The following is a 57,671-nucleotide window of genomic DNA, read 5'->3' on the forward strand; positions in this document are numbered from 1 at the left end:
CCGGCAGACCGGCGCGACACCCGCTGGCGACCCTGACCGGCGCCCAGCTCGACGACGTCTGCGCCGAGCCGGGCGTACGCGAGGTGTACCCGCTCACCCCCGCCCAGCACGGGATGCTCTTCCACTCCCTCTACAGCCCCGGCGAGGGCATGTACCTCAACCAGACCAGCTTCACCCTGACCGGACAGTTCCACCCGGAACTGTTCCGGACCGCGCTGACGGCCGTGGCCCGCCGGCACGACGCGCTGCGTACGGCGATCCGCTGGCGGCGGCTGGCCGAACCGCACCAGGTGGTGCACGCCGAGGTGGTGCCGCCGCTGACCGTCGTCGACCGGTCCGGGACGGCGTCGTCGTCGTTCCGGATCGCCGACATCCTCGCCGAGGACGGCCGGCTCGACCTGGAGTTCTCCACCGCACCGCTGTACCGGGTCACCGCCGTCCGGCTCGCCGACGACCTGCACCACCTGGTCTGGACCAACCACCACGCGATCATGGACGGCTGGAGCAGCAGCCTGGTGTTCACCGAGTGCTTCCAGGCGTACGCGAACCTGCTGGCCGGCCGACCCGTGGACGACGAGCCCGCGGCACCGTACCGGGACTACGTACGGTGGATCCAGACCCGGACCCCCGGGCCGGAGCGACGGTTCTGGCGCGAGCTGCTGGCCGACCTCCCGCACCCGGCCGGCCTGCCGAAACCCGTCGCCGACGCCGGCACGCCGGCCCGGACCGGCCCGGAGGGCGCCGGCCCGTCGGCGGAACGCGTGCTGCGGCGGGAACTCTCCGCCGAGTTCACCACCGAGGTGGAACTCTTCTGCAAGCGTCGCCGGCTGACCCTCGGCGCCCTGGTCTACGGCGCCTGGGCGGTGGCGCTCAGCCGGGTCACCGGCGACCGCGACCTCGTCTTCGGGGTGATCCTCTCCGGCCGGTCGGCGCCGCTTCCGGGCATCGAGCGGATGGCCGGGCTCCTCTCGACCACCCTGCCGATGCGGGTACGGCTGCCCCGGCACGACGACGTGGCGACCTTCCTCAGGGAGGTGCAGTCGACGCTGATCGGGCTGGGCCGGTTCGAGTACATGTCGGTGGCCGAGGCGCAGCGGGCGGCCGGGTCACCGCCGGGCCGGCCGCTCTTCGACACCACCGTCGGGGTGCAGAACTTCCCGCTGTTCAAGGGCGGACGGTACCCGGCCGGGGAGACCCTGTCGGTGCGCCGGGGGCCGGGAGCCGGCCGGAACAACTATCCGCTCACCGTCGAGGTGCACCCGGACGCCCGGCTCGGGCTGCGCGTCCGGTTCGACCCGGCGACGGTGGCGGAGGCGGCGGCGCGGCAGGTCACCGACGAGTTCTGTGCCGCCCTCACCCGGCTGGTGGCGGAGGATCCGCGTGCCTGGTGAGCTGTTGGTGAGGACGGGTGGTCAGGTCGACGAGGGCGGGGGCAGCGTGGACGTACTGGAGACGTACGAGTCGAGGGTCCGGTACTACTGCCGGCGGTGGCCGGCGGTCTTCGCCCGGGCCGAGGGCGCCCGGCTGTACGACGAGGACGGCCGGGAGTACCTGGACTTCTTCGCCGGCGCGGCGACGCTCAACTACGGTCACAACCCGCCGGAGCTGGTCGAGGCGGTGATCGACTACCTGCGCTCCGGCGGGCTGGTGCACGGGCTGGACACGGCGACGGTGGCCAAGCGCGAGTTCGTCCGGGCACTCTCCGACGTGGTACTGGCGCCGCGCGGGCTCGACTACCGGATCCAGTTCACCGGGCCGACCGGCACCAGCGCGGTCGAGGCGGCGCTCCGGGTGGCCCGGAAGGCGACCGGGCGACGCCGGGTGGTCTGCCTCACCGGCGCCTACCACGGGATGACGGTCGACTCGATCGCGGTCTCCGACATCTCCGGGCCGGCCGGGCTGCCCACCCTGGACCCGGCCGGGGTGACCCGGGTGCCGCACGAGATGGACGCGCCCGGCACCGAGCACGCGCTGGCCGCCCTGGCGAGCGCGCTCGACGGCCCGGACGGCGCACCGGCGGCGTTCGTCGTCGAGACCCTCCAGGGCGAGGGCGGCGTCCGGCCGCTGTCGGCGCGGTACCTGAGCGAGGCACAGGCGCTCTGCCGGCGTACCGGGACGATCCTGATCGTGGACGACATCCAGGCCGGCGGTGGGCGTACCGGACCGTTCTTCTCGTTCGAGTCCGCCGGGCTGCGGCCCGACGTCGTCTGCCTGTCGAAGTCGATCAGCGGCCTCGGGCTTCCGCTCAGCCTGGTACTCATCGCTCCGGAGCTGGACGTGTGGGCGCCCGGCGAGCACTCCGGAACGTTCCGGGGCAACCAGCTCGCCTTCGTCACCGGCGCGCTGGCGATCAGGCGGTGGTGGCGTACCGAGCACCTGCGCCGGGAGGTGGAGCGCAAGTCGGCGCTGCTGGCCGAGGAACTGTCCACTCTGGACGACGACGGCGAGTGCCTGGCCGGGCCGGTGCGGGGGCGCGGACTGCTGCTCGGGCTGCCCTGCCGGAGTCGCGGGGTGGCGGACCTGGTCGCCCGGTACGCCTTCGAGCAGGGCCTGCTGCTGGAGACCTGCGGTCGGGACGGCGAGGTGTTGAAGCTCTGCCCGCCGCTGACGGTGACCGACGCGGAGCTGCGGCGCGGCGTCGGCACGCTGGCGGCGGCGCTGCGCCGGGCGGGTGACCGGCACGGCGCCGGCCAGGTGGTGGCGGTACGACCCGGCTGACCCGCCGGGCGCGGCCGTAACGGGATCCCGGGGCCGGGGACGGGGCCGGCAGTCGATCCATCGCCTCCGCCGGCAGGCGAGGCATTGGCTCCACCGGCCCGAGGAGAGTCGTATCGAGGGGGGAGACCCGAATGTCGTCGTCGCTGACCGCCGGATCGGCCGGCCGGCTGGCCGGTGCGCCGGGAACCGTCTGCGAGCTGCTGGGGCGTGGCGCGGCCAGCACCGGGCCGCCGGCGCCGGCCGGCCGGTACGAGCAGAGCGCGCGCGGGTACGGGCGGGGCTTCGCCGAGCAGGGCTATCCGGACGGGTCACTGGTGCTGATCGCCCTGCGCCGGCCGGCGGAGATCGTGGCGCTCACCCTCGGGGCGTGGTGGGCCGGGCACCAGGTCGCCTACGTCGCCGAGTCGGACCATGGTCGCCGGGACCGGATCGCGCTCGACCTCGGTGCGGCACTACAGGTCTGCGACCCGGGGGACATCGTCGACGAGGAGCACTTCCGGCATCGCGACGTGCCGGCCGTACCCCCGGAGAACCTGGCCCTGCCGCCCGCCTCGTGGCCGGCTCGCTGTCGGCCCTCCGATCCCGCCCTGACGACCTGGCGCGGCTTTCCGGCGGTGCCGACCGGCACGTGGTCGCACGCCGAGCTCATCGAGGCGGCGTCCGCCCCGGACGGCGACACCGACAACGGCCGGGACACCGACGACTACGGCCGGGACACCGCCAACGGCCGGGACGGCGACGTCGGCCCGGACGGGACGCTCATCGTGCCCGCCGACGCCCCGGCCGAGCAGGTGCTGCGGGCCCTGCTGCGGTCGCTGCTCACCGGGGCCGGCCCGGCCCCGGACGGCGCCGCGCGGCACCGGCCGGGAGCCCCCCGATGACGGTGCCCTTCCTGGACCTGCGCGCCGCGTACGCCGAACTCCGCACCGAACTGGACGCCGCCTACGCCCGGGTGCTGGCCTCCGGGCGGTACGTGCTCGGGCCCGAGACGGAGGCGTTCGAGGCCGAGTTCGCCGCCTTCTGCGGCGCACCGCACTGCGTCACGGTGGGCAGCGGATGCGACGCGCTGGAACTGGCCCTGCGGGCACTCGACATCGGCGACGGCGACGAGGTCATCGTGCCGTCGCACACCTTCATCGCGACCTGGTTGGCGGTGTCGGCGGCCGGCGCCCGGCCGGTGCCGGTCGAGCCGGACGAGCGGACCGGGACGATGGACCCGGCCCGGATCGAGGCCGCGATCACCGGTCGGACCAGGGCGATCATGCCGGTACACCTCTACGGCCACCCGGCCGACCTGGACGGGATCAACGAGGTGGCCGCCAGCCGGGGCCTGGCGGTGCTGGAGGACGCAGCCCAGGCCCACGGCGCCCGGTACCGTGGCCGTCGGGTGGGCGAGGGTTCGACCGTGGCGGCGTTCAGCTTCTACCCGGGCAAGAACCTCGGCGCGATGGGCGACGGCGGAGCGGTGCTGACCGCCGACGCCGGCCTGGCCGAGCGGGTACGGCTGCTGCGCAACTACGGCTCGCGGGTCAAGTACCAGCACGAGTTGCGCGGTACGAACTCGCGGCTCGACGAACTCCAGGCGGCGTTCCTGCGGGTCAAACTGGCCCACCTGCCGGAGTGGAACCGCCGTCGCGCCGAGGTGGCAACGCGGTACCTGACAGACCTCGCCGGGCTGCCCGGACTGACACTGCCCGGGGTGGCGTCCTGGGCCGAACCGGTGTGGCACCTCTTCGTGGTCCGGACGGCGGCCCGGGACCGGCTGCGGGCGGCACTGCACCGGTCCGGCGTGGAGACGATCATCCACTACCCGGTGCCGCCGCACCTCGCCCCGGCCTATGCCGGCCCCGACGTCCCGGCCGGCGGATACCCGGTCGCCGAACGCCTCGCCGACGAGGTGCTCAGCCTGCCGATCGGCCCGCACCTGTCGGCCGAGCAGGTCAAGACGGTGGTCGCCGCCGTACGCGCCGGACTGTGACCGCGCCCGGACTGTGACCGCACCGGACCGTGACCGCACCGGACCGTGACCGCACCGGACCGTGACCGCGCGGGACTGTGACCGGGCCCGGTCGCCGCGCCGAACCGGGCGGGACGGCGGCCGGCGCGGTGACGGGGCGGCGCGGTGACGGGGCGACAACCGGTCAGGTTCCGATGATCCCGCCGTCCTCCTTGCGGATCACCAGGGTGGCGGAGCGGGGCCGGCCGGCGGGATCGAAGTCGGGCCAATTGCTGACCGCGCGCGGGTTCTCCGGTGTCGGGCTGCCCCAGGCCGGGGTCAGCTCGCCGGGGTGCTGCACGTTGACGAACATCGTCCGCCGGTCCGGCGTCACGGTGATCCCGGTGATCTCGCAGCCGCGGGGACCGACGAGGAACCGGCGGATCTCGCCGGTACCCGGGTCACACGCCAGCATCGCGTTGTTGCCTATCCGGTCGTACCCCCAGCCGGGGGAGTTCAGCACGTAGTTCGACACGTCGGTCTGGATCCACAGCCGACCGTCGGGGTCGAACCACAGCCCGTCCGGCGAACCGAAGATGCCGGCGTCGTCCAACCGGACCCGGTCGTCGTACGCGGGGTCGCCGCCGAGCACGAAGACGTCCCACTCGAAGGTGGTGGCGGTGTTGTCGTCGCCGCTCTCCCGCCACCGGATGATGTGCCCGTACGGGTTGGGGGTCCGGGGAGTCACCGCGTGCGCCCAGCCGGAACCGTTGGAGAGGCTGGCGTAGACCGCCGAATTCTCCGGGTGCACGCTGATCCACTCCGGCCGGTCCAGCGGGGTCGCGCCGAGCGCGTCGGCGGCCCGCCTGGTCCGCAGCAGCACGTCGGCCTGGTCCGTCCAGCCCTGCGCCGGGGTGAGCGGCCCGTGACCGAAGCGCAGCGGCAGCCAGCGGCCGGTCCTGTCGTCGTCGAACCGGGCGACGTAGAGGGTGCCCTCGTCGAGCGGGCTGCGACCCCGGGCCCGCATCGCCGCCCAGGGGGCCGCGCTGACGTACTTGTAGATGTATTCGCCGTCCTGGTCGTCGCCGCTGTAGACCACGAGGTGGCCGCGCGACTCGGTGACGGTCGCGCCCTCGTGCTTGAACCGGCCCAGCGCCGTACGTTTCACCGGGGTGGAGTCCGGCCGGAACGGGTCGATCTCCACGACCCAGCCGAACCGGTTCGGCTCGTTCGGGTTGCGCGCCAGGTCGAACCGGGGGTCCGCCAGGTGCAGCCGGTAGTCCAGCCCGGTGCGTGAGATCCCGTACCGGTCGTGCTCGGGGCCGGGCGTCCAGGCCGGGTCGGCGGTGCCGAAGTAGATGTTGAAGTTCTCCTCGCAGGCCAGGTAGGTGCCCCAGGGGGTGACCCCGTGCGAGCAGTTGTTGAGGGTTCCCCGTGGCAGGCCGACGGCGCGCAGCGCGGGATGGCGCGGCGAGACCGGCCCCGAGTACGTCATCCGGGTCGTACCGTTGATCCGCCGGTTGAACGGTGAGTCCACCGGCCGCCAGGCGCCGTCCCGCTGCGCGATCTCCAGCACGGTCACGCCCAGCGCGGCCAGCGTCTTGTCCGACTTCTCCCGGGTCATCACCGCGTCGCCGTCGGCGTGCAGCAGCGTCCGGTCGGTGTACTCGTGGTTGACCACCAGCAGGCCGCGCCGGTTGCCGGCCGGTCCGGGGCCGCGCGGGAAGAAGTGCATGCCGTCGTGCTGCATGCCGACCTGTTCGGCCTGCTCGGCCGCGCTGTTGGTGCCGTCGGGACGCCAGGCCGGGCCGGTGGAGCGGATCGGCGTCCCCCACGGGATGATCACGTCAGCCCGGTAGCCGGCCGGCAGCGTGACGGCGTCGTCGGCGTTCGCCGCCACCGGGGCGAAGCCGAGCAGGCTCCGACCGGAGGCGCCGGCCGCCGGGACGCCGAGGGTACGCACCAGCGGCGCGCTGTCGGCGACGGCGAGGAAACCCGTCGCGGCGACCACGGTGCCGCCGCGGACCAGGGCGCGTCGGGAGACCCGGGCGTTCAGCAGGTCCCGGAACGGGGTGCTGGTCGACGGGTTGGAACGGCGATCGTCCGGGTCCGGTACGGACTGCGCTGCATGATCGATCGACATGACCGAAGGGTACGGCGAGGCGACGCCACGGTGAACGGTGCGAAAACCGCCGGCGGAGCCGGTTACCGGGCCAGCCGGGCGGCCAGTTCGGCGGTGCCGCCGGCGAACTCGGCCCAGTCGGGCGGGGTGGCGTCGAGGTACCGGCGGGCCCTCTCCAGGGTGCACGACCGCTGGCTCCAGCCGCAGAGCCGTCCGGCCCGGACCTGGAACCGCACCAGCAGGTCGTCGGCCCACCCGTACGCGTCGAGGTCGTCCGGTCGGGCCAGGGTGACCCGCTGGGTGCAGGTGATCCACTCCACGGCCTCGATCTCGGCCTGCAACCGGCCGGCCAGCTCGAACGCGAGCCGGCCGGCGGCGTCGTCCCGCCGTTGGCAGAGCCGGTCGTGGGCGTCCCGCACCGCGGCCGGTTCCCGGGACAGCACGGCGACCAGCGCGTCGACCAGCCGGGCCCGGTGGCTCGGGTCGATGCCCAGCTTGCCGGCGAGGTCGAGGTCGAGGCCGGTGATGCCGGTGCCGGCGTACGCCAGCGGCAGCACCCGGTGCAGCGCGGAGGCGGCCAGCCGTACCCGGGTGCCGCCGAGGTAGGGACCGAAGTGCCGGACCTGCGACGCCGGCCCGGGGTGGTGCACGACCCTGAGCCCGGGGGTCTCGGGTCCCGGGTCCAGCCGCAGGTGGACCGGAACCTCCTGTCCGCCCCGGGTGCGGTTGGCGGCCGGCAGGTGCGCTTCGAGCAGGTTGCGTTCCAGCCAGGCGGCCTCGTGCTCGGAGGCGCAGCTCACCGCCTCGATCCGGGCGATCCGACCGACCATCGTGCTCAGGTGGGCGCGGTCCCGGAGGTCGGACCAGTACGAGGCGACCCGACGCCGGAGGTTGACCGCCCGTCCGATGTAGAGCACCCGGTTACGGCCGTCGCGGAACCGGTAGACGCCGGGGGTGTCCGGCAGGCGGGAGATGGCGGCCCGGGGCGGGGCGCTGGCAGGCGGCTTCGTCGGCTCGACCTCCTCGGCACGGGCGGCCCGGGCCGGCGTGCTCACACCGACCCGCCCGCCGCCACCATACCGGGCACCCCACCGGCCGGATCGGTCCGGCGGCCGGGTGTGCAACTGGGCGGGCCACCCGGTTGAACGACGGATGCGCCCGACCCGCCGTCACCGTCGGCCGCCGCGCCCGGGCTGCGGCGCAGTTTCCGGGCGACCGCCGCGAGCGAGGCCAGGCTGATGAAGTCGGCCGGTTCGGCGCCCTCGAATCCGGCCTCCCGCAGCCCGACCATCATCGACGGGACCAGCAGGTACTCACCGCCGGCCTGGGCGTAACACCGGGCCGGGTCGCAGGCCGAGCCGGGATGCCGGCTCTCGAAGACCCGCACGAGCGCGCGGATCCGCTCGTCGTCCTCGACCGTCGGCCGGTACCCGTCGCGCGGGCACAGCTGCGCGGTGGCCTCCCGGGCGAGCCAGCCGGCCTCGCCCGCCGTCCCGTCCGGGGCGGTCCGGACCAGCCGGTAGGAGGTGGGCAGGTGGATCAGTGGGCTGCCGGCGGCGGCCAGCATCATGTGTTCGTGCAGCCCGGTCAGGTCGACGGCGGCGCCGGCCAGGTGCGCCCGGACGGGCGAGCCGGCCAGGCCGTCGACGAAGACCTCGGCCCGCTCGACGCCGGGGAACTCGGCTATCCGCCGCCGGATCAGGTCGGCGTCGAACCGTGACTCGCCGAGCCGGGCCAAGCCCTCGACCCCGCGCGGCGGCCCGAGGGTGACCAGCCGGAGGAGGTCGGCCACCGGCGTCTCCGGCTGGCCGCTGACGGTACGCAGCAGCTGCGCCAGCAGCCGCAGCGCGGTGGCCGCCTCCTCGGGCGAGAAGGCGGACGTGTCGGCGGTCAGTTCGATCCGCAGGCCCGTCCCCAGCGGGGTCAGGTGGAAGTTCGCCTCGTTGGCGCCGCCGTCGCGGGTCTCCACCCGTACCGTCTCCCGGTCGAGGTGCTGACCGGGTTCCGGGCGCCCGCCGAGCCCGTCGGCGTAGTCGACCACGACGGGGAGCGCGAAGCTGCTGCCGAACTCGGCATCCTCCCTGATCCCGTCCATCCGCCACGCGCCGAAGTCGCGCTGGCTGTTCCAGTACGCCTTCAACAGGGCCTTGTGCGTCTCCACCAGCAGCCGTCGCGCGGTCTGCGCCGGGTCCGCCCGGACCTCGCAGATGACCACGGTGGCTGCCCGGCCGACCATGTGCAGGGTCTCCGGCTGCCAGCGGTTCGCCACCTCGGAGTAGAGGTACACGTCGTCCCGGCGCAGCCAGCCGGCCAGCAGCAGCCCGATGACCGCGTGCACGACGGTCGGCACGGTGACCCGGCAGGCGCGGGCCAGCGCCTCGACCCGGGGCAGGATCTCCGGTACCAGCGCCTCCGCGACGACCCGGCGTCCCTCGTCGCCCGCCGGATACCCGTCCCGGCGGACCGGCATGACGTTGCGCGGTATCCGGCGGCGGAGGTCCCGCATCCACGCGATCCGACGCGTACTCTGCGCGACCTGCCCGGATTCCCACCGGGCCAGGTCGATGTTGTGGAAGTCGGCGTTGAACTCGGGTGCCGGCCCCCGCCGGCCGCGCGCCAGGTCACACTCGACGAACCGCTTCACGATGGCGAAGGAGAGCCAGTCGAGGTCCACCTGGTTCACCACCAGATAGGCCTTGCCGACCGCACCGTGCGTGTCCGGCACCGCAACCCGGACGGCCGGCCGGTCGAGGATGGAGAACTCGGTGCGGCGCGCCTCCTCGAAGCTCAGCACCGGTGCCTCGTACGACGCCAGCACGTGCTGCCGTGGCGGGTCGGTGTCCGGTCGGGAATATGTCGTGCGAAGGGATTCGAATTTCTGTACGCACCTGTTGAGCGCATCCTGGAGCGCGGACACGGTGGTGCCCTCGGGAATCTCCAGACTCCGGCTGAACTCCGGTGGCCGGTGACTCTTTTCCCGCCACGGATGGTTGTAGAACCAGAAGATGTGCTGCCCCCAGGTCAGGGGACCGGTGCGGACACCCGTCATCTCGTACCCTTCTCCTGTCGTGGCCGTCGGCCGGGTCGCGGACGGGGCCGGCGATCCGTACCGAGACGCCTCGCCGCGTGCCGGTCAGCCGGCACGCCGCAGTCGGTCCGGCGGGGCGGCAGCACCGACGTGCCGTCGCCGACCGGGCGCGGCCGGACGTCGTCGGCGCAGCTCACCAGCGCGTACGACATCGGCGGCGGTCATTTCTCCGAGGCTAGCGCAGCAGGGCCGTACGGTCCCGACCGCGCTGCCGTGGGCATTCGGCACAGCCGGGGTGCGGCGTACAAAGGTGCTCTTGCCCGCACACCGGGCGTCGGTAGCATGAGGCGGCGAGTACATCGGACAGGAGTACGGACCGGAGGTCTTCCTACCATCACGGCAGCGAATTCCTGACACGTTTTCGTGTACGTCGTTGCGTGCGTCACGGGGGTGGCCATTGCGGGGGCTAGGGGCCGTTCGGAGAATGCCGACTGGTGAATGTCGGGGAGTCGGGTCGCGGAGTCTGTCGCCACATTCCGCGCGGCGGCCCGGATGCCGTAATGACGGCGGGGAACCGTGATGGACACGCCGGAGACCCTGAGCGCCGCCCTGGAGATCTGCGCGAGCACCGCCGGTGACGAGGTCGCGCTGATCGGCCGGGACGGTTCCACCCTCAGCTACGCGGAGTGGGACCGTCAGGCGGATGTCCTGGCCGGCCTGATCAGTGCGCGTACCCCCGTCGGGGGCACCGTCGTCGCACGTCTCGGCGAGCGGTCCGACGCGCTCGGCGCGGTCGCCCTCTTCGCCGCGATCCGGTCCGGCCGCTTCCTGCTGCCGATGTCCGGGCGGTTCTCCGACGGCGACGTGGAGCGCGCCGTCGAGCGGCACCGGGTCGGCCTGGTGGTGGTCGACAGCGAGACCGCAGCGTCCGGGACGGGCCGAGCCGTCCCGGAGACCCTCCGCTTCGACGGCTCCCCGACCAGCGCCGAGATTCGGAGCAGTGCCGAGATTCGGCAGTCGGGCACCGGGCGGACTCCGCCCGGCGGGGCGATCACCTACACCCTCGGCACGACCGATCGGCCGGCGGCGGTCCGCTGGACCCACTCCGACCTGCTCAGCTGGCTCACCGGCTGGGCCGGTGCCCCGGCGCGGCGGCCGCACCTGCACGAGTTCCCGCCGGACACCGGGGACGCGTTGGGCCGCCTGGTCCGCACCCTGTTGCGCTATCCGGGGGTACGGAGTCGGCCCGGGGAGCCGGCGGCGCTCGTCGGGCTGCTGAACCGGTACCGGCCGGCCGACCTGCTGCTCGCGGCCACCAGCGCGCGGGCGCTGCTCGACGGCACCGTGCCGAGGCCGGACCGGGACGCCGTGGAGGCCGTCCTCTCCATCTACCTGACCTCCGACTTCTCCGACAGCGCGACGATCCGCTCGCTGCGGACCCGCTTCCCCCGGGCGGCCGTGACCAACGTCTACTCGGTGGCGGAGGCCGGGCGGGGGCAGGTCTGGCAGCGCTATCCGCCGCTGCGGGAGTCCGCCGACGACGCGGCGGAGCCCCGGTACCCGGCCGGCGGACTCGTACCCGTCGGAAGCCCCATCTTCGGCACCGAGGTCCGGATCACCGACGCCGCCGGAGCGCCGGCGGATGTCGGATCGGTGGGACGGATCTGGCTGCGTCCCGGGTTGCCCAGTTCGCTCGGCTACTGCGACGGCGACGGCCGGCCCGGCGTCTTCGTCGACGGCTGGGTCCGCACCGACGACCTCGGTCTGGTCGACGACTCCGGACGCCTCCTCCTCGCCGGCCGGGCCGACGACATGCTGACGCTGCCCGGCGGGCCGGTGACCGCTCGCCAGGTCGAAGCGGTACTGGCGGCCGAGCCCGAGGTCGACGACGCGGCGGCGATGGTGGTCGCGTCCGCCGACTCCGACGCCGGTCGGGAGCCGCTGCTGGTGGCCGCGGTGGTCCCGGCCGGGCCGGACCGGGCGAACGCCGTACCGGAGGTCGCCGGGACCGGGTCGGAGCCCGACGGCCTTCCCGCGACCCTGGCCGAGCTGCTGGCGGACCGGTTCGGCGCCGACGCCGGACGGATCCGGGTCGTCACCGTCACCGCGCTGCCGAGGAACGTCGCCGGCAAGACGGACCGGCGACGACTGCGCGCCCTCCTTCCGGAACCGACGGCGGGCACCGCGCACCCGGTGTCGCCCCCTCCGCCGGGGACCTTCCCGACGGAGGGCGTCGTCTCCCGGGCCGGGCTCTGCTGGGGCCAGCGCTGGAGCTGGCACCAGCAACAGCTGCCGCCCGGACGCAGAGCACCGACCCTGCTCTTCCGGCGGATGATCCGGATACCCGACGGGGTCGGACCGGAGCTGGCCCGCCGGGCCGTAACCCTCGCCGTCACCCGGCACTCGTCGTTGCGCAGCACCTTCTTCGTGCACGACGGGCAACCGTGCCAGCAGGTGTGGTCCGCCGACGGCGCGCGCTGGGAGTTCCGGGAGTTCGACGGCCGGACCGGGTGCGAGAGCTGGCTGGCCGGCGACATCGACATCGAGGCCGGCTGGCCGATCCGAGCCGCGCTCGCCGGATCCGCCCCGGGCGGGACCTGGCTGGGCGTGGCGGTGCACCACATCGCGACGGACCTCTACGGCTTCAACCTCCTCTGCACCGAACTCGGGACCGCCGTCCGGGCCTACCTGGCCGGCGGCGAGCCGACCCTGCCGCCGGTCGGCCGGCACGCCGTGGAGATCGCGGAGTACGAGGCGTCACCCCAGGGCGTCGCGACCAGCGCCAGGACGATCGCGTACTGGCAGCGGCACGCCGACGAGATGGCAAAGGTGATCTCGACCATGACCCGGGGTGGTGCCGAGCGGCCGGCCGACGCCCTGCACGTCGCGCGGACCACGGCCGACGTCGGCGGAGACCACCTGGACACGATCGCCCGGGGCCGAGGGCGCGGCGCGGTGCTGCTGGGCGCGGTGGCGATCTCGCTGGCCCGGTTCCTCGGCTGTGCCCGGGTCCCGATGATGCTGCTGGTGCCGAACCGGCACCTGCCCGGCGTCAAGCACTCGGTCTGCGCGCTCGCGCAGGCGGGACTCTGCGTCGTCGAGGTACGCCCGCACGACTCGCTGCACGCCGTGGTCGGCCGCGCCTGGTCCGCACTGGTCCGGGCGCAGGCGTACGGGTACTGCGACCACGACGAGCTCACCGAGCGGATGACCCCGGCCCAGGTCGGTGAGCACGGCTACGTCGTCACGCCGCCGGGGGTGAACGTCATGCAGGCGGCGGCGGTCGACGACCCGCGACTCGTACCGGCCACGGCGGACGCCTTCCCGACCGTCGCCGTGCACACCCTGGACCGGCCCTGCCTGGGCACGAACTTCCACCTGGCGGTCTCGGAGTCCACCCTGACCGTCGAGTTGCGCGCCGGAGTGCACCTGCTCTCGGCGGAGGACTGCCGGGACCTGGTCTCGGCGACCGTGCGGTCGATTCTCGATGCGTGAGCCACGTCGAGGGAGCGCCCGAGGATTGGAGGAGCCGTGATGGAGCTGGCCGAGACGTTCACCGGCCAACTGCTGCGCCATGTCCGGGACCGGCCACAGCACCCGGCGGTGGTCTTCACCGAGGATCCGCGCTCGCCGGACGCCGAGTCCCGGCTCAGCTACGGGCAACTCCACGCCGCCGCGACCAGGCTGGCGGCGCGGCTGCGCGCGGAGTACCGGCCCGGTTCCCGGATGCTGCTGCTCTATCCGTCGGGGCTGGAGTTCGTGGTGGCCTTCGTCGCCTGCCAGTACGCGGGGCTGGTCGCCGTACCGGCCCCGGAGCCGGACCGGCATCCCTATCGGCGGCAGCGGCTGCTCGGCATCATGCGGAACAGCACCAGCGCCGCCGTGTTGACGACCGACTCCCGGGCGTCCGAGGTGCACGGCTGGATGGAGGCGGTCGGGACGCGGCTGCCCGTCGTCACGACCGACGCCGAGACCGAGGACCGGGAACCGACGGGGCGCGACCTCGCCGACCCGTCCCCGGACGAGCCCCGCGCCGAGGCGCTCTCCTTCCTCCAGTACACCTCGGGTTCGACGGCGGCGCCGCGCGGCACGATGGTCAGCCAACGGAACCTGGCGCAGCACTCCCGGATGTTCCTGGCGATGCTCGGGATCACCGGACCGGTGTCGATCGGCGGCTGGTTGCCGATGTTCCACGACATGGGGCTCGTCGGCCACGTCGTCACCCCGCTCTTCTCCGGCGGCACCAGCGTGCTGATGTCCCCGACGTCGTTCCTGCGCCGGCCCGGCGCCTGGCTGACCCTGATCGACCGGTACCGGCTCTACATGTCGGCGGCGCCGAACTTCGGCTACGACATGTGCGTCGCCCGGGTCTCCGACGAGGAGATCCGGCAGCTCGACCTGTCGCGCTGGACGGTGGCGATCAACGGCTCGGAGCCGGTGCAGGCGCACACCGTCGAGCAGTTCACCCGGCGTTTCGCCGCCGCCGGGCTCCGCCCGGAGACCGTCTGCCCCGGTTACGGCCTCGCCGAGGCCACCCTCGCGGTGAGCCTGGAGTGGCACCGCAACCGGCCCACGGTGATCCCGGTGGAGGCGGAGCCGCTCACCCGGCACGTGCTGCGCCCGCTCGTCGACGCCCGGCCCGACGCCGGGGGGTACCTGCCCCGGCTCGTCGGCAGTGGCCAGGCGGCCGGGCCGGAGGTGCGGATCGTCGACCCGCAGACCCGGGAGGTGTTGCCGGAACGGACCGTCGGCGAGATCTGGGTGCGCGGCCCGAGCGTCGCGGAGGGGTACTGGGCGGCCCCCGAGGCCACTGCGGAGACGTTCGCGGCGGTGACGGCCGACGGGGAGTCCGGCTTCCTGCGCACCGGCGACCTCGGCGTACTGCACGGCGACGAGCTGTACGTGACCGGACGGATCAAGGAAGTGCTGGTGGTCTTCGGCCGCAACCTCTACCCGCAGGACATCGAGGCCGAGGCCCGGGCGTACCACGAGTCGCTGGTCGGGCTCGTCGGCGCCGCGTTCACGATCCCGGTGCCGCACGAGGAGGTGGTCCTGTTGCACGAGTACCGGCCCGGCAAGGTCGACGGCGACCGTGCCGACGAGGCCCCGCGCCGCCTCGCCGACGCCCTCCAACTGCACCTGTCCCGGGCCTTCGGCGCCGCCGTCAGCGTCGTGCTGGTACCGCCCCGGACGATCCCGCGCACCACGAGCGGAAAGGTCCAGCGCCACCGGGCCCGGCAACTGTTCCTGGACGGTGCGGTACGACCCGTCGCGGCGAACCTCACCACCCTGGCCCGGCGCTGCGAGGTCGGCACCAGGTATCCGGCGGAACCCGTGGCGGCGGCCCCGGCGGGCGGAGCGGTGGGATGAGCGCACCGGTGCCGACCCGCGCCGCCCCGCTGTACCCCGGGGTGGCCGGCATCGTGGCGGAACTCGGCGCCTTCGCCGACGACGCCGGCCGGTTCTCCCGGGCCACCGCCACCGCGCTGGACGAGCGGGAGGCCTTCCCGGTCGACGCCTGTCGGTGGCTCGACGGCCTGGCGGTGCCGGCGCACTACGTACCGGCCCGGTACGGCGGCGCCTGGCGCGACCATGACGAACTCGTGCACCTGGTCCGGGCGATGAGCCGGCGCGACCTGACGGTGGCGGTGGCGCACGCGAAGACGTTCCTCGGCGCGGCCAGCGTCTGGGTCGGCGGCGATCCGGAGCAGTGCCGGCGACTCGCCGGCCGGGTGCTCGCCGGGGCGCCGGTCGCCTGGGGGCTGACCGAGCCGGGCCACGGCAGCGACCTGATGGCCACCGAGATGACCGCCGAGGCCACCCCGGAGGGCTTCCGGTTGACCGGCCGGAAGCGCCCGGTCAACAACGCGACCCGGGGCGAGCTGGTCTGCGTCCTCGCCCGCACGGGTGCGCAGCGCGACCCGCGCGGGCTGAGCGTGCTGCTGGTCGACAAGCGGCGGCTGCCGGACGGGAGCTTCCGCTGCCTGCCGAAGGTCCCCACCCACGGCATCCGGGGCGCGGACATCAGCGGCATCGAGCTGGTCGCGGCACCCGTCGGGCCGGACGCCCTGATCGGGCGGCCCGGCACCGGACTGGAGACGGTACTGCGTGCGCTGCAACTGACCCGGGTGGTCTGCACCGGCCTGTCGCTCGGCGCGGCCGACCACGCACTGCGGCTCACCTGGGACTTCCTGACCCGGCGCCGGCTCTACGAGCACCTGCTGATCGACATGCCGCACGTGCGGCGCACCCTGGGCCAGCTCTGTGCCCGGGCCTTCCTGGCCGAGTCGGCGAGCATCCTGGCGGCCCGGTTGACGCACACCGCGACCGGGGAGATGCCGGTGGTGTCGTCGCTGGTCAAGGCATTCGTCCCGACCGTGGTGGACGAACTCGTCGCCGGCTGCGCCGAGTTGCTCGGGGCCCGGGCCTTCATGACCAACATCTACGCGCACGGCGCCTTCGCGAAGCTGGAGCGGGACCACCGGATCGTCGGCATCTTCGACGGGAACACCGCCGTCAACCGCAGCGCGGTGGCGAACCACTTCCCGGTACTGGTCCAGGCGTGGCGAGCGGGCACCGTCGAGTCCGAGTCGCTGCGAACGGCGGCGACGTTGCGCCCCGGGCTGGGCGAGATCGGCGAGCTGCTGCTCACCTCGCGTACCGGATGTTCGGTGGTGCAGTCGCTGCCGGCCGCCGTCGCCGAACTCGACGAGCCGCTGCGGCCGCTCGGTACCGCCCTGGTCCGGCTCGCCGACCGGTTGCACGAGGAGATGGCCGGGCAGCGGCAGCGGGTGTACGGCCACTCGGCGGAGGCGTTCGAGCTGGTCGAGCGGTACGAGTGGTGCTTCGCCGCCGCGGCGGCGATCCAGGTCTGGCTGGCCAATCGGACGAGCCGGGCGGACCGGCGGGACGACGACGCCGGGGACTGGTGGCACGAGGCGCGGTGGCTGCGCGCCGCCCTGACGTTCGCGCTGTCCCGGCTCGGGCACCGCCCGCCGGCACCGGCCGGTGCGGTCTTCGACGAGCTGGCCGGGGCGATCCGGCACGCCGGCCTGCCGACCCTGCTCACCGTCACCGACGTGGAAGGCGAGCTGGCATGACGGGGAACGGGAGGTCCCGGGTCGAGGCGCTGGAGGAGCGCTTCGGCGACCCGTGGGCGCCGGAGTCGGCGCTTCCGCACGCCACCGTGCTGCGGGCCGACGAGCGGGCGGAGACCTGCGTCGAGGGCGAGCGGATCCTCGACGAGTACGGGTTCAACGCCGAGTTCGTCCCGACGGCCCACGGCGGCCGGCTGGCCCGGCTGGACGAGCTGATCGAGCTGACCCGGGTCGTCTGCCGCCGCGACCCCGGCCTCGCCCTCGGGTACGGGCTGAGTTCGTTCATCGCCGGTGCGAACGTCTGGGCGGCGGGCCGGCCCGACCAGTGCCGGCGGGTGGCGGAGCTGCTGCTCGGCAACCACCGGGTCGCCTCGGTCTATCACGAACTCGAACACGGCAACGACTTCTCCCGGATCGAGCTGACCGCGCTCCCCGACGGCAACGGCCGGCTGCTGGTCAACGGCCGCAAGGAGATCGTGACGAACGTCGCCCGGGCCAGCGCGCTGGTGCTGCTCGCCCGGACGGCGACCGAGCCCGGCAGCCGGAGCCTGTCGCAGGTACTGGTGGACCGGGCGGTGGTGCCGCCGGACACCATGAAGGACCTGGGCCGGTACCCCAGCGTCGGGATGCGCGGGGTGCAGCTCGGCGGCATGGAGTTCCGCGACTGCCCGGTCGACGAGACGGCGGTACTCGGCCCCGCCGGGCACGGCGTCGAGGTGGCGCTCCGCTCGTTCCAGATCACCCGGGCCTGCCTGCCGGCGATGCTCATCGGCGCCCTCGACACCGCGATCCGGACGGCGCTGCGGTTCGCCACCGGCCGCACGCTCTACGGCCGGACCGTGGACGCCCTGCCCACCGTGCGCGCCACGCTGGTGGACGTCTTCACCGACCTGCTCGTCGCCGACGCGATGGGGCTGGTGACCGCCCGGGCGATCCACCTCGTACCCGAGGAGACGAGCGTGGCGGCGTCGGCGTCCAAGTTCTTCGTCGGCGGGCGGGCGATCGACGCGATGAACCGGCTCTCCCTGCTGCTCGGGGCCCACTTCTACGTCCGGGACGGTGAGTACGGGATCTTCCAGAAGCTGCTCCGCGACGTACCGCCGGCCGGGTTCGGCCACGCCGCCCGGGTCGCCTGCCTGATGACGATGCTGCCGCAGCTGCCGATCCTGGCCCGCCGGGCCTGGGTCCGGGAGCCACCGGCGGTACCCGAGCAGCTGTACCGGCGCGCTGCCCCGCTGCCGCCGCTCTCCTTCGACCGGCTGACCGTTCGGACCGGGGGCCGGGACACCCTCGCCGGGGCACTCGCCCGGGTCCGGGAGGCGGTGGCCGACTCCGGTGACCCGGCACTGCGCCGGCTCACCGAGGCGTTCGGCGCGGAACTGGCCGACGTGGCGGCGCAGTGCGGCCAGCTCCGCCCGGCTGACCTCGGCCCCGGCGCCCGTCCCGAGGCGTTGGCGCTGGCGGCGCGCTACGCCACCGTGCTCGCGGCGGCCGCGTGTCTCAACGTCTGGGCGCACGAGCGGGACGACGCGTTTCTCGGCGATCCCGGCTGGCTGGTGGTGGCCCTGCACCGGCTGGCCCGCGACGCCGGGCTGCCGGTCGCGGCCGATCCGGCGCCGGTCGCGGCCCGCCGCCCGCTGCTCTACGCCGAACTGGCCGCCCGGTTCGCCGACGGACGTTCGTTCGACCTGGCCAACCGGCCGTTGCGGGCATGACCACAGCAGAGAACCGAGGGAGCGCAGTGACCAGCTTTGCCACCGGTGACGAGACCGAGACCCTCCGCGCCTGGCTGATCGAGCGGGTCGCCAGCTATCTGGAGTGCGGACCCGCCCAGGTCGACCCGGCCCGGTCGCTCGCGGACTACGGCCTGCACTCGGTACTGGCCCTCTCGCTCTGCGCGGACCTCGAGGACCACCTGCACGTCCGGCTGGAACCGACGCTGGTCTGGGACCACCCCAGCGTCGACGCGCTGGTCGCACACCTGTCGACCGTGGTCGGCCGGGGCGAGGGTCCGCCGTGACCGCGCTGGCGGCGGTGTCGGCGTTCACGCCGTCGACGCGGGCACCGATCGGCGACCTGGCGCGGTGGCTGGGCATCGACGACCGGCAGCTCCGGGTGTTCCGGCGGTTCTACGGGCTCGGCGAGGTCTGCCTGCACCCGACCGGCACGCTGGCCGACCTGATGCTCGCGGCGGCCGGAAAGCTCGACGCCCTGCGCGGCGCCGAGGACCGGGTGCGGTACGTGGTGCAGGCCCGCACGATCGAGGCGGTGGAGCCGTACCCGGTCTCCGCCCTGCGGGAGGTCTGCGACGCACTGCGGCTCGGCCACGCGACGGCGTTCACGGTGACCCAGCACGGTTGCGCCTCCGGGCTGCTCGCGGTCGACCTGGCCGGTCGGCTGCTCGCCGAGGACGGCGACCCCGACGGGCTGGCGCTGGTCTTCGCCGGGGAGAAGGCATTCACCCCGGGCGTACAGCTCATCCCGGAGACGTCGGTGATGGGGGAGGGCTCGGCCGCGGTGCTCGTCCGGCACGGCGGGCCCAGCGACCGGATGCTGTCGTACGCCACCCGCACCTACGGGCAGTTCCACAGTGGGCTGTACCTGACCGGAGAGCTGGCCGACGAGTTCCGGCTCCGGTACTTCGAGTACCTGGCCGAGGTCATCCTGGCCGCGCTGCACGAGGCCGGGCTGGGGTTGCCCGACCTCGACCTGGTACTGCCGCACAACGTCAACCGCTACTCCTGGGCGCGGGTCTGCCGACACCTCGGGTTCCCGGAGGAGCGGGTGCTGCTGGCGAACGTGCCGAGTCTCGGGCACTGCTACTCCGCCGATCCGTTCATCAACTACACCACCGCCGTCGAGACGGGACGCCTCCGGCCCGGGGACCGCTACCTGATGGCCTCCGTCGGTCTCGGCGCCACATTTTCCGCAATGGTCTTCGAACACTGAAACGGTGGTGCGGGCTCACGTGATTGACGTGCATCGGTCGAGCGACGACCTCCCGAGGTCGGGTGAAGACTTCCTGGGCCGGCTGAAGGCGTCCCTGGTCGGGGAGCGCCGGACGCCGTTCGTCGTGGTGGGGAACTTCGAGGTCGAGCAGTACTGGGCCGAGGGCGAGTACGGCCTGCCGAGGGCCGGGTTCAGCACGGCCGGCGCGGTGGTGAACCGGATGGACGAGTTCGCGCTGCTGCTGGCCGGCCCGGACGACCACGTCGTACTCAAGGAGGCGCCCGACCCCGACTTCCTCGGCTATCTCTCCGCGCTCGGCGTGCCGCTGCCCGGTCTGCTCTGTCCGGAGCGGCAGGATCCCGAGCGGGTCGTCACCGCGGACGTGCTCGACGACGAGCCGGTGCTGGCCCGGCTGCGGGCGCTGGCCGCGACCGGCGCGCAGCTGTTGCCGCACGGCGTCTCGGTGCTGGAGGAGCGGCTCGCCCGGGCCGGCGACCTGCCCGTCGCGGGCGGCCCGGCGACGCTCTGCAAGCGGGTGAACAGCAAGATCTACAGCCGTCGGCTCGCCGACGAACTCGGCCTGCCCCAGCCGGCCGGCTGGACCAGCGAGACGCTCGCCGAGTGGGCGGCGGCGGCCGGACGGGCCCGGCAGATCCTGGCGGCCGGCGGAACCGTCGCCGTCAAGGACGCCTTCGGGGTCTCCGGCCGGGGCATCCTGGTGCTCCGGGACGGGGCCCGGCTCGACCAGCTCGACCGCATGCTGCGACGGCGGGCGGAACGCAGCGGCGACGACCGGTTGGCGCTGGTCGTCGAGGAGTGGGTCGGCAAGCGTACCGACCTGAACTACCAGGTGACCGTCGGGCGTACCGGCACCGTCCACTTCGACTTCGTCAAGGAGGCGATCACCGAGGGGGGCGTGCACCAGGGGCACCGCTTCCCGGCCCGGCTCAGCCCGGCGGAGCAGGGCCAGCTGCGGGACGCGGGCGAGCTGATCGGGCGGCGGCTGGCGGGGGAGGGCTACCGGGGGGTGGTCGGGATCGACGCGATGGTCGGCGACGACGGCCGGATCCTCCCGGTGATCGAGATCAACGCCCGGCACAACATGTCGACGTACCAGGCCCGGGTGCAGGAGCTGTTGCTGGCACCGGGGCAGCGGGCCATGGCCCGGCACTACCCGGTGCGGCTGCGTACCCGGGTGCCGTTCAAGACGTTCCACGACCGGCTCGACGACCTGCTGCTTCCCGGTGCCGGCGGTACCGGCGTGCTGGTGACCACCTTCGCGACGGTGAACGCCGCCGCCGGGCGGCCCGGGGCGGAGACCTTCGACGGCCGGCTCTACACGCTGCTGGTGGCCGACTCGGCGGACCGGCTCGGCGCCCTCGACGCCGAGGTCGGCCGGCGGCTGCGCACCCTGACGGAGGTGACCGGATGAGTACCGAGTTCGAGATCCAGGGGTTCACCGTCAGCGAGCTGGCGGAGCGGTTCGGCACGCCGGTCTACCTGTACGACGGCGCCGAACTCCGCCGACGGTTCACCGAACTCCGCGCCGCCCTGCACCCCGCCCTGGAGATCTTCTACTCGCTCAAGGCGAACCCGAACGTCTCGGTCTGCGCGCTACTCCGCTCGCTCGGCGCCAGGGCGGAGGTGTCGTCGCTGGCCGAGCTGGCCACGGCGGACCGGGCCGGCGTCGCCGCGCCGGACGTGATCTTCCTCGGGCCGGGCAAGACCGCCGAGGAGGTGGACGCCTGCGTACGCGGTGGCGTCGGGGCGATCGTCTGCGAGTCGTACGGCGAGCTGGAGCTGATCGACCGGCGGGCCCGGGCGCACGGTGTCGTCGCGCCGGTGATGCTGCGGGTGAACCCCCGCTTCTCGGTGAAGGGCTCCGGACTCACCATGGGCGGCCGGCCGCGTCAGTTCGGCATCGACGAGAGCCAACTCTGCGACGGTGACCCCGGCCGGCTGCGCAGGCCCGGGATCCGGGTGATCGGAATCCAGGTGTACGTCGGTACCCGGATCCTCAACGAGCAGGTGGTGGTCGAGAACACCCGTCGGATCTTCGAGCTGGCCGAGCGGGTCAGCCGGCACTGCGGCTTCCCGTTGGAGGTCGTCGACGTCGGCGGTGGGCTCGGGGTCGCCTACTTCGACGGCGAGAACGACCTCGACCTGGCCGTGCTCGCCGGGCTGCTCAACCCGGTGGTCGGGGACTTCGTCCGGCGACACCCCCGGACCAGGGTGCTGCTGGAGGTCGGCAGATATCTCACCGCACCGGCCGGCGTCTACCTGACCAGGGTCAACTACGTGAAGTCGTCGATGGGCGAGAACTTCGCGATCGTGGACGGCGGGACCAACCACCACATGGCGGCGGTGGGGATCGGTTCCTTCGTCAAGCGCAACTATCCGCTGGCCCTGCTCAACCGGGTCAAGGAGCCGGCCTCGGAGTCCTGGCACGTCACCGGGCCGCTCTGCACGCCGAACGACACCCTCGGCAAGGCGGTGCGGCTGCCGCCGGTACGGGTGGGCGACCTCGTCGGGGTCCTCCGGTCCGGCGCGTACGGGCCGTCCGCGTCACCGGTGCTCTTCCTCAGCCACGGCCATCCGGCCGAGGTACTGGTGGACGCCGGCCGGGCCCATCTCGTCCGCCGCCGGGACACCGTGGACGACCTGCTGAACCCGCAAGTTCTGTACACCGAACCGGCCAGCGCCGGGTCCGACCAGGGAGTACCAGGATGACGCACAGTATCTCGACCTCGTACGTCGAGCCGGGTGAGGAGCTTCTCGACCTGGTGCGCCGGGCCATCGCCCAGGTGCTCGACCGGGACCCGGCGGAGATCGGGCCGGACTCCCGGCTCTTCGACGACCTCGGCCTGGACTCGACGAGTGCCCTCGAACTGCTGATGGAGATCGAGGCCGACTCGGGTGTGGAGTTCGACATGGACACCCTCGAACAACACCACTTCACCAGCGTACGGGCCCTGGCCGGCTACGTGCGGTGCCAGCTGGACGGCTAGCGTGCTGGTGACCGCCGCGCCACCGCTGGCCCGGGCCGTCCGGGCCGACCCCACCGTCCGGCTGCCGCTGCGGCTCGTCTCGGCCCGGCACCGCGCCTTCGGGCCGGACGGCGATACCGACGGCGGTGCCGACACCGGTGCCGACACCGGTGTGCAGCCCGCGGTCGAGCGGTATCTGCGCGATCTCGTGGCGAGTCGGGACGGTACCTTCCGACCCGAGGCGCTGCGGGCCGGCGCCGGCACCTCGTTCAGCACGATGGCCCACGACCTCGTCGGCGGCATCGGCCCGGAGTGGCCCTCGGTCGACCTGATCGTGCTCTGCCATGCCGTGCCCGAACTCAATCCCGGGACGTCCCCGGCCTGCTCGCTGGTTGACGCCGCCCCCGGCACGCCGGTCGCCTTCACCCTCTGCGACCAGGGGCGGGTCGCGCCGTTCAGCGCGCTGCGGGTCGCCGGGGCGTACCTCGACAGCGTGCCGCTGCGTCGCGCCCTGGTGCTGGTGCTGGACCAGAGCACCGTGCCGTGGGAGGTCGACGATCGCGCGGACCTGCCGAGCCGGGACCTCGGGGTGGCGCTGGTCCTGGACCGGGTGCCCGCCCGGCCCGACGGCGGGCTACTGCTCCAGCAGCATGCCGGGGTCGACCCGGGGCAGGTCGGCGAGGTCCTGCGGGCCCGACTTCCGGCCCTGACCACGCAGCCGGGGCCGGTACGCGTGGTGGCCGGTGCGGGGGTGCCGCCGGGGCAGTTGACCGGGCTCGACGTGCCGGTGGTGGCGGGACCGGCGGGCCTGCTCTGCACGTCGGGCTGGGCGTACCTCTCCGAGGCCACCCGGTCGACCGCGACCCCGGGCGGCGGCGACCCGCCCGGTACCGGGGCGCCGGGCCGGCTCGTCCTCGTCGAGTACGAGTCCCGGCTGCGCCACCTGTCGCTCGCCGCGGTGGACCTCCCCGCGACCACCGGACCCGGCGGGCGGGACCGCTGATGGGCCCGCTCGGCTGCGACGGGGATCAGGTCGACCTGTGGGCGCTCGACCTGACGGCGGGTGCCGACGACGTCCGGCGGCTGACCGGGCTGCTCGACGCCGCCGAGCGGGAGCGGGCCGCCCGCCTGGCCGGGGCACTCCGGCGGCGTTTCGTCGTCGCGCACGGACTGACCCGGAGCGTGCTCGGCGGCTACCTCGACCGCGCCCCGCACCTGGTCGTACTGCGGCGCGGCCGGCACGGCAAGCCCCGGCTGGACGGGCTGGAACACAACGTCTCGCACCACGGTGACGTGGCGCTGCTGGCGGTGACGGCGTACCGCCCGGTGGGGGTGGACGTCGCCGACGGCCCCCGCCCCCGGTCGCCGGAGGCGTTCGCGCGGCGGTTCTTCGCCCCGGACGAGGTCGACGCGCTGCTGGTACCGGACCCGGCCGACCGGCGACGGAGATTCCTGCGGATGTGGACCCGCAAGGAGGCCTGTGTCAAGGCGGACGGCGCACGGCTGCGGCACGGGCTCCGGCTGCGGGTCGACCGCACGGGTACGGCGGCACCGACCAGCGGCACCGTCGTACCGGGTGGACCGGCCGGCCTGCCCGGGCCCTGGTGGGTCACCGACCTGCACCCGCCACTGCCGGGTACGGCGGCGGTGGCGGTACGCGGCGACGAACCGTGCCGGGTGGCCTGGCGGGAGACCGTGCGGGTGCCGAGGTCGTCGGATTGGGGGAGCCTTGGGCAGAGTGGTTGACTCCGCGACATTCGCGCTGCGGCTGTACCGACGGCGGGCGGAGATCGCCTACCACGGCTTCGCCCGGCGCGACCCGATGGCCCTGCTGGAGACCCGCCCCGGGCGGGTCGAGCCCTACCGCCTCTACGACCGGATGCGGGCGGTGGGGCCGATCGTCCCGACCTGTCTGGGCAACTGGGCGGCGACCGGTCACCGGGTCTGCAACCAGGTGCTGCGGGACCGCCGGTTCGGGGTGCAGGGGCTCGGTGCCACGGTCGGCACCAGCCCGACCGACCTGTCGTTCGTGGACCGGGACCCGCCGGAGCACACCCGGCTGCGCCGGCTCGCGGCACCGGACTTCAGCCAGCGGCGGGTGGCCGGGTACCGTCCCCGGATCGAGGAGACCGCCGCCCGGCTCGTCGAGCGGGCCGCCGGCCGTGGCAGCTTCGATCTCGTCACCGCGATCGCCGCACCCCTGCCGATCACCGTGATCGCCGACCTCCTCGGCGTCACGGGGGTCGACGAGGCCGCCTTCGCCCGCTACGGACTCGCGATCGGCGGCGCCCTGGACGGCGTCCGCTCGGTACGCCAGCTCCGGGGTCTGGTGGCGGCGAGGGCCGAGGTCGACGCCATCTTCACCGGCCTCGTGGCGCGGCGTCGCCGCGAGCCGGGCGACGACCTGGTCAGCAGGCTCGTCGCGGCCGAGGAGGAGATCAGCTCCGCCGAGCTGCTCGCGATGTGCACCCTGCTGCTCATCGCCGGCTTCGAGACGACCGTGAACCTGATCGGCAACGCCGTGCACGCGCTGCTCGACCATCCGGAGCAGTGGGCGCTGCTCCGCGCGGACCCGTCGCTGGCCGCCGCCGTCGTCGAGGAGACACTGCGCTACGACGCCCCGGTGCAGCGCGCGGCGCGGGTCGCCCACGAGGAGATCGAGGTCGCCGGTGCCGTGGTACGCCCGAACGACTGGGTCATCACCCTGCTCGGTGCCGCCAACCGCGACCCGGAGGTGTACCCGCACCCGGACCGGTTCGACATCACCCGTGGGCAGGTCACCGACCACCTGGCCTTCTCCAGCGGCATCCACTACTGCCTGGGGGCCTCGCTCGCCCGGCTGGAGGGCGAGGTGGCGCTGGCGACCATCGCCGAGCGGCTGGACCTCGTCCCCGCCGGCCGGGTCAGCCGGCGCCGGAGCGCGACGATCCGCGGCTTCCTCCGGCTGCCCGTCGCCGTGCGTGGACGCCGCGCCCGGTCGGCGTCGAGCCCGGGGAGCGCCGGGGCGGCCGCCCGGCCGGAGCGGGCGGCGACCGGCGGAGCAGCGGAGGGGAGCACCGGTGGCCCGACTCGTTGACCGGGTGGCGTTGGTGACGGGCGCGGCCGGCGGGATCGGCCGGGCCACCGCGCTGCGGCTGGCCGACGAGGGCGCCGCGGTGCTGGTCACCGACGTCCACGACGAGCCGGGGGAGGCCGTCGCCGCCGCGATCCGCGACAGCGGCGGCAGGGCGGCCTTCCGGCACCACGACGTCACCGCCGAGTCCTCCTGGCAGGCCGCCGTCGGCCGGGCCGTCGACCTCTTCGGCGGGCTCGACATCCTGGTGAACAACGCCGGTGTGCTGGACCTCGCCGGGATCGAGGAGACCACCCTGCACGAGTACGAGCGGACGATCGCGGTGAACCAGACCGGGGTCTTCCTGGGGCTGAAGGCCGCCGCACCGGCGTTGAAGGTCTCCGGCCACGGTGTGGTGGTCAACGTGAGTTCCATCTTCGGCGCCTCGGGCGGCTTCGGTACCTCGCCGGCCTACCACGCCAGCAAGGGCGCGGTCCAGGTGCTGACGAAGAACCTGGCGCTGCGCTGGGCGGAGCACGGGGTGCGGGTCAACTCCGTACACCCCGGGTTCATCGACACGCCGCTGCTGGACTTCGTCCGGGGTACCGACGCCGAGGCCGGGATGGTCGCGCTCACCCCGCTGGGCCGGCTGGGCCGACCCGCCGAGGTGGCCGCCTGCGTCGCCTTCCTGGCCAGCGACGACGCCTCGTTCATGACCGGTTCCGAACTCTACGTCGACGGCGGCTACCAGGCCCGCTGAGCCGGTACGGCCCGGCGACCCGCCGCACCCCTCCCGCAGCCCACCGACCGAGGATGCCCATGGCGACGAACCCACCCGACACCGCGAGCGAGCCCGGCGAGCACGTCGACGCCGTCGTCGTCGGGGCCGGCCTCGCCGGGTTGTACATGCTGTACCGGCTGCGTCAGCTCGGCCTCGCCGTCCGCGCCATCGAGGCCGGCGACGACGTCGGCGGCACCTGGTACTGGAACCGGTACCCCGGGGCGCGCTGCGACGTGGAGAGCATGCACTACTCGTACTCCTTCTCGCCGGAACTCGAACAGGAGTGGAACTGGTCGGAGCGCTATCCGGCCCAGCCGGAGCTGCTGCGCTACATCCGGCACGTGGCCGACCGGTTCGACCTGCGCCGACACGTGCGGTTCGGCACCAGGGTCGTCGCCGTGCACCACGACGAGCGGACCCGTGTCTGGCGGGTGCGCACCGACCAGGGGCGGCCGGTCACGGCGCGGTTCTGCGTGCTGGCCACCGGCTGCCTGTCGGTCGCCAAGACACCGGAGATCCCCGGCATCGACTCGTTCGCCGGACCGGTCTACCACACGGCGCGGTGGCCGCACGATGGGGTGGACTTCACCGGGCTGCGGGTCGGGCTCGTCGGCACCGGCTCCTCCGGGGTGCAGTCGATCCCGGTCATCGCCCGGCAGGCCGCCGAACTCACCGTCTTCCAGCGGACCCCGGCGTACAGCATGCCGGCCTGGAACCGGCCGCTGACCGACGCCGAACGCGACCGGCTCAAGGCCGGGTACCGGGTGTTCCGCCAGCAGCAGCGCGAGTCGGGCTTCGGCGTGCCGAGCCCGCACCCACCGGCGACCCGGTCGGCGCTCCAGGTCGGGGCCGAGGAACGGAACCGGACGTACCAGCAGCGCTGGGAGTTCGGCAGCGTCACCGCCCTGATGAGCGCCTTCACCGACCTGGCGGTCGACGAGCACGCCAACGACACCGCCGCCGAGTTCGTCCGGTCGAAGATCCGCCAGATCGTCCGGGATCCGGTGGTCGCCGAGGACCTCTGCCCCCGCTACCCGTTCGGGACGAAGCGGCCCTGCCTCGACACCGACTACTACGCCACCTACAACCGCGACAACGTACGCCTGGTCAACCTGCGCCGGACCCCGCTGGTGGCGGTCACCGCGCGGGGTGTCCGGACGTCCAGCCAGGAGTACGGGTGCGACGCCATCGTCCTCGCCACCGGCTTCGACGCGATGACCGGCGCGCTGACCGCCATCGACATCCGGGGCCGGTCCGGGCGGTCGCTCAGGGAGAAGTGGGCCGCCGGACCCCGCGCCTATCTCGGGCTCGCCACCTGGGGGTTCCCCAACCTGTTCATGATCACCGGACCGGGCAGCCCGTCGGCCCTCAGCAACATGATCGTCTCCATCGAGCAGCACGTGGAGTGGATCGCCGACTGCATCCGGTGGCTGCGCGAGCGCGGCCTGAGCACGATCGAGGCCACCCGCTCGGCCGAGGACGACTGGGTCGCGCACGTCGCCGCCGTCGCCAGCGGCACCCTCTACCCGAGGACCGACTCCTGGTATCTCGGCGCGAACGTGCCCGGCAAGGCGCGGGTCTTCATGCCGTACGCCGGCGGGGTGGGCGCGTACCGCAGGATCTGCGACGGCGTCGCCGCCGACGGGTACCGGGGCTTCACGCTGACCCCCTGAGCGGTCTGCCCCGGCGGGGTCAGACCGTGCCGACGAACTGGCTCACGTGGTAGGCGGTGCTCCGGCCGTCCGGTCCCCGGGTCCACTTGGAGACCATGAGGTGCAGGTCGTTCGGGTTCCGGCTGGACCAGGGGTGGATGAAACCGCCGTACAGCGCCGGCTCCTGCCACGGGTGCACCTGGATCTTCTCGGCGGTCCAGACCCGGTCGGGGCCGGTGGCGGTACGGGTGACGATGCAGCCGGTGAGGCAGTTGAGGTAGGCCATCACCCAGGTACCGTCGGCCAGCCGCCGAACCGAGGGCTCCCCGAAGCGGCCGGTCAGGATCGGCGAGCAGGGGCGGCCCCAGCCCCAGTCGGTGCCGTTCCAGCCCCAGCCCTCGTACGACTCGGGCTGGAACATCCGGTCCCAGCGGACCCGGCGCAGCATCATCGGGCCGTCCTGGCGGCCGGACCGGACCGAGAAGACGTACACCCAGTCACCGTCGCGCTGCATCGTCCACATCTGGAACGGGTCGGTGTTGCTGCCGTTGTTCCACCACTTCAGCGGCGTACGGACGAAGTCGTTGCCGTTGTCGGAGTAGGCGAGGCCGGCGTAGCGGGTCCGCCAGTGTGGAGCGTTCCAGTTCTCGATGCTCATGTAGGAGATCAGTTGCCGGCCGGTCTCCGGAAAGCTGATCCCGTCGTTGGGGATGACGGTGACCTCCCAGAGGCCGTCGATGCCGATCCCGTTGTGACCGTTGCGCATCAGTTCCGGGGCCCGGCCGTTGCCGGCGACCCGGGCCGCGCTGTCGAAGACGACGCCGCCGGCCGCCCCCGGATGGACGTTGGAGCGCAGCATGACGGGGGAGCGCCAGTCGTTGGGCAGCGGCGGGCCCTCCGGCCACGGGGTGTCGAAGGTGTCGCCGAAGAGATAGCCGATGGAGCCGTTCTCCAGCACGTACGGGATGCCCAGGTCGGTGCCGGCCACCCGCCACCGGCTGTTGGTGTCCAGGTCGGCACCGGTCAGGCGCTTCTTCCAGGTGGCGGCGTGGGCGGTGCCGGGCAGCGCGAGGGTCGGCACGATCGACGAGGCGGCACCCACGGCGGCCAGCCTGCCGAGGAACGAGCGACGGTTGAGTGTCATCTCTGTCCTTCCGGTGCCGGGCCGCGACCGGAGCGATCGCCGGGGCGGGGTGGCGCGACGGCAGCTCTGAAGGAATCCTTCATCGATGTCGTTGATCAAGTCAAGCAATTGCATATCCGGGCGGCGCACACCGGTACCGAATGAAGATCGACCCGCGTCGGCCCGGGGCCGCACCTGGCCCGGCGGTCACGGCGGCGTCGACGGCCGACCGGCCGGACGCCGGACCGGTCGCTGGAGCGCTCCGGTCGGCCGTTTTGGGATGCTTCGCGTGCCCCCGGTGGGATTCGAACCCACACTGTCGATCTTTTGAGAATCGCGCCTCTGCCGTTGGGCTACAGGGGCCTGGCGTCGATAAGACTACCCACTACGCTGAGGGCGGCGACACCCGGCTGGGCAGGTGTCGGAAACGTGTAGTTGGGGGTAGGGGCTCGTGGCCGACATTCAGGCTGGTACCGAGCGTAGGCGGGTGTTGATCGCCGAGGACGAGGCGCTCATCCGGCTGGACCTGGCCGAGATGCTGGTCGAGGAGGGCTACGACGTGGTGGGGGAGGCGGGCGACGGCGAGACCGCGGTGCGCCTCGCCGAGGAGTTGAAGCCCGACCTCGTCATCCTCGACATCAAGATGCCCATCATGGACGGGCTGGCCGCGGCGGAACGGATCGCCGGTGGCCGGATCGCCCCGGTGGTCATCCTGACCGCGTTCAGCCAGCGGGACCTGGTGGAGCGGGCGCGGGCGGCCGGCGCGATGGCGTACCTGGTCAAGCCGTTCCAGAAGAGCGACCTGGTGCCGGCGATCGAGATCGCCCTGTCGCGCTACTCGGAGATCGCCGCCCTGGAGGCCGAGGTGGCCGGCCTGACCGACCGCCTGGAGATCCGCAAGACGGTGGAGCGGGCCAAGGGCGCGCTGATGACCACCTACGGGATGACCGAGCCGCAGGCGTTCAAGTGGATCCAGCGCACCGCGATGGACCACCGGATGACGATGCGTGAGGTGGCCGAGCGGATCCTCGCCGAGGGCACCGGCACCGAGCCGGCCGAGGCGGGCTGACGCCGACACCGGGCGGCGACCACGGATGGCATCCGGCGCGCACCGGCACCTAGGATTCGCCACATGTGGATCCGGCACCCGCGCGCCCGTCGTCGGCCCGGTCGGCTCCGCCGTCCGGGTGCCGCCGTCCTGCTCTGCCTGGCGCTGGTCGCGGCCGGCTGCGACGCCCCCCGGGAGGAACCGGACCCCGTCCTGACGGCCCGGTGGCAGCCGGTGACCCTGCCCGTTCCATCCGGTATGTCGGGACGGTTGATGATCCGCGACATCGCCACCTGTGCCGGTCGGTGGTACGTGGTCGGCGCGATCGCCAACCCGGAGGAGGGTGTCCGGGACGCCGACACCCGGCCCGTCGCCTGGACCAGCCCGGACGGGCGCTCCTGGACCTCGCTCCGGCTGACCCCACGGTCGTACTACGGCGAGCGCAGCGTCCTCTACTCGGTAGCCTGTGCCGACGGCGGTGCGGCGGTGATCGGGGCGAAGCGCGGCGGCGCGCACGCCAACCCCCGGGTCAGCACCTGGCGGCAGGTGGCGGACGGGTCACTGGTCGAGGTGCCGGCGCCGTTCGAGCTGTACGGCGGACCGCAGGCGATGGACGTGGCCCGGATCGGCGCGGGTCCGGACGGCTGGCTGATCGCCGGCAACCGGATGAGCGGGGCCGCCGTCTGGCTGTCGCCGGACGCCGCCCGGTTCGAGATCCTGGAGGCCGCGCCCGGCCTGGCCCACGACGGCGTCGGCGAGACGTGGGCCTTCGAGGGGATCGCCACCGCACCCGGCTGGCTGCTGGTCGGTGGCATCGTCCGGGCCGGCCGGACGGATCGGGACCCGCTCGCCTGGACCTCGCCGGACGGGCGGCGGTGGCAACGGCTCGACCTGCCGGCCACCGACGAGTACGAGGAACTCCAGCGGGTCGTCCTGCTCGGCGGCACGCCGGTGGCGGTCGGGTTGCGGGGCGGCGCCTTCGGCGCGTGGCGCGGCGCCGCCGCCTCGGCGGGTGGGCCGTCCGCCGGACCGGGGTCCTCCGGCTGGAGCGCCGTCGGGCGGTTCGGGGCGGCCGGTCAGGGCGGGGTGCCCCGGGTACGCGCGCTCACCACGGCCGGAGACCGGCTGCTGGCCGCAACCTCCAACGGAAGTGAACACGAGCTGTGGGCGTCCGATGACGCAGGGTCAACCTGGCAGACGGTCACCGCTCCGGTTCGGATGCCCGCCGGGGTCTATCAGGACGTCGTCGTGCGCGCCGACGAAGCGCGGGTACTGCTCGCCGTCGACGACGGGGAGCGCGGCGGATTGTGGATCACAGACGCGCTGTCCAGCGGCCGATAGGAGCCTATGGATGAGTCAAATGTTACGGACGAGGGGCCTGTTGCACTCGTGTTCGTAACGGTTTGGCAAGCCCGCCCATTAGCTCTTCCGGGACGGATTACGCCTCCGCTACGCTGCGCCATCACGAGCCGTAGCGCAGGTGTGCGGTTCAGGTTCGGGACGGCAACGCGGAGGTTCTGCCGTCACCGATGCCGCGCCCTGCATCTGGAGGAGGTCATAAGCCGTGAGGCGAAAGAATGTACGGGCCGTCGGCACCGCCGCACTGGCGGTGGTGGCGATGCTCGCCGCAGCCGGTTGCCAGGATTCCGGCGGCGGCACCGCGGAGGGCGACAAGGAGTGTGGTGGCAAGATCGCCATCTTCGGCGCGTTCACCGGTCCGAACGCCGGTCTGGTGACCCCGTCGCTGAACGGCGCGAAGCTGGCCGTCAAGGAGCACAACGCCGCCAACCCGAACTGCCAGGTCACCCTGCAGGAGTTCGACACCCAGGGCAACGCCGACCAGGCCACCCCGGTCGCGAGCCAGGTCGCTCAGGACACCAGCTTCACCTCGGTGATCGGCGGCCACTTCTCGGCTGAGACCAAGGCGACGATGGGCACCTACCAGGCCGCCGGCCTGGTCATGGTGAGCCCGTCGGCGACGGCCGCCGAGCTGACCACCCTCGGCAACAAGAACTTCTTCCGGGTCGTCGGCAACGACAAGACCCAGGGCGGCGCCGCGGTCACCTACATCAAGGACGTACTCAAGGCGCAGAAGGTCTTCGCGATCGACGACAGCCAGACCTACGGCGCGGGCATCATCGCCGAGGTGAAGAGCGGCCTCGGTCCGATCGTGGTGGCGGAGGACAAGGTCCAGGCCGAACAGCAGAACTTCGACGCGACCATCTCGAAGATCAAGTCTGCCGCGCCGGACGTCATCGCCTACGCCGGCTACACCAACGAGGCCGCCCCGCTGCTCAAGCAGGCCCGGGCCGCCGGTGTGACCGCCAAGTTCCTCGGCTTCGACGGCCTCTACGACCCCGGCTTCCCGAACGGTGCCGGCGAGGGTGCCGCCGAGGGCGCGATCGTGACCTGCCCCTGCCTGCCCGCCGACAAGGCCGGCGGCACCTTCGCCGCCGACTTCCAGAAGGAGTACGGAATCGCGCCGGGCTCCTACGGCGCCGAGGGCTACGACGGGGCGAAGATCCTGCTGGAGGGCTACGCCGCCGGCAAGACCAGCCGCGAGGAACTGGTCGAGTGGGTCCGCAGCTACGACAAGCAGGGTGTCTCGAAGTACCTGAAGTTCGACGCGAACGGCGACGTCGACCGCTCTCGCGTGGTCATCTGGGCGTACGAGGTCAAGGCCAAGCAGTTCGTGGCCCAGCAGGAGATCAAGCTCAGCTGAGCCAGACAACCGACGTGCGGCCGGGGGGATCCCCCGGCCGCACGCGGTGTAAAAGGGAGACTTCGTGAACTTCGATGAACTCTTCGGGCATCTCGGCCAGCACACCATCGACGGTTTGGCAAAGGGCTCGATCTACGCGCTCGTGGCACTGGGTTACACCCTGGTCTACGGCGTACTCCGGCTGATCAACTTCGCTCACTCCGAGGTCTTCATGGTGGGGACCTTCGCGGTCCTCGGCGTGTGGGGCATGCTCGGTGCGACCGACGGCCCGTCGATCGGCATGTTGTTGCTGCTGCTCGTCGCGGGCCTGCTCGCCGGGGCGCTGGCCTCCGGTGCCACCGCCGTCGCGGTGGAACTGGTGGCCTACCGACGACTCCGCCGGATGAACGCTCCACCGCTGATCTTCCTGATCACCGCGATCGGGCTGTCGCTGGCCATCTCCGAGGCGTTCGGCGTCTGGCAGGGCCGGCTGATCAAAGGCATGCCGAACGTGATCGAGCGGGAGGTCTGGCTGACGATCGGCAACACCCAGATCACCAACACCCAGGTGATCACGATCGGCGCCGCGTTGCTGATGATGGCCGCGCTGGACCAGTTCATCAACCGGACGCGGTACGGTCGGGGCGTGCGCGCGGTCGCACAGAACCCGGACACCGCCGCGCTGATGGGCGTGAACAAGGACCGCGTGATCCTGCTGATCTTCCTCCTCGGCGGACTGCTGGCCGGCGCCGCGGCGCTGCTCTACAACATCCGGTACGGCAACACCCGGTTCAACGTCGGTTTCCTGCTCGGGCTCAAGGCGTTCACCGCGGCTGTGCTCGGCGGTATCGGCAACCTGCGGGGCGCCCTGCTCGGTGGATTGCTGCTCGGCATCGTCGAGGTCTACGCGGCGACCCTCACCTCGTCGAACTGGGAGGACGTGGCCGCGTTCGTCGTGCTGGTGGTCGTGCTGCTGTTCCGGCCGACCGGCCTGCTGGGAGAGTCGTTGGGGAGGGCACGGGCATGACCGACACCATCCGGAACTTGACCGGTCGGGTGAGCGGGGTGACCGGCGGGATCGGCGCGCGGTTCCGCGCGCTGCCGAAGTGGCAGCGGGTGTTGGCCTTCCTCGCCTTCCTCGCCTTCCTCTACTACCTCCCCCTACTCGGCATTCCCGGGCTCATCTGGCTGCGTACCGACTCGATCCCGGGCGGCAACAACTGGGCAGGGGTGCTCTTCACCTGCGCCATCTACGTGTTGATCGCGATCGGCCTGAACGTGGTGGTCGGGCTCGCCGGCCTGCTCGACCTGGGGTACGTCGGCTTCTACGCCATCGGCGCGTACTCCGTGGCGCTCTTCGGCTCGAAGCAGTCGCCGGTGGTGAAGGCGCTGCAGAGCCAGTTCGGGCTCTCCGAGAACTGGTCGGTGGCCTGGGCGATCTGCATCCCGCTGGCCATCGCCCTGACGATGATCTCCGGGGTGATCCTCGGCTGGCCGACGCTGCGGTTGCGCGGCGACTACCTGGCCATCGTCACTCTCGGCTTCGGCGAGATCATCCGTATCGTCGCCCGGAACGTCGCCTGGACGGGCGGCCCCTCCGGCGTCGCGGGGATCCCGGGACCGCAGGGCGTGCCCTCGCCGGACAACGACATCTTCGGCCTGATCGACATGAAGCCGTGGTACTGGCTGGCCCTCACCGTCGGCATTGTGCTGATCTTCGCGGTGCGGGGACTGGAGCGCAGCCGCGTCGGCCGGGCCTGGCTGGCGATCCGGGAGGACGAGGACGCCGCCGCGGTGATGGGGGTGTACGGCTTCAAGTTCAAGCTCTGGGCCTTCGCCATCGGTGCCGCGCTGGGCGGGATGTCCGGCTTCCTCTTCGCCAGCCGGAATGCCTTCATCGAACCCAACCAGTTCAACGCACTGCTCTCCATCCTGTTCGTCGCGATGGTGGTCGTCGGCGGTGCGGGCAACATGGCCGGGGTGGCGCTCGGCGCCTTCCTGGTGGCGTACCTGCCGGAGCGGTTCCGGGACTTCGCCGAGTACCGGTACCTGGTCTTCGGTGTGGCCCTGGTGCTGATCATGCTGCTCCGGCCGCAGGGTCTGATACCGAGCCGGCGCCGCGCCCGCGAGTTGCAGGATCGGGCGAAGGAGGTGTCCGCGAATGCCTGACGACGAGATCAGGGACGAGATCCAGGCGTTGTCCGAGGACGAGATCAAGGACGAGATCAAAATCGGCGGGGCGATCCCACGCCAGCGGGAGGTACTGGTCGACGTCGACCACCTCACCCTCCGGTTCGGCGGGGTGGTGGCGCTCGACGACGTCAGCTTCCAGATCTACAAGGGTGAGATCATCGGGCTGATCGGACCGAACGGCGCCGGCAAGACCACCTGCTTCAACGCCATGACCGGGGTCTACCGCCCCACTGAGGGCGAGGTGCGGTTCGACGGCACCCGGGTCAGCGGTCGCAAGCCGCACCAGATCAACCGGATGGGCATCGCGCGGACGTTCCAGAACATCCGGCTCTTCCCGGAGATGACCGCGCTGGAGAACGTGATGGTGGGCACCGACTCACAGCACTTCACCAGCGTGCCGGGGGCGTTGTTCCGGCTCTACCGGGTCCGGCCGAAGCCGGAGGAGCTGCCGGTGGTGGACTCCGAGGTTCCGCTCTACCGGGCCTGGCAGCAGGTCCGGCTCACCTGTGCCAAGATCTTCGGCATCTCCCGGCACACCCTGGAGGAGCGGGCCGGTGAGCGTAAGGCGCTGGCACTGCTCCGGTTCGTCGGCATCGGGGACCGGGCCAACGAACTGGCCCGCAACCTGCCGTACGGCTACCAGCGGCGGTTGGAGATCGCCCGGGCGCTGGCCACCGAGCCGAAGCTGCTCTGCCTGGACGAGCCGGCCGCCGGCTTCAACCCGGCGGAGAAGGAGGAGCTGCTCCAGCTCATCCGGCGCATCCGCGACCTCGGCTACACCGTGCTGCTCATCGAGCACGACATGCGGCTGGTGATGGGTGTCACCGACCGGATCGTGGTGCTGGAGTTCGGCAAGAAGATCGCCGAGGGGCTTCCCGCCGAGGTGCGGGAGAACCCGAAGGTGATCGCGGCCTACCTGGGGGTGCCGGCAGATGCTGCTTGAGATCGAGGACCTGACCCTGCTGTACGGCCGGATCGAGGCCCTGCACGGCATCAGTCTGCACGTGGACGAGGGCGAGATCGTGGCCCTGATCGGCGCCAACGGCGCCGGCAAGACCACCACGATGCGGGCCATCTCCGGGCTGCGGCCGGTGGCCCGGGGCCGGATCCGGTTCGCCGGTGAGGACATCACCAACCTCCGTGCCGACCTGCGGGTGGGTCGGGGCATCTGCCAGTCGCCGGAGGGCCGGGGCATCTTCCCCGGCATGACGGTGCTGGAGAACCTCGACATGGGGGCGTACACCCGGCGGGACAGCGCGGGGATCGCCGCCGACCTGGAGCGGGTCTTCGGGCTCTTTCCCCGGCTGGCCGAACGGCGCAAGCAGGCCGGCGGCACGCTCTCCGGCGGTGAGCAGCAGATGCTGGCGGTGGGGCGGGCGCTGATGAGCCGGCCCAAGCTGCTGCTGCTGGACGAGCCGTCCATGGGTCTGGCCCCGATGGTGATCCAGCAGATCTTCGAGATCATCACGGAGATCAACCAGCAGGGCACCACGGTCCTGCTGGTGGAGCAGAACGCCCAGCAGGCGCTCTCCCGGGCACACCGGGGTTACGTGCTGGAGACCGGCCGGATCGTCAAGGAGGGCAGCGGCCAGGAACTCCTGCACGACCCGTCGGTCAAGGAGGCATATCTCGGGGTCGCCTGATCCCGTACCCGACAGGCCCCGGTCCGGTTCTCCGGACCGGGGCCTGCGGCGTCCGCCGGGGGTACCCGCAGGCCCGCCGGGCGGCCCGGCGGTGGATGCGGTGTCGGGGGTTCGGACTAGAGTCGCCTATCGTGACAGCCTCCACGCCGCGCCTGCTGCTGCTCGACGGTCATTCGCTCGCATACCGGGCGTTCTTCGCCCTGCCGGTGGAGAACTTCTCCACCACGACCGGGCAGCCGACCAACGCGGTCTACGGCTTCACCTCGATGCTGATCAACGTGCTCCGCGACGAGCGCCCCACGCACATCGTGGTGGCCTTCGACGTCTCCCGGCGGTCGTTCCGGACCGAGCGCTACGCCGAATACAAGGCCGGCCGCTCCGAGACGCCGGGCGAGTTCGCCGGCCAGGTCAGCCTGGTCAAGGAGGTGCTGGCCGCGCTACGGGTGCCGACGGTGGAGAAGCCGGGCTACGAGGCCGACGACGTGCTCGCCACCCTCGCCTGCCAGGGCCGGGACGCCGGCATGGAGGTGCTGATCTGCACCGGCGACCGGGACGCGTTCCAACTCATCGACGACCGGACCACCGTGCTCTACCCCCGCAAGGGCGTCTCCGACCTGGCCCGGATGGACCGGGCGGCGGTCACCGAGCGCTACGGTGTCGGCCCGGAGCAATACCGCGACCTCGCCGCGCTGGTCGGCGAGACCAGCGACAACCTCCCCGGCGTGCCGGGGGTGGGCCCGAAGACGGCCGCGAAGTGGATCCTCCAGTACGGCGGCGTCGAGGGCGTGGTCGCCCGGGCCGACGAGATCAAGGGCAAGGCCGGCGACAACCTGCGCGAACGGCTCGCCGACGTGATCCGGAACTACGAGATCAACTGTCTGGTCTCCGACCTGGAGCTGCCGCTGCGCGCCGAGGAGACCCGCTGGCAGGGCTGGGACCGGGAGGCGGTGCACCAGGTCTTCGACACCCTGGAGTTCCGCATCCTGCGGGACCGGCTCTACCAATACCTGGACGCCGTGGAGCCCGAGGCCGAGTCCGGGTTCGACCTCTCCGGCAGGGTCCTGCCGACCGGTGAGGTGGCCGGCTGGCTCGCCGAGCACGTGCGGCCCGGCACCCCGGTCGGGGTCGCCGTCGCCGGCTCGTTCGGCCGGGGCACCGGCGCGCTGACCGGCGTCGCGCTGGCCACCGCGACCGGGGTGGCCGGCTGGTTCGACCCGGCCGGCCTGGCCCCGGCCGACGAGGCGGCGGTGGCCGACTGGCTCGCCGACCCGGAACGCCCCAAGGTGCTGCACGACAGCAAGCCGGCGCGGCTCGCCTTCGCCGCGCACGGCTGGACGCTGCGCGGGGTGGCCCGGGACACCGCGCTCGCCGCCTATCTGGCCCGCCCCGACCAGCGCTCCTACGACCTGACCGACCTCGCCCTGCGCTACCTGCACCGGGAGCTGAAGGTCGACGCGCCGGAGACCGGCCAGCTCGCCTTCGACGGCCTCGGCAACGACGGCGAGGTCGAGCAGAACCTGATGCTCCGGGCCCGGGCCACCCTGGATCTGGCCGACGCGATCGGCGCCGAACTGTCCCGGGACGGCGAGCAGTCCGCCCGCCTCCTCGACGAGGTGGAGCAGCCGCTGATCGAGGTGCTCGCCGCGATGGAGCGGACCGGCATCGCCGCCGACACCGACTACCTCTCGGAGCTGGAGGCGCACTTCGCCGGTGAGGTCAAGGCGGTGGCCCAGGCGGCGTACGGGGTGATCGGGCGGGAGTTCAACCTCGGCTCGCCCAAGCAGTTGCAGGAGATCCTCTTCACCGAGCTCGGCCTGCCCAAGACCAAGAAGATCAAGACCGGTTACACCACCGACGCCGACGCCCTTCAGTGGCTCTACGCGCAGCAGCCGCACCCGCTGCTGGAGCACCTGCTCCGGCACCGCGACGTGGCCCGGCTCAAGTCCACCGTCGACGGCCTGCTCAAGTCGGTCTCCGACGACGGCCGGATCCACACCACCTTCCACCAGACGGTGGCGGCGACCGGCCGGCTCTCCTCCACCGACCCCAACCTGCAGAACATCCCGATCCGCACCGAGGAGGGCCGGCGGATCCGCCGGGCCTTCGTGGTCGGGCCGGGCTACGACTGCCTGCTCACCGCCGACTACAGCCAGATCGAAATGCGGATCATGGCGCACCTCTCCTGCGACGCCGCGCTGATCGAGGCGTTCAACTCCGGCGCCGACTTCCACGCCGCGACCGCCTCCTCGGTCTTCGGGGTGTCGGTGGCCGAGGTGACGCCGGACCAGCGGCGCAAGATCAAGGCAATGAACTACGGACTGGCGTACGGGCTGAGCGCGTTCGGCCTCGGCCAGCAGCTCGGGATCGCCGCCGACGAGGCCCGCGCGCTGATGGAGGAATACTTCAGCCGCTTCGGCGGGGTCCGGGACTACCTCCAGACGGTGGTGAAGAAGGCGGTCAAGGACGGCTACACCGAGACCATCCTCGGCCGTCGGCGCTACCTGCCCGACCTGGTCAGCGACAACCGGCAGCGCCGGGACATGGCCGAGCGGATGGCGCTCAACGCCCCGATCCAGGGTTCGGCGGCCGACATCATCAAGGTGGCGATGCTGCACGTCGACACCGCGCTGCGCGATTCCGGACTGCGCTCCCGGATGCTGCTCCAGGTGCACGACGAACTCGTCTTCGAGGTGGCACCCGGCGAGCGGGCCGACCTTGAGGCGCTGGTCCGGCGCGAGATGGGCGGCGCCTATCCGCTGGCCGTACCGCTGGAGGTCTCGGTCGGCGTCGGTTCGGACTGGAACAGCGCCGACCACTGACCGCCTCGGCCGGCCGGCGTCAGCGGCGCCGGTTCCGGTCCGAGGTGCGCTCCGTCTCCCGGTGCCGTTGCAGCGCCTTCCGGGACGGTCCGCCCACCGCCGGCAGCGGCGCCTTCAGCGGATCGTGGCCCCAGTTCATCAGGGAGTACCGCCACTTCGTGTTCCGGACGTCCCCGGCCGGGCGCTGCGCCATGTGCCGCCGTACGTAGCCGACGACCTTGCGCATGTGCGCGAAGTCGCGGTCGGTGAACTGGTTGGCCCGCTTGCGCAGCAGGTCGATGATGCGCCGGCCGGACTCGTGCCCGACCGACTCGCCGCCGCCGCTGCCGCGCCTGCGCCAACCCACCGCCTTTGAGTCGTCGGTGGCCAGCCACTTGCCCAGCTCGCCCGGGTTCATGTTCACCGCGTCCCGGAACTCCCGGACGGTGTCCCGGCCGTCCTCGTCCCGGCTACTCATCGAACAACGCCTCCGGCTTGTGCACCGCGTCCCGTCCCTCGTCGGTGCGAACCCGGTACTGCGGGTTCTCCTTCGACGCGGCGACGGTGCGCTTCCCGGCGTACGTCCGTTCGGTGATCTCCTCCTGGACGGTGCCGTGCGCACTGGAGCCGTGGCTGCGCCAACTCACCCGGTCGCCCTTGTGCAGCTTCCTTCGCTCTGGCATACCGGGGTCTACCCGGCGGCTCGGAGCGGTAACCGGGGCGCTTCCGGGAACGGGAATGGGACTTACGGGGTGATGTCGCCGATCGGCAGCTTGATCGGGAACGGCTGGGTCAGTTCCAGCACCTCGTCGGCCTCGGCGAGCAGTTCGTACTCCCGGTTGCCGCTGCGTCCGGGCCGGTCGGCCAGCCGGTAGGCGTACACCCGGACCGGGTCCTGCTCCACCCGCCAGTAGGTGGCGATGCCGGCGGCGGCGTACTCGGCCGGCTTGCTGAACCGGTCGGTTCGGCGGGTGCCGGGGGAGACGATCTCGACGGCGAGCAGCACCTCGTGCGGCAGCAGGAAGTGCCGGTCCGCCGTGACCTCGGCCCGGTGGACCAGGACGTCCGGTTCCCGGGTGAAGTCCGGACTCAACGCGACCCCGACCGCCTGGGTCACCCGCAGGTGCTCGGGTGCATGCTGGCCCAGCCACCGGCGCAGCAGGTAGGAGATGTTCTGATGGCCCAGGGTGGGGGAGGGGACCATGCGGATGACTCCGTCGACGAGTTCGACCCGGGGGGCGTCCGGCGGCAGGTGCAGCAGGTCTTCCAGCCGGTAGCCGGCCTGGCGCTGCCGGACCGGGTCCGGCTGCCAGGGGCCGGGCATCTCGGCGACCGGCTCAGCGCTCATCGGCCCAGCATACGGAGCCGGCCCGACGTCAGGCGGCCGTGCCGACGGGTTTGTCGCAGACGAAGATGGCGGTGCCGGGGAAGAGCCGGCCGCGCAGTGGGCTCCACTGCCCCCAGACCTGCTCGTGGCCGGCCGGCCACTCCGGCTCCACCACGTCCCGCAGGACGAAGCCGGCGTCGACGATCTCGCGTACCCGGTCGCCGAGGGTGCGGTGCTGCTCGACGTAGGTAGGCGTGCCGTCGGCGTCCTGCTCGACGTACGGCCGGCGGTCGAAGTAGGAGTGCGTGGCGACCAGTCCACCCTCGCCCGGGTCGTCGAGGAAGATCCACCGCATCGGGTGGGTGACCGAGAACACCCACCGGCCGCCCGGGCGGAGCACCCGGTACACCTCGCGGAGCGCCGCCGCCGAGTCGGCCACGAACGGGATCGCGCCGAACGCCGTACAGACGATGTCGAAGCTGGCCGCCCGGAACGGCAGTGCCAGGGCGTCGGCCTGGACCAGCGGCACGCGTACCCCCGAGGTGGCGGCCCCGAGCGCGGCGTGCCGCAGCATGCCGGCGGAGAGGTCGAGCCCGACCGGCCGGGCACCCTCGGCGGCGAGCCAGCGGGCCGCCGAGGCCGCGCCACAGCCGAGTTCGAGCACCCGCCGGCCGGTCAGCTCGCCGAGCAGCCGGGCGTCGGCCTCGCGCAGCCCCTCCGGGCACCAGACGAAGTCCACCTGGCCCAGGAACGCGCCGTGTTCGGCCTGGTAGTCGTCGGCGTCCGCGTCCCACCAGCGGCGGTTGGCCCACCGGCTCTCGCCGTCGCTGACCGGGCGGCGGAGCACTCCGGGCAGGTCGTCCTCGGGCAGCTCGGCCAGGGTGTTCTCGGGCACCCCGCAACGCTAGTGCCCCGGACGGGCGCGGGCACCCGTCGGGCCGGCGGCCACGCCGGGCCAACCCGCGCGCCGCGCGGTCGGTCGCCGTTTGCCGGTACCGGTGCGGGGTAGGGTGCGGTCACGGCCCCCGGCGACCTCTTCCCGAGCAGTGGACAGCGGATCTCATCACGTGCGGGGAGGGCTTGCATGCTGTGGTAATGCGCACGGTAAGCTGTTCGATGCGCTCGCGGATCGTGTGCCTCGGCAGGGAGCAGGTCCGCGGTCGTCGGATAATCCCAGCGGTCGGAGGCAGCGATCGCCCGGTGCACCTGACGACGGATCCGCGGAGCGTAAAGGGTCACCGCGACACAAACCTGCTGTGACATCCATCCGACCGGAGCAACCGCCCACATGACGAGCAGCATCGAGGCCCCCTCGAGCGCCACCAAGGTCACCGTCGACGACCTCGGTTCCGAGGAAGCTTTCCTCGCCGCGATCGACGAGACCATCAAGTACTTCAACGACGGCGACATTGTCGAAGGCACCGTCGTCAAGGTCGATCGGGACGAGGTCCTGCTCGACATCGGCTACAAGACCGAGGGCGTCATCCCCTCGCGCGAGTTGTCGATCAAGCACGACGTCGACCCCGCCGAGGTGGTGTCGGTCGGTGATCACATCGAGGCCCTCGTCCTCCAGAAGGAGGACAAGGAGGGGCGGCTGATCCTCTCGAAGAAGCGGGCCCAGTACGAGCGCGCCTGGGGCACCATCGAGAAGATCAAGGACGAGGACGGCGTCGTCCGCGGCTCCGTCATCGAGGTGGTCAAGGGCGGCCTCATCCTCGACATCGGGCTGCGCGGCTTCCTGCCCGCGTCCCTGGTCGAGATGCGTCGGGTGCGGGACCTCCAGCCGTACGTCGGCCGGGAGCTCGAAGCCAAGATCATCGAGCTGGACAAGAACCGCAACAACGTGGTGCTGTCCCGCCGGGCCTGGCTCGAGCAGACCCAGTCCGAGGTGCGCACCGAGTTCCTCAACAAGCTCCAGAAGGGCCAGGTCCGCAAGGGCGTCGTCTCCTCGATCGTCAACTTCGGCGCCTTCGTCGACCTTGGCGGCGTGGACGGCCTGGTGCACGTCTCCGAACTCTCCTGGAAGCACATCGACCACCCGTCCGAGGTTGTCGAGGTCGGCCAGGAGGTCGAGGTCGAGGTGCTGGACGTCGACCTCGACCGCGAGCGGGTCTCGCTGTCGCTGAAGGCGACCCAGGAGGACCCGTGGCGCCAGTTCGCCCGTACCCACGCGATCCAGCAGATCGTGCCGGGTAAGGTCACCAAGCTGGTGCCGTTCGGTGCGTTCGTCCGGGTCGACGACGGCATCGAGGGCCTGGTGCACATCTCCGAGCTGGCCGAGCGCCACGTGGAGATCCCGGAGCAGGTCGTCCAGGTCGGCTCGGACGTCATGGTCAAGGTCATCGACATCGACCTGGAGCGGCGGCGGATCTCGCTCTCGCTCAAGCAGGCCAACGAGGGCTTCGTCGAGGGCGAGGAGCACTTCGACCCGACCCTCTACGGCATGACCGCGACCTACGACAACGAGGGCAACTACATCTACCCGGAGGGCTTCGACCCGGAGACCGGGGAGTGGCTCGAGGGCTTCGACAAGCAGCGGGAGGCCTGGGAGCAGCAGTACGCCGAGGCTCGCAACCGCTGGGAGGCGCACACCAAGCAGGTGCAGAACTCCCGGGCGGCCGACGCCGAGGCCGCGGCCAACCCGGCCGCCGCGACCGGTGGCACCGGCGGTGGCGGCGGTGGCGGCGGCGCCACCTCGTCCAGCAGCACCACTCCGGCCCGCCAGGCGGAGGAGCCGGCCGGCACGCTGGCCACCGACGAGGCGCTCGCCGCACTGCGGGAGAAGCTCGCCGGCGGCAAGTAGCCGACGCGGGGTAACACGCGGCGGAGGCCCGCTTCCAGGACCGGCTCGACCGGTCCGGGAAGCGGGCCTTCCCCTTTGCCCCTGCTACTTCTTCGCCCTTCTCCCCGGCCTCTCCGGCCGGCACTGCGGCAGCGGGCGCGCCCGGCGGGTCCGGGCCGGCGCGGGGCCCTGTGTCGCCACCGGCTCCGGCGGCACGGACGGGTCGCGGAACCCCGAAGATCTTGGCTGGTGGGCGCCGATCGGGTTGACTGGACCGGTGCTGAAGGTCGGACTCACCGGTGGAATCGGGTCGGGCAAGAGCGTCGTCGCGGCCCGGCTGGCCCGCCTCGGGGCGGTGGTGGTCGACTCCGACCGGATCGCCCGGGAGGTGGTCGAACCCGGTACCGACGGGCTGCGGGAGGTGGTGGCCGCGTTCGGCGCCCGGGTCCGTGCCGAGGACGGCACCCTGGACCGGGCCGCGCTCGGCGAGATCGTCTTCGCCGACCCGTCGGCGCGGGCCAGGCTGGAGGCGATCATCCATCCCCGGGTACGCCGACGCAGCGCCGAACTCGTGCACGGGGCGGCTCCGGACGCGATCGTGGTCAACGACGTACCGCTGCTGGTCGAGGTGGGGCTCGCCCCGACGTACCACCTGGTGCTGGTGGTGCGGGCCGCCGAGGCGACCCGGGTGCAGCGGCTGGTCCGGGACCGTGGCATGACCGTCGAGCAGGCGGCGCAGCGGATCCGCGCCCAGGCCGGGGACGAGCGGCGGGCCGCTGCCGCCGACGTACTGCTGGACAACGACGGTGAGCTGACCGAGCTGCACGCCGCGCTGGACGCGCTGTGGCGGGACCGGCTGACGCCGTACGAGCAGAACGTCAGGCAGCACCGGCCGGTACGGGCGACCGAGGCGCGACTGGTCGAGCCGGACCCGGGCTGGCCGGCCCAGTACCGGCGGCTGGCCGCCCGGATCCGGCACGCCGTCGCCCCGGCCGAGGTACGCGTCGACCACATCGGCTCGACCTCCGTGCCCGGGCTGGCCGCCAAGGACGTCGTCGACCTCCAGCTCGGGGTGACCTCGCTGGCCGAGGCGGACGCGCTGGCCGACCGGCTCGCCGAGGCCGGCTTCCCACGCTGTCCCGGCCAGTGGTGGGACAACCCGCGCCACCCCGGCGACACCTCCCGGTGGGAGAAGCGGCTGCACGGCGGCGCGGACCCGGGCCGGCCGGTCAACCTGCACGTCCGGGAGATCGGCTCGCCGGGCTGGCGGTTCGCCCTGTTGATGCGCGACCACCTGCGGGCCGATGCCGAGCGCCGGGCCGACTATCTGGCGGTGAAACGGCGGCTGGCGGCGGCCGGCCCGGACCTCGACGCCTACGCCGAGGCGAAGGAGCCGTGGTTCGACCGGGAGCACCGGTACGCCGAGGAGTGGGCGGCGGCCGTCGGCTGGCAACCGGGGCCGCCCGAGGAGGAATCGTGAACGGCGCCGGAGCCGGCGGACGGCCGCGACCCGGGCGACGCGCCGACCTGGGCAAGGTGCCGACCCGGGCGAGGTGCCGCAGAGGCGAAGGAGCCCGCAGCGGTGAAGGGGTCCGCAGCGGTGAAGGGGTCCGCAGCGGTGAAGGGGTCCGCAGCGGTGAAGGGTCCGCAGAGGCGAAGGGGCCCGCAGCGGTGAAGGGGCCCGCAGGGGCGAGGCGCCGCAGAACAACGCAGTGCGGCGGACAGCGGCCGGGGAGGGACGTAAAGGGCGCTCGCGGCGGCCGGTCTGCGCTCTGCGCGACCGCATCGGTGCGCTCGCCGGCCTGAGCCGGGGCTGCAACTCCTGCGCCGGATGCGACGCAGCCGGTGTGGCGGCTGTTGTCGCAGACCCGGTCGGCCGCCGCGAGCGGCCTACCCTAGAACGGTAGCGCGGTGATCTTACACACACAATGACGATATCGAAGCCGATCGTGTACCCACCGTGGCCCGGCGGCTTGTCACACCGTCGGCGTACGGTTGAGGTCATGGCGCTCGACATTCCGCGGCTCGACGGCCGCTTCCAGGTGATCTCCGAGTTCCAGCCCTCGGGTGACCAGCCGACCGCCATCGACGACCTGGAGCGCAGGGTCCGTCGCGGCGACCGGCACAGTGTGCTGCTCGGCGCCACCGGCACCGGCAAGAGCGCGACCGCGGCGTGGCTGATCGAGCGGTTGCAGCGCCCCACCCTGGTGCTGGCGCCGAACAAGACCCTCTGCGCCCAGCTCGCCAAGGAGTTCAGCGAGCTGCTGCCGAACAACGCCGTCGAATACTTCGTCTCCTACTACGACTACTACCAGCCCGAGGCGTACATTCCGCAGACCGACACCTACATCGAGAAGGACTCCTCGATCAACGAGGAGGTCGAGCGGCTTCGGCACGCGACCACGATGTCCCTGCTGACCCGCCGGGACGTGGTGGTGGTCGCCACCGTCTCGGCGATCTACGGTCTGGGCACCCCGCAGGAATACCTGGACCGGTCGGTGCGGATCCGGGTCGGCCAGGAGGTCGAGCGGGACAAGCTGCTCCGCCGGCTGGTCGACGTGCAGTACACCCGCAACGACATGGCCTTCAACCGGGGCACCTTCCGGGTCCGGGGCGACACGCTGGAGATCATCCCGGCGTACGAGGAGCTGGCGCTCCGGATCGAGTTCTTCGGCGACGAGGTGGAGAAGCTCTACTACCTGCACCCGCTGACCGGCGAGGTGGTCCGGGAGGTCGACCATCTGCTGATCTTCCCGGCCACCCACTACACCGCCGGCCCGGAGCGGATGGAGCGGGCGCTCGCCGGCATCGAGGCCGAGTTGGCCGAGCGGCTGGCCGAGCTGGAGCGGCAGGGCAAGCTGCTGGAGGCGCAGCGGCTGCGGATGCGCACCACCTACGACGTGGAGATGATGCGCCAGGTCGGCTTCTGCTCCGGCATCGAGAACTACTCGATGCACATCGACGGCCGGTCGCCGGGGAGCGCACCGCACTGTCTGCTCGACTACTTCCCCGACGACTTCCTGACCGTGGTCGACGAGTCGCACGTCACCATCCCGCAGATCGGTGGCATGTACGAGGGCGACGCCTCCCGGAAGCGGATGCTGATCGACCACGGTTTCCGGCTGCCCAGCGCCGCCGACAACCGGCCGCTGCGCTTCGACGAGTTCCTGGACCGGGTCGGCCAGATGGTCTTCCTCTCCGCCACCCCCGGCCCGTGGGAGCTGGAGCAGGCCCAGGGCGAGGTGGTCGAGCAGGTGATCCGGCCGACCGGCCTGGTCGACCCCGAGGTGGTGGTGAAGCCCACCAAGGGGCAGATCGACGACCTGATGCACGAGATCAAGCTGCGCACCGAGCGGGACGAGCGGGTCCTGGTCACCACGTTGACCAAGAAGATGGCGGAGGATCTCTCCGACTATCTGCTGGAGCACGGCATCCGGGTCCGCTACCTGCACTCGGAGGTCGACACGCTGCGCCGGGTGGAGCTGCTGCGCGAGCTGCGCAAGGGCGACTACGACGTACTGGTCGGGATCAACCTGCTCCGGGAGGGGCTGGACCTGCCCGAGGTGTCGCTGGTGGCGATCCTCGACGCCGACAAGGAGGGCTTCCTGCGCAGCGGCCGGTCGCTGATCCAGACCATCGGCCGGGCCGCCCGAAACGTCTCCGGCCAGGTGCACATGTACGCGGACAAGATGACCCCGTCGATGGCCGAGGCGATCGAGGAGACGAACCGGCGCCGGGCCAAGCAGGTCGCGCACAACGAGGCGAACGGGATCAGCCCGGAACCGCTGCGCAAGAAGATCCACGACATCCTGGACGACATCTACCGGGAGGCCGAGGACACCGAGGGGGCGACCACCCGGGTCGGCGGCGCGGTGCGGCAGATGTCCCGGGGCAAGGCGCCGACGCCGGAGACCCGCAGCCGGGGCCGGGTCGGTGCCGCACCGGCCCGGGAGGGGATGGCCCGGGCCGAGCTGGCCCAGCTCATCCAGGAACTCAACGACCAGATGCTGGCCGCCGCCCGGGAGTTGCAGTTCGAGCTCGCCGCCCGGATTCGCGACGAGGTGGCCGAGCTGAAGAAGGAGCTGCGCGGGATGGACGCGGCCGGGGTCAACTGACCACCGGCCGCGTGGCCGGCGGCGGTCGGCACCGTCAGGCGTACCGGTTGAAGCCGCCCTCGGAGTCGATCACCTGGCCGGTGATCCAGCGGCCGTCCGGCGAGCAGAGCCACTCGACGAGCCGGGCGGCGTCGTCCGGCTGCCCCCACTGGCCGCCGGGGAAGAGGTGACCGCCGGCCGCCATCTCCTCCGGCGAGGCCCAACCGGTGTCGGTCGGCCCCGGGTTGACGCAGTTCACCGTGATGCCGCGGGGCATGAGCAGCGGGCTCAACTGCCGGGCCAGGTTCTCCACCCCGGCCTTGCTGGCCGCGTACGCCAGCTCGTCCGGCATCGGGCCGAGCCGTTGGCCGCTGGAGAAGAGCACCAGCCGGCCCCCGGAGCCGGCGTCGAACGCCGCCGCGAACGCCTCGGCGAGGAGCAGGTTCGCCCGCACGTTGACCACGAGGTGCCGGTCGATCTCGTCCGCGTCGAGCCTGCCGAGCGGGGTGGGCGTCGAATAGGCGTGCGCCGCGACCAGCACGTCGAGCCGGCCGTGGGCGAGTACCGCCGCCTCGACCAGTTCGGCCGGGGCGGTCGGCGAGGTCAGGTCGGCGGCCCGGTACCGGGTCAGGTCGGGGTCGCCGGTCAGCCGCTCCAGTTCGGCGAGCAGTCCGGGGATGCCCTCGGGGTCGCCGCCGTACGGCTGTGCCTCGTCGTACCCGGGTAGGCCGGTCAGCTGTAGCCGGTAGCCGGCGGCGGCGAACCGCCGGGCGACCGCGGCGGCGATCCCCGCCCGGCGACTGACTCCGGTTACCAGTGCGACCCGTTCCGCCATGCCGCAGAGTCAACCCGATCCGCCTCGTCCGGGCCAGCGGGAATCGCCGGTGGAACGGCCGACGCCCCCCAGGGTTCGGCGTCGGGCGGTCGGATGTCCGGCCGCCTTGCTAGGGTTCTGCCGCCCCCGAGCCCTACCGGAGCCGCCACACGATGACGATCGATGCGCACGGCAGCGCATTCGCCGGCCTGGCGGTGGTCGACAGACCCCACTGTGGACGGTCGCGCGGACCGGGCCGGAGGGCGGCCTCGGTGCGCTGGCGCTCCCCGGCGGGGACGGCGACCGGTACGTGGCGGTCGACGGGTGACTGGCATGATCGACGGATGACTGCCAGGGCGCCGCTGGGCGGGTGGCAGGGGTTCCGGGCGCGCGGGCGACGGCGGCACCGGGCAGCATGGGAATCCGGGACGTGACAGAGAGGTGGGGAGGGCAGCATGAAGGAGCTGATCGGCAGCCACGACCTGTTGTTCGTCACCCTGGACACACTCCGGTACGACGTGGCCGAGGAGCTTGCCTCGGCCGGGCGTACGCCGAATCTGGTGCGTGCGCTGCCGGGCGGGGTCTGGGAGCGACGGCACAGTCCGGCCAGCTTCACCTACGCGGCGCACCAGGCGTTCTTCGCCGGCTTCCTGCCCACGCCGACCACACCCGGCCCGCACACCCGGCTCTTCGCGGCGGCCGCCCCGGGCAGCGAGAGCACCGGTGAGCAGACCTGGACCTTCGACGCCCCGGACGTGGTGCGGGCCCTGGCCGGGGCGGGTTACCACACCGTCTGCGTGGGCGGCGTCGGCTTCTTCAACGGCCGGTCCCCGCTCGGCGGCGTGCTGCCGGCCCTCTTCGCCGAGGCGCACTGGGAGCCCGAGTTCGGCGTGTCCGCGCCCCGGTGCTTCGAGGCGCAGCTCGACCGGATCGCCACCGTGCTGCCGACCGTGCCGGAGGAGCGGCCGCTCTTCCTCTTCGTCAACGTCGCGGCGATCCACCAGCCGAACCGGCACTATCTGCCCGGCGCCGACCGGGACTCCCGGGAGAGCCACGCCGCCGCGCTGGAGTACGTCGACCGGCACATCGGACGGCTCTTCGCCCTCGCGACCTCCCGGGACCGGCCCTGCCTGGTGCTGCTCTGCTCCGACCACGGCACCGCGTACGGCGAGGAGGGGCACAGCGGTCACCGGCTCGGTCACGAGGTGGTGTGGACGGTGCCGTACGGGCAGTTCGTCCTCGAACCGGGGGACTGGGGCAAGCCCGGCGACTGGCCGGGGCCGGAACAGTCGGGGTGACCGGCTCGCTCGACGGGTTAGCGCGGCCGGCGAGCGTGGATCCGCCGGACCCGGCGGCCCCGAACCCGCCGGGTCCAGCGGCGCCGGTGTTCGGGTCGGTCGACGGAGCCGCGTTGTCTCCCGGGGACGCTAACGACGGCGTACGACAGTTTGCGCGCGCGGCGGGTCAGCCCTGCGCGGGTACGTCGGTGAAGTGCTCGACCACCGGCGGGGCGGCGAAGTACGGGCCGATCAGCGAGCGCCAGGTGTCGAACCGCTCGGTGGCCCGGAAGTTCTCCAGGTGGGCCTCGACCGACTCCCACTCGACCAGCAGCACGAACCGGGACGGCGACTCGATCCCCCGGGTCATCCGGACGGACCGGCAGCCGGGGGTACCGGCCAGCGTCGGGTGACCCTTGGCGTACGCCTCGGCGAACGCCTCCTCCTGACCGGCCAGCACGTCGATCAGGGCAATCTCCAGCACCATGATTCGCAGCATGGCACGCAGCGCCCGGGCTGGTCGATCGGGGTATACCCGTCCCGCCCGCCGGTACCTACGGTAGGAACTCCGAAGGATCTTGCGGGAGGTGCGCCATGCTCGACTGGCTGACCGGTACGGCATTCACCGTGGCGGATACGCCGACCAGCCGGGCCGAACTGCTCGGCTTCGCGACCGGCGTACTCAACGTCTGGTTGCTGGCCCGGCAGAAGATGTGGAACTGGCCGGTCGGTATCGCCAACGTGCTGCTGCTGATGCTGCTCTTCTGGACCGCCGGCCTGTACGCCGACGCCGGGCTCCAGATCGTCTACGTCGCACTCGGCCTCTACGGCTGGTGGGCCTGGCTCTTCGGCGGTGCGCAGCGGAGCCGGCTGGTGGTCAGCCGGACCGGCCGTCGGGAGTGGACGGTGCTGGTCGGCGCCGGTGCGGTGCTGACGCTGCTGCTCTGGCTGCTGCTGGACCGGGCGACCGACTCGACCGTGCCGCTGCCGGACGCGGTCACCACCGCGCTCTCCCTGATGGCGACGTACGGCCAGTGCCGCAAGCGGGTGGAGAGCTGGTGGATCTGGATCACCGCCGATCTCGTCTACATCCCGCTCTACGCCTACAAGGGCCTCTACCTGACCGCCGCGCTGTACGTGGTCTTCCTCGGGCTCTGCGTACTCGGGTTGCGGAACTGGCGGGCCGACCTGCGCCGGCTCTCGGCCGCCGCCCGGCCGATGGCGCCCGGGCCGGCGCCGGCCACCCCGTGAGCGTGCGCGACCCGGGCGGCCCCGCCGCCGCACCACGGCCCGGCCGGGCGGCTCCGCCGACCGCACGGAACACCGGAAGCTTTCCCGCCGGGCGGCCCGGCCGGGGTGCGGAGGCGGCCCACCCGGTGGTGGCGGCAGCCGGCCGGCCGGAGTTCGGGCACGGGCTGGTGGTGGGGAAGTTCTATCCGCCGCACGCCGGGCACCACGCGCTGATCGCCGAGGCGGCCCGCCGGTGCGCCGCCGTCACGGTGGTGGTGGCGCCGTCCCGGCGGGAGTCGATCCCGCTGGAGCTGCGGCTGGAGTGGTTGCGCGAGGTGCACGCCGCCGACCGGCACGTCCGGTTCGTCGGCCGGTACGACGACCATCCGGTCGACTACGCCGATCCGGCGGCCTGGGAGGCGCACTGTGCGGTCTTCCGGGCGGCGGTCGGACCGGACCGGGTCGACGCCGTCTTCTCCTCCGAGGCGTACGGAGCGGAGCTGGCCCGCCGGTTCGACGCGGTGGACGTACCCGTCGATCCGGCCCGGACCGCCCTTCCGGTCTCCGGCACGGCGGTCCGGGCCGATCCGGTGCGGCACTGGGCGATGCTCAGCCCACCGGTCCGGGCCTGGTTCGTCCGTCGGATCGTGGTGGTGGGCGCCGAGTCGACCGGTACCACCACGGTGGCCGAGGCGCTGGCCCGGCACTACCGCACCCGCTGGGTGCCCGAGTACGGCCGGGAACTCACCGAGGCGAAGCTCGGCCGGCTGCGGCGTACCGACCCGGCTGCGACGATCTTCGACGTCGAGTGGGACCGGGCGGACTTCGAGACGGTGGTCCGGGAGCAGCAGGCGGCCGAGGACGCCGCCGCCCGGCGGAGTGGGCCGCTGCTCTTCTGCGACACCGACGCCCGGGCCACCGCCGTCTGGGAGGAGCGGTATCTCGGTTCTACCTCGCCCCGGGTCCGGGCCGCCGCCCGCCGACCCGATCTCTATCTGCTGACCGACCACCGAGGGGTGCCGTTCGCCGACGACGGACTGCGGGACGGGGCACACCTGCGGGGCTGGATGACCGAGCGGTTTCGTGCCGTCCTGGCCGAGTCCGGGGTACCCGTGATCGAACTCACCGGTCCGCTCCGGGACCGGCTGCGCGCCGCGATCCTGGCCTGCGACGCGATCCTCGCGGCCGGTTGGTCCCTGGCCGACCCGGTCTGGCCCCGGGATAGCACCTAGGTTCCTAGGATGGTCAGCGGTGGTGACCAGAGTCGCCCGGACAGGGGGAGATGCGCAACCGGCGGGGAATGGTGAACAATGGCGCTGTAGGAGGGGAGTATTCCTTCGCGACGGTGTCGTCAACACGGTCATCGGCCGGCAGACCGGTACGAAGACCCGGCACCGTAGGTTGTCGCCACGGCGTCTCCGCGTGGCGACGGCGGAAGAGACCTCCGACAGTCACCACCGTCTACACCGCCTGACGCGCGTCATCCGCGTGCTGACGGCGGTGCCGCGTGCCTGCCGGAGGAGTGCTTTGAACGTGTCCGCCTGGGTGTGGGTCGTCTCGCTGGTCGTGCTGACGGCGATCCTGCTACTCGATCTCGTGATCATCGGCCGACGACCCCACGAGCCGAGCCTGAAGGAGTCCGGCCTCTGGGTCGCCCTCTACGTCGGCCTCGCGATCGTCTTCGGGGTCGGTCTGGCCCTGACCACCAACTTCACCGTAGCCGGGGAGTTCTACACCGGTTGGCTGACCGAATACAGCCTCTCGGTGGACAACCTCTTCGTCTTCGTGATCATCATGTCCAGATTCGGCGTGCCCCGGCAGTACCAGCAGAAGGTGCTGCTGATCGGCATCGTGCTGGCGCTGGTGATGCGCGGCGGCTTCATCGCGGCCGGTGCGGCCCTGATCAACCAGTTCTCCTGGGTCTTCTACATCTTCGGCGCGTTCCTCATCTACACGGCGATCAACTTCTTCCGCCAGGGTGAGCCGACCGAGGACGACTTCAAGGAGAACCTGCTGATCCGCTGGAGTCGGCGCGCCCTGCCGATCTCCCGGGACTTCTCCGGCACCCGGCTCACGGTGCAGGAGAACGGCCGCCGGCTCTTCACCCCGATGCTGATCGTGCTGATCGCGATCGGCACCACCGACCTGGTCTTCGCGCTCGACTCCATCCCGGCGATCTTCGGGATCACCCAGGAGCCGTACCTGGTCTTCACCGCCAACGTCTTCGCGCTGATGGGGCTGCGGCAGCTCTACTTCCTGCTCGGCGGGCTGCTCGACCGGCTGGTCTACCTCAACATCGGGCTCGCCGTGGTGCTCGGCTTCATCGGGGTCAAGCTGGTGCTGGAGGCGCTGGCCGGCAACAACCTCGGGTTCCTCAACGGCGGCGAGCCGATCAGCTGGGCGCCGCACATCCCGATCTGGCTCTCGCTCACCGTCATCCTGGGCACCCTGGCGATCGCGACCGTGGCCAGCCTGATCAAGTCGAGTCGGGACCGCCGGTCGACCGACAAGGTCCCGGTCGCCTGACGCGACGGCCGAGTCCCGGTCGGCTGACACGACCGCCGCGCCCAGGTCGCCTCGGGCGACCGCCGACGCGGCGGGTCGGGAGTGAACCTTCTCACCTCCCCTCGCGGGCCACCCGGCCCGCGAGGGGAGCGGGGTCGAGGCCCCGTCGGTTCAGCCGGGAAAGGGTTCGGTGACCCGGTGCGCGCCGACCAGCGTCGCGACCCGGTCGGCGGGCATCGGTTCCTCCAGGACCCGGCGCTTGGTGTAGCAGGCGTGCAGCATCCGCCGGTCGCCGTCCGGTCCGGGACGGGCCGTGACGATGCCGATGTGGTGCACGGGCCGGCCGGGACGGGCGAAGAAGTAGAGGTCGCCGGGGCGTTCCGCGCCGAGCGGCACCGGGACCGTCGCCGCCGCCTGGTCGTCGGCGTCTCTCGGCAGGCGTACGCCGAAGCGCCGCCAGGCCAGGTGCACCAGGCCGGAGCAGTCGATGCCGTACGCCGAGACGCCGCCCCAGAGATAGACCACGTTACGCAGCCGACTGGCCACCGTGAGCACCTCGGTCGCGCTGGGCAGCCGGCTCGGTGCCGGGGCGAGATGGGTGTCGGGAGCCCAGAGCGGCTGCCCGTGGTCGGGGACCCGCACCGGCCGCCAGCCGCCCCGGGGCGGTCCCGCGCTGGCCAGCCGGGTGCCCAGGATGACCCCGGGCAGCAGCACCGCGCCGGACGGGGCGTCGTGCAGCCGGGTGACGGTCGCCGCGACGACCAGGTCCGTCGGTGCCGGCGCCGGATCGGCGGCCTCGACGAGCTGCTCGCCCGGTAGCCAGCCCGGATATCCCCTCGGGTCGAGCCTGGCCGCCGGCTGTTCCACGGCGACGACCCGGACCCAGCCGTCCGGGCGGACCTGTTCGACCAGTACCCGCTCGCCGAGCAGGAGCTGACTGAGCACGCACTCGCCGACCCGCTGGTCGGCGGTCATCCCGGAGATCCAGCCGGCGATGTCGGTCCGGCGGGACAACGCCGGTGCGTCCACCGGGCGGACCGCCTCCGGACGCGCCCACAGGGTGGCGACGGCGACCCGGACAACGGCCTCGTGCCCCGAGCGCAGCACCATGTCAGTACCACCCGTCCTCGCCCGCTCTCCGCCCGACCATATGAAACTTACCGCCGTACTGCAACAAGCCACTGAATGTTGCCTTCACAGGCGGCAGGTGACGGCCGTCGATGTGACGGGCGGCGGATTCTGGCGGGTGGCGGGCTCTGACGGGTGGCGGGCTCTGACGGGTGGCGGACGGTCTGCCCGGGTCAGGACGTCGGCGGGGGCGTCCGGTGCAGGCCGGCGATGCCGAGGCCGGGTGCGTCGGGCAGCAGCACGGCGGCATTCTCGTACCGGATGCCGCCCTGCACCGGCGACCAGGCCAGCCACCAGGCGGCGTCCAGGTCGGAGACGGCGCTGGTGCCGTACGCGGCGACCAGGCTGGCGGCCGCGCCGATCCCGATCTGACTCTCCATCATCGAGCCGACCAGCGTGCCGAGGCCGTGCTCGGCGGCCAACTCCAGCAGCGCGCGGGCCGGCCCCAGCCCGCCACACTTGGCCAGCTTCACGTTCACCATGTCGGCGGCCCGCCGCTGGATCACCTCGACCAGGTCGCGCAGCCCGTAGACCGACTCGTCGGCCAGGATCGGCACGTCCACCCGCTCGGCCACCCAGGCCAACCCGGCGACGTCCCGGGCGTGCACCGGCTGCTCCACCAACTCCACGTCCAGGCCGGCGTCCTCGACACTGCGGATCACCCGGACCGCCTCCCGGGGCGTCCAGCCCTGGTTGGCGTCGAGCCGGATCCGGGTCTGCGGACCGGCGGCGGCGCGTACCGCCCGGACCCGGGCCAGGTCACCCGAGGCGTCGGTGCCGACCTTCACCTTGAGTACGTCGAAACCGTCGGCCACCCGCTGCTTCGCCGCCCCGGCCAACTCGACCGCGTCCCCGGCCGACAGGGTGACGTCGGTGCCGACCCGCCGGGACGTACCGCCGAGCAGCCGTACCAGCGGTACGCCGAGCCGCCGGGCCGCCAGGTCGTGCAGTGCGACGTCCACCGCCGCCTTCGCCGCCTCGTTGCCGACCACCGCCCGGCGCACCTCCGCGCAGAGCGCCACCAGGTCGTCCGGGTTCCGTCGGGTGAGCAGTGGGGCGAGCACCTCCTCGACGCAGGCCCGCGCGCCGCCGATCGACGCCCCGGTCACCCGCCACACCTGCGGTGCCTCGCCGAACCCGGACCGCCCGTCGGCGTCGACCACCTCCACCACGAGGGTCTCTACTGTGGAGGTACGACGCAGTGCGGTCACGAACGGCGTGTGCAGCGGAGCGGAGAGCCGGTGGGTGCGTACCGAGGCGATCGACATGCAGGCACCATATCGAGGGTCGGCTCAGCCGACGGTCCCCAGACGGTGTCGGGCGGCCCAGACCAGGGCGGAGACCCGGGCGACGAGACGGCGGGCCCGCGCGTCCCGGTCCTCGCCGGGCGGCCCACCGGCACCGTCCGGCGGCGCGCTGGTGCAGACCACCACGGCGTACGGGGGCGCGTCGTCCGGGAAGACCACTCCGGCGCCGTGCCGGACGCCGCGTACCCAGCCGTTCTTGTGTGCGATCCGGGTGCCCGGCGGCAGCCCGGCGGCCAGGTCCTCACCGCGCTCCTGGGCGAGCAGCACGTCCAGCATCGCGGCGCAGGCGCCGGGGGAGGCCAGCCGGGACCGGGCGATCCCGCCGAGCAGCCGGGCCAGGTCGGCCGCGGTGACCTGGTTGTCGAGCCCGGCGTCCCGGGCGGCGAAGTCCTCGATGCCCCGCCGGGTGTGGCTATGCCGGGCGCCGCTGTCGGCCCAGACCTGCGCGACGGCGGGCAGCCCGACGTGCCCGAGCACCAGGTTGGTGGCGAGGTTGCTGGAGCGGACGATCATCCGTTCGGCGAGCCAGCGCAGCGGGGCGGTGCCGCCGACCCGGGCCCAGACCGCCTCGTCGTTGTCGTAGTCCGGCGCGCAGCAGAACCGGCCCGCGCCCGGCCGGGCCGAGTCGAACTCGTTGACCACCGGCACCGGCGCGTCCAACTCCACCTCGCCGGCCTCGGCGGCCCGGTACAGGGCGGCCAGCACCGCCACCTTCATGGTGCTGGCCGCGTAGTGCGGGGTGTCCGGCAGCCGGGTGTACGCGGGCCGGCGGCCGAGCCGACCCGCGTAGACCGAGACGGTGCCGGGCAGCGCCGCCAGCTCACCGTCGAGCGTGTCCCAGGGCATCGGAGTGAGGTACGACCGGACTCAGTTGGCGTGCTTGCGCCGGGCGGCGGCGCGGGCCCGGGACGGGGCGTCCAGCACCACCTTGCGGAGCCGGATCGCCACCGGGGTCACCTCGACGCACTCGTCCTCGCGGCAGAACTCCAGGGCCTGCTCCAGGGAGAGCTTGCGCGGCGGGATCAGCTTCTCGGTCTCCTCGCTGGTCGAGGAGCGCATGTTGGTGAGCTTCTTCTCCTTGGTGATGTTGACGTCCATGTCGTCGGAGCGGGAGTTCTCGCCGACCAGCATCCCCTCGTAGACCTCGGTGGAGGGCTCGACGAAGAGGGTGCCGCGCTCCTGGAGGTTGAGCATCGCGAACGCGGTCGCCACCCCGGAGCGGTCGGCGACCAGCGAGCCGGTGTTCCTGGTGCGCAGCTCCCCGAACCACGGCTCGTACGACTCGAAGACGTGGTGCAGGATGCCGGTGCCCCGGGTGTCGGTGAGGAACTCGGTGCGGAAGCCGATCAGCCCCCGGGCCGGTACCAGCCACTCCATCC

47 protein-coding genes and 1 tRNA gene (2 of these 48 only partly in view) are annotated in these 57,671 nt (G+C 72.5%); 33 read left to right on the forward strand and 15 right to left on the reverse strand.

Annotation, left to right across the window (positions count from 1 at the left end; all coding sequences use genetic code 11):
- The 4 genes from C6361_RS24065 to C6361_RS24080 all read left to right on the forward strand — a co-directional run.
- Nucleotides 1-1,391, forward strand: the 3' end of a protein-coding gene (locus C6361_RS24065; protein WP_107269094.1) for a non-ribosomal peptide synthetase. 6,325 nt of this gene lie to the left of the window's left edge; only the last 1,391 of its 7,716 coding nucleotides appear in the window; the start codon falls outside the window, past its left edge; the stop codon is at nt 1,389-1,391.
- Nucleotide 1,392: 1 nt separating this feature from the next.
- Nucleotides 1,393-2,718, forward strand: coding sequence for a diaminobutyrate--2-oxoglutarate transaminase (locus C6361_RS24070; RefSeq protein ID WP_199853546.1), 1,326 nt, complete (start codon nt 1,393-1,395; stop codon nt 2,716-2,718).
- Between the two features lie 131 nt (nt 2,719-2,849).
- Nucleotides 2,850-3,599, forward strand: a complete 750-nt coding sequence (locus C6361_RS24075) for a hypothetical protein (RefSeq protein WP_107269096.1) — start codon at nt 2,850-2,852, stop codon at nt 3,597-3,599.
- Nucleotides 3,596-4,696: a DegT/DnrJ/EryC1/StrS aminotransferase family protein gene (locus C6361_RS24080; protein WP_107269097.1), complete on the forward strand. Its 1,101-nt coding sequence runs from the start codon at nt 3,596-3,598 to the stop codon at nt 4,694-4,696. Before C6361_RS24075 ends, C6361_RS24080 begins: the two co-directional genes overlap by 4 nt.
- Before the next feature lie 163 nt (nt 4,697-4,859).
- Here C6361_RS24080 and C6361_RS24085 read toward each other — a convergent pair whose 3' ends face one another.
- The 3 genes from C6361_RS24085 to C6361_RS24095 form a co-directional block, all read right to left on the reverse strand.
- The gene (locus tag C6361_RS24085; RefSeq protein ID WP_107269098.1) at nt 4,860-6,797 is read right to left on the reverse strand and encodes a PhoX family phosphatase; all 1,938 of its coding nucleotides are present in this window, start codon (nt 6,795-6,797) and stop codon (nt 4,860-4,862) included.
- A gap of 62 nt (nt 6,798-6,859) precedes the next feature.
- Entirely contained in the window at nt 6,860-7,831 is a 972-nt protein-coding gene (locus tag C6361_RS24090) for a GIY-YIG nuclease family protein (RefSeq protein WP_159079457.1), read from the reverse strand.
- On the reverse strand, nt 7,828-9,825 hold the full coding sequence (locus C6361_RS24095; RefSeq protein ID WP_107269100.1) for a condensation domain-containing protein: 1,998 nt from the start codon (nt 9,823-9,825) through the stop codon (nt 7,828-7,830). The genes C6361_RS24090 and C6361_RS24095 overlap by 4 nt, the downstream gene beginning before the upstream one ends.
- A gap of 558 nt (nt 9,826-10,383) precedes the next feature.
- Here C6361_RS24095 and C6361_RS24100 point away from each other — a divergent pair.
- The 14 genes from C6361_RS24100 to C6361_RS24165 are packed head-to-tail and all read left to right on the forward strand — an operon-like array spanning nt 10,384 to nt 28,343.
- Nucleotides 10,384-13,299: an AMP-binding protein gene (locus C6361_RS24100; protein WP_107269101.1), complete on the forward strand. Its 2,916-nt coding sequence runs from the start codon at nt 10,384-10,386 to the stop codon at nt 13,297-13,299.
- A gap of 39 nt (nt 13,300-13,338) precedes the next feature.
- The gene (locus C6361_RS24105) at nt 13,339-15,174 is read left to right on the forward strand and encodes a fatty acyl-AMP ligase (protein ID WP_107269102.1); all 1,836 of its coding nucleotides are present in this window, start codon (nt 13,339-13,341) and stop codon (nt 15,172-15,174) included.
- A complete protein-coding gene (locus C6361_RS39045; protein ID WP_107269103.1) occupies nt 15,171-16,904 on the forward strand; it encodes an acyl-CoA dehydrogenase family protein in 1,734 nt (577 codons plus the stop codon). Before C6361_RS24105 ends, C6361_RS39045 begins: the two co-directional genes overlap by 4 nt.
- Nucleotides 16,901-18,616, forward strand: coding sequence for an acyl-CoA dehydrogenase (locus C6361_RS24115; RefSeq protein ID WP_107269104.1), 1,716 nt, complete (start codon nt 16,901-16,903; stop codon nt 18,614-18,616). Before C6361_RS39045 ends, C6361_RS24115 begins: the two co-directional genes overlap by 4 nt.
- Before the next feature lie 26 nt (nt 18,617-18,642).
- On the forward strand, nt 18,643-18,921 hold the full coding sequence (locus C6361_RS24120) for an acyl carrier protein (protein ID WP_199853066.1): 279 nt from the start codon (nt 18,643-18,645) through the stop codon (nt 18,919-18,921).
- Nucleotides 18,918-19,850: a ketoacyl-ACP synthase III family protein gene (locus C6361_RS24125; protein ID WP_107263432.1), complete on the forward strand. Its 933-nt coding sequence runs from the start codon at nt 18,918-18,920 to the stop codon at nt 19,848-19,850. Before C6361_RS24120 ends, C6361_RS24125 begins: the two co-directional genes overlap by 4 nt.
- 19 nt (nt 19,851-19,869) lie before the next feature.
- On the forward strand, nt 19,870-21,282 hold the full coding sequence (locus C6361_RS24130; protein WP_234358971.1) for an ATP-grasp domain-containing protein: 1,413 nt from the start codon (nt 19,870-19,872) through the stop codon (nt 21,280-21,282).
- The gene (gene lysA / locus C6361_RS24135) at nt 21,279-22,580 is read left to right on the forward strand and encodes a diaminopimelate decarboxylase (protein WP_107269106.1); all 1,302 of its coding nucleotides are present in this window, start codon (nt 21,279-21,281) and stop codon (nt 22,578-22,580) included. The genes C6361_RS24130 and lysA overlap by 4 nt, the downstream gene beginning before the upstream one ends.
- Nucleotides 22,577-22,858: an acyl carrier protein gene (locus C6361_RS24140; RefSeq protein ID WP_107263435.1), complete on the forward strand. Its 282-nt coding sequence runs from the start codon at nt 22,577-22,579 to the stop codon at nt 22,856-22,858. Before lysA ends, C6361_RS24140 begins: the two co-directional genes overlap by 4 nt.
- A 7-nt stretch (nt 22,859-22,865) precedes the next feature.
- A complete protein-coding gene (locus C6361_RS24145) occupies nt 22,866-23,840 on the forward strand; it encodes a hypothetical protein (RefSeq protein WP_159079458.1) in 975 nt (324 codons plus the stop codon).
- Nucleotides 23,840-24,583 (forward strand): 4'-phosphopantetheinyl transferase superfamily protein, encoded by a 744-nt coding sequence (locus C6361_RS24150; RefSeq protein WP_107269108.1) that lies wholly within the window; start codon nt 23,840-23,842, stop codon nt 24,581-24,583. The genes C6361_RS24145 and C6361_RS24150 overlap by 1 nt, the downstream gene beginning before the upstream one ends.
- Nucleotides 24,576-25,913: a cytochrome P450 gene (locus C6361_RS24155; RefSeq protein ID WP_234358972.1), complete on the forward strand. Its 1,338-nt coding sequence runs from the start codon at nt 24,576-24,578 to the stop codon at nt 25,911-25,913. The genes C6361_RS24150 and C6361_RS24155 overlap by 8 nt, the downstream gene beginning before the upstream one ends.
- Nucleotides 25,897-26,649 carry an SDR family NAD(P)-dependent oxidoreductase gene (locus tag C6361_RS24160; RefSeq protein ID WP_107269109.1) on the forward strand — a complete coding sequence of 251 codons (753 nt, stop codon included), beginning with the start codon at nt 25,897-25,899 and terminating at the stop codon, nt 26,647-26,649. Before C6361_RS24155 ends, C6361_RS24160 begins: the two co-directional genes overlap by 17 nt.
- Before the next feature lie 59 nt (nt 26,650-26,708).
- On the forward strand, nt 26,709-28,343 hold the full coding sequence (locus tag C6361_RS24165; protein ID WP_199853067.1) for an NAD(P)/FAD-dependent oxidoreductase: 1,635 nt from the start codon (nt 26,709-26,711) through the stop codon (nt 28,341-28,343).
- 19 nt (nt 28,344-28,362) lie between these two features.
- On the opposite strand, the gene C6361_RS24170 is transcribed toward C6361_RS24165, so the two are convergent.
- Both C6361_RS24170 and C6361_RS24175 read right to left on the reverse strand, forming a co-directional pair.
- Nucleotides 28,363-29,466: a DUF4185 domain-containing protein gene (locus C6361_RS24170; RefSeq protein WP_107269111.1), complete on the reverse strand. Its 1,104-nt coding sequence runs from the start codon at nt 29,464-29,466 to the stop codon at nt 28,363-28,365.
- Between the two features lie 269 nt (nt 29,467-29,735).
- Nucleotides 29,736-29,808, reverse strand: a tRNA-Leu gene (locus tag C6361_RS24175).
- Nucleotides 29,809-29,896: 88 nt separating this feature from the next.
- Between C6361_RS24175 and C6361_RS24180 the strand changes: the two genes are divergently transcribed.
- The 8 genes from C6361_RS24180 to polA all read left to right on the forward strand — a co-directional run bounded on the left by C6361_RS24180 (nt 29,897) and on the right by polA (nt 39,849).
- Nucleotides 29,897-30,514: an ANTAR domain-containing response regulator gene (locus tag C6361_RS24180; protein ID WP_107263441.1), complete on the forward strand. Its 618-nt coding sequence runs from the start codon at nt 29,897-29,899 to the stop codon at nt 30,512-30,514.
- A gap of 63 nt (nt 30,515-30,577) precedes the next feature.
- On the forward strand, nt 30,578-31,834 hold the full coding sequence (locus C6361_RS24185) for a hypothetical protein (RefSeq protein WP_159079459.1): 1,257 nt from the start codon (nt 30,578-30,580) through the stop codon (nt 31,832-31,834).
- A gap of 223 nt (nt 31,835-32,057) precedes the next feature.
- On the forward strand, nt 32,058-33,215 hold the full coding sequence (locus C6361_RS24190; RefSeq protein WP_107269113.1) for a branched-chain amino acid ABC transporter substrate-binding protein: 1,158 nt from the start codon (nt 32,058-32,060) through the stop codon (nt 33,213-33,215).
- Nucleotides 33,216-33,279: 64 nt separating this feature from the next.
- Nucleotides 33,280-34,221 (forward strand): branched-chain amino acid ABC transporter permease, encoded by a 942-nt coding sequence (locus C6361_RS24195; RefSeq protein ID WP_107269114.1) that lies wholly within the window; start codon nt 33,280-33,282, stop codon nt 34,219-34,221.
- Complete coding sequence (locus C6361_RS24200) at nt 34,218-35,363, forward strand: branched-chain amino acid ABC transporter permease (protein ID WP_107269115.1); 1,146 nt, start codon at nt 34,218-34,220, stop codon at nt 35,361-35,363. The genes C6361_RS24195 and C6361_RS24200 overlap by 4 nt, the downstream gene beginning before the upstream one ends.
- Nucleotides 35,356-36,330, forward strand: a complete 975-nt coding sequence (locus C6361_RS24205) for an ABC transporter ATP-binding protein (RefSeq protein ID WP_107269116.1) — start codon at nt 35,356-35,358, stop codon at nt 36,328-36,330. The genes C6361_RS24200 and C6361_RS24205 overlap by 8 nt, the downstream gene beginning before the upstream one ends.
- Nucleotides 36,320-37,030, forward strand: coding sequence for an ABC transporter ATP-binding protein (locus C6361_RS24210; protein ID WP_107263447.1), 711 nt, complete (start codon nt 36,320-36,322; stop codon nt 37,028-37,030). Before C6361_RS24205 ends, C6361_RS24210 begins: the two co-directional genes overlap by 11 nt.
- Nucleotides 37,031-37,161: 131 nt before the next feature.
- Entirely contained in the window at nt 37,162-39,849 is a 2,688-nt protein-coding gene (polA, locus tag C6361_RS24215; protein ID WP_107269117.1) for a DNA polymerase I, read from the forward strand.
- Nucleotides 39,850-39,868: 19 nt separating this feature from the next.
- Here polA and C6361_RS24220 read toward each other — a convergent pair whose 3' ends face one another.
- The 4 genes from C6361_RS24220 to C6361_RS24235 all read right to left on the reverse strand — a co-directional run bounded on the left by C6361_RS24220 (nt 39,869) and on the right by C6361_RS24235 (nt 42,050).
- Complete coding sequence (locus C6361_RS24220; RefSeq protein ID WP_107269118.1) at nt 39,869-40,306, reverse strand: DUF3140 domain-containing protein; 438 nt, start codon at nt 40,304-40,306, stop codon at nt 39,869-39,871.
- Complete coding sequence (locus tag C6361_RS24225) at nt 40,299-40,511, reverse strand: DUF2945 domain-containing protein (protein WP_107263450.1); 213 nt, start codon at nt 40,509-40,511, stop codon at nt 40,299-40,301. Before C6361_RS24225 ends, C6361_RS24220 begins: the two co-directional genes overlap by 8 nt.
- A gap of 62 nt (nt 40,512-40,573) precedes the next feature.
- Nucleotides 40,574-41,176, reverse strand: a complete 603-nt coding sequence (locus C6361_RS24230; RefSeq protein ID WP_107269119.1) for a Uma2 family endonuclease — start codon at nt 41,174-41,176, stop codon at nt 40,574-40,576.
- 28 nt (nt 41,177-41,204) lie between these two features.
- Nucleotides 41,205-42,050, reverse strand: a complete 846-nt coding sequence (locus tag C6361_RS24235) for a class I SAM-dependent methyltransferase (RefSeq protein WP_234358973.1) — start codon at nt 42,048-42,050, stop codon at nt 41,205-41,207.
- Nucleotides 42,051-42,443: 393 nt separating this feature from the next.
- Here C6361_RS24235 and rpsA point away from each other — a divergent pair, with 393 nt between their 5' ends.
- The 3 genes from rpsA (at nt 42,444) to uvrB (ending at nt 48,052) form a co-directional block, all read left to right on the forward strand.
- On the forward strand, nt 42,444-43,958 hold the full coding sequence (rpsA, locus tag C6361_RS24240; protein ID WP_107269120.1) for a 30S ribosomal protein S1: 1,515 nt from the start codon (nt 42,444-42,446) through the stop codon (nt 43,956-43,958).
- A gap of 256 nt (nt 43,959-44,214) precedes the next feature.
- Complete coding sequence (gene coaE, locus C6361_RS24245; protein WP_107269121.1) at nt 44,215-45,417, forward strand: dephospho-CoA kinase; 1,203 nt, start codon at nt 44,215-44,217, stop codon at nt 45,415-45,417.
- 523 nt (nt 45,418-45,940) lie between these two features.
- Nucleotides 45,941-48,052 (forward strand): excinuclease ABC subunit UvrB, encoded by a 2,112-nt coding sequence (uvrB, locus tag C6361_RS24250; protein WP_107263454.1) that lies wholly within the window; start codon nt 45,941-45,943, stop codon nt 48,050-48,052.
- 34 nt (nt 48,053-48,086) lie between these two features.
- On the opposite strand, the gene C6361_RS24255 is transcribed toward uvrB, so the two are convergent.
- The gene (locus C6361_RS24255) at nt 48,087-48,866 is read right to left on the reverse strand and encodes an SDR family oxidoreductase (RefSeq protein WP_107269122.1); all 780 of its coding nucleotides are present in this window, start codon (nt 48,864-48,866) and stop codon (nt 48,087-48,089) included.
- 434 nt (nt 48,867-49,300) lie between these two features.
- Here C6361_RS24255 and C6361_RS24260 point away from each other — a divergent pair, with 434 nt between their 5' ends.
- Entirely contained in the window at nt 49,301-50,143 is an 843-nt protein-coding gene (locus tag C6361_RS24260) for an STM4013/SEN3800 family hydrolase (protein WP_107263456.1), read from the forward strand.
- A gap of 166 nt (nt 50,144-50,309) precedes the next feature.
- On the opposite strand, the gene C6361_RS24265 is transcribed toward C6361_RS24260, so the two are convergent.
- Nucleotides 50,310-50,609, reverse strand: coding sequence for an antibiotic biosynthesis monooxygenase (locus tag C6361_RS24265; RefSeq protein ID WP_107271147.1), 300 nt, complete (start codon nt 50,607-50,609; stop codon nt 50,310-50,312).
- Nucleotides 50,610-50,716: 107 nt separating this feature from the next.
- Between C6361_RS24265 and pnuC the strand changes: the two genes are divergently transcribed.
- From pnuC to C6361_RS24280, 3 genes are all read left to right on the forward strand, one after another.
- The gene (pnuC, locus tag C6361_RS24270; RefSeq protein WP_107263457.1) at nt 50,717-51,373 is read left to right on the forward strand and encodes a nicotinamide riboside transporter PnuC; all 657 of its coding nucleotides are present in this window, start codon (nt 50,717-50,719) and stop codon (nt 51,371-51,373) included.
- 2 nt (nt 51,374-51,375) lie between these two features.
- A complete protein-coding gene (locus C6361_RS24275; protein WP_234358974.1) occupies nt 51,376-52,584 on the forward strand; it encodes an AAA family ATPase in 1,209 nt (402 codons plus the stop codon).
- A gap of 295 nt (nt 52,585-52,879) precedes the next feature.
- Nucleotides 52,880-53,878 carry a TerC family protein gene (locus C6361_RS24280; protein WP_107263458.1) on the forward strand — a complete coding sequence of 333 codons (999 nt, stop codon included), beginning with the start codon at nt 52,880-52,882 and terminating at the stop codon, nt 53,876-53,878.
- A gap of 150 nt (nt 53,879-54,028) precedes the next feature.
- On the opposite strand, the gene C6361_RS24285 is transcribed toward C6361_RS24280, so the two are convergent.
- The 4 genes from C6361_RS24285 to typA all read right to left on the reverse strand — a co-directional run.
- Nucleotides 54,029-54,967 (reverse strand): NlpC/P60 family protein, encoded by a 939-nt coding sequence (locus tag C6361_RS24285; protein ID WP_107269123.1) that lies wholly within the window; start codon nt 54,965-54,967, stop codon nt 54,029-54,031.
- 191 nt (nt 54,968-55,158) lie between these two features.
- Nucleotides 55,159-56,253 (reverse strand): mandelate racemase/muconate lactonizing enzyme family protein, encoded by a 1,095-nt coding sequence (locus tag C6361_RS24290; RefSeq protein ID WP_107263460.1) that lies wholly within the window; start codon nt 56,251-56,253, stop codon nt 55,159-55,161.
- 24 nt (nt 56,254-56,277) lie between these two features.
- Nucleotides 56,278-57,138 carry a serine hydrolase gene (locus tag C6361_RS24295; RefSeq protein WP_107269124.1) on the reverse strand — a complete coding sequence of 287 codons (861 nt, stop codon included), beginning with the start codon at nt 57,136-57,138 and terminating at the stop codon, nt 56,278-56,280.
- Nucleotides 57,139-57,159: 21 nt separating this feature from the next.
- A protein-coding gene (gene typA, locus C6361_RS24300; protein WP_107264569.1) for a translational GTPase TypA crosses the window boundary here: on the reverse strand, nt 57,160-57,671 show its 3' end. It continues 1,357 nt past the right edge of the window; the window shows 512 of its 1,869 coding nt (coding positions 1,358-1,869); the start codon falls outside the window, past its right edge; the stop codon is at nt 57,160-57,162.

Source organism: Plantactinospora sp. BC1 (assembly GCF_003030345.1).
GTDB lineage: Bacteria > Actinomycetota > Actinomycetes > Mycobacteriales > Micromonosporaceae > Plantactinospora.

What these genes read in the sequence shown, in the direction of transcription:
- C6361_RS24105 (WP_107269102.1), top strand. Translation starts at nt 13,339, where the DNA reads ATGGAGCTGGCCGAGACGTTCACCGGCCAACTGCTGCGCCATGTCCGG.
- C6361_RS24085 (WP_107269098.1), bottom strand. Translation starts at nt 6,797, where the DNA reads ATGTCGATCGATCATGCAGCGCAGTCCGTACCGGACCCGGACGATCGC.
- lysA (WP_107269106.1), top strand. Translation starts at nt 21,279, where the DNA reads ATGAGTACCGAGTTCGAGATCCAGGGGTTCACCGTCAGCGAGCTGGCG.
- C6361_RS24075 (WP_107269096.1), top strand. Translation starts at nt 2,850, where the DNA reads ATGTCGTCGTCGCTGACCGCCGGATCGGCCGGCCGGCTGGCCGGTGCG.
- rpsA (WP_107269120.1), top strand. Translation starts at nt 42,444, where the DNA reads ATGACGAGCAGCATCGAGGCCCCCTCGAGCGCCACCAAGGTCACCGTC.
- C6361_RS24205 (WP_107269116.1), top strand. Translation starts at nt 35,356, where the DNA reads ATGCCTGACGACGAGATCAGGGACGAGATCCAGGCGTTGTCCGAGGAC.
- C6361_RS24260 (WP_107263456.1), top strand. Translation starts at nt 49,301, where the DNA reads ATGAAGGAGCTGATCGGCAGCCACGACCTGTTGTTCGTCACCCTGGAC.
- C6361_RS24255 (WP_107269122.1), bottom strand. Translation starts at nt 48,866, where the DNA reads ATGGCGGAACGGGTCGCACTGGTAACCGGAGTCAGTCGCCGGGCGGGG.
- C6361_RS24230 (WP_107269119.1), bottom strand. Translation starts at nt 41,176, where the DNA reads ATGAGCGCTGAGCCGGTCGCCGAGATGCCCGGCCCCTGGCAGCCGGAC.
- C6361_RS24285 (WP_107269123.1), bottom strand. Translation starts at nt 54,967, where the DNA reads ATGGTGCTGCGCTCGGGGCACGAGGCCGTTGTCCGGGTCGCCGTCGCC.
- C6361_RS39045 (WP_107269103.1), top strand. Translation starts at nt 15,171, where the DNA reads ATGAGCGCACCGGTGCCGACCCGCGCCGCCCCGCTGTACCCCGGGGTG.
- C6361_RS24225 (WP_107263450.1), bottom strand. Translation starts at nt 40,511, where the DNA reads ATGCCAGAGCGAAGGAAGCTGCACAAGGGCGACCGGGTGAGTTGGCGC.
- C6361_RS24220 (WP_107269118.1), bottom strand. Translation starts at nt 40,306, where the DNA reads ATGAGTAGCCGGGACGAGGACGGCCGGGACACCGTCCGGGAGTTCCGG.
- C6361_RS24170 (WP_107269111.1), bottom strand. Translation starts at nt 29,466, where the DNA reads ATGACACTCAACCGTCGCTCGTTCCTCGGCAGGCTGGCCGCCGTGGGT.
- C6361_RS24200 (WP_107269115.1), top strand. Translation starts at nt 34,218, where the DNA reads ATGACCGACACCATCCGGAACTTGACCGGTCGGGTGAGCGGGGTGACC.
- C6361_RS24265 (WP_107271147.1), bottom strand. Translation starts at nt 50,609, where the DNA reads ATGGTGCTGGAGATTGCCCTGATCGACGTGCTGGCCGGTCAGGAGGAG.
- C6361_RS24290 (WP_107263460.1), bottom strand. Translation starts at nt 56,253, where the DNA reads ATGTCGATCGCCTCGGTACGCACCCACCGGCTCTCCGCTCCGCTGCAC.
- C6361_RS24185 (WP_159079459.1), top strand. Translation starts at nt 30,578, where the DNA reads ATGTGGATCCGGCACCCGCGCGCCCGTCGTCGGCCCGGTCGGCTCCGC.
- C6361_RS24210 (WP_107263447.1), top strand. Translation starts at nt 36,320, where the DNA reads ATGCTGCTTGAGATCGAGGACCTGACCCTGCTGTACGGCCGGATCGAG.
- C6361_RS24115 (WP_107269104.1), top strand. Translation starts at nt 16,901, where the DNA reads ATGACGGGGAACGGGAGGTCCCGGGTCGAGGCGCTGGAGGAGCGCTTC.
- C6361_RS24295 (WP_107269124.1), bottom strand. Translation starts at nt 57,138, where the DNA reads ATGCCCTGGGACACGCTCGACGGTGAGCTGGCGGCGCTGCCCGGCACC.
- C6361_RS24095 (WP_107269100.1), bottom strand. Translation starts at nt 9,825, where the DNA reads ATGACGGGTGTCCGCACCGGTCCCCTGACCTGGGGGCAGCACATCTTC.
- C6361_RS24150 (WP_107269108.1), top strand. Translation starts at nt 23,840, where the DNA reads ATGGGCCCGCTCGGCTGCGACGGGGATCAGGTCGACCTGTGGGCGCTC.
- C6361_RS24080 (WP_107269097.1), top strand. Translation starts at nt 3,596, where the DNA reads ATGACGGTGCCCTTCCTGGACCTGCGCGCCGCGTACGCCGAACTCCGC.
- C6361_RS24140 (WP_107263435.1), top strand. Translation starts at nt 22,577, where the DNA reads ATGACGCACAGTATCTCGACCTCGTACGTCGAGCCGGGTGAGGAGCTT.
- uvrB (WP_107263454.1), top strand. Translation starts at nt 45,941, where the DNA reads ATGGCGCTCGACATTCCGCGGCTCGACGGCCGCTTCCAGGTGATCTCC.
- C6361_RS24165 (WP_199853067.1), top strand. Translation starts at nt 26,709, where the DNA reads ATGGCGACGAACCCACCCGACACCGCGAGCGAGCCCGGCGAGCACGTC.
- C6361_RS24100 (WP_107269101.1), top strand. Translation starts at nt 10,384, where the DNA reads ATGGACACGCCGGAGACCCTGAGCGCCGCCCTGGAGATCTGCGCGAGC.
- pnuC (WP_107263457.1), top strand. Translation starts at nt 50,717, where the DNA reads ATGCTCGACTGGCTGACCGGTACGGCATTCACCGTGGCGGATACGCCG.